Source organism: Mesorhizobium sp. CNPSo 4684, assembly GCF_057784315.1.
On sequence record NZ_JBWLUX010000001.1, the window covers coordinates 1 to 56174 of the forward strand.

General features: G+C 63.8%; 58 protein-coding genes (1 of these 58 running past the window's edge). 39 read left to right on the forward strand and 19 right to left on the reverse strand.

The annotated features are described in order from the left end of the window. Positions 1 to 348: 348 nt before the first annotated feature. Positions 349 to 1380 (reverse strand): LacI family DNA-binding transcriptional regulator, encoded by a 1032-nt coding sequence (locus tag AC04SG_RS00005; protein WP_436257586.1) that lies wholly within the window; start codon positions 1378 to 1380, stop codon positions 349 to 351. 163 nt (positions 1381 to 1543) lie between these two features. On the opposite strand from AC04SG_RS00005, the gene AC04SG_RS00010 reads away from it, so the two are divergent. The 3 genes from AC04SG_RS00010 (at position 1544) to AC04SG_RS00020 (ending at position 4270) form a co-directional block, all read left to right on the forward strand. Then, positions 1544 to 2635, forward strand: coding sequence for a fatty acid desaturase family protein (locus AC04SG_RS00010; protein ID WP_488549410.1), 1092 nt, complete (start codon positions 1544 to 1546; stop codon positions 2633 to 2635). Between the two features lie 85 nt (positions 2636 to 2720). Continuing rightward, the gene (locus tag AC04SG_RS00015) at positions 2721 to 3035 is read left to right on the forward strand and encodes a MocE family 2Fe-2S type ferredoxin (RefSeq protein WP_488549411.1); all 315 of its coding nucleotides are present in this window, start codon (positions 2721 to 2723) and stop codon (positions 3033 to 3035) included. After that, entirely contained in the window at positions 3032 to 4270 is a 1239-nt protein-coding gene (locus tag AC04SG_RS00020; protein WP_488549412.1) for an NAD(P)/FAD-dependent oxidoreductase, read from the forward strand. Before AC04SG_RS00015 ends, AC04SG_RS00020 begins: the two co-directional genes overlap by 4 nt. Positions 4271 to 4517: 247 nt before the next feature. Here AC04SG_RS00020 and AC04SG_RS00025 read toward each other — a convergent pair whose 3' ends face one another. The 5 genes from AC04SG_RS00025 to hslV all read right to left on the reverse strand — a co-directional run bounded on the left by AC04SG_RS00025 (position 4518) and on the right by hslV (position 8735). Further along, positions 4518 to 5471: a DUF1402 family protein gene (locus tag AC04SG_RS00025; protein WP_488549413.1), complete on the reverse strand. Its 954-nt coding sequence runs from the start codon at positions 5469 to 5471 to the stop codon at positions 4518 to 4520. A 276-nt stretch (positions 5472 to 5747) separates the two neighbouring features. Then, positions 5748 to 7061 (reverse strand): ATP-dependent protease ATPase subunit HslU, encoded by a 1314-nt coding sequence (gene hslU, locus AC04SG_RS00030; RefSeq protein WP_112559913.1) that lies wholly within the window; start codon positions 7059 to 7061, stop codon positions 5748 to 5750. Between the two features lie 4 nt (positions 7062 to 7065). Then, complete coding sequence (locus tag AC04SG_RS00035; protein WP_192255378.1) at positions 7066 to 7665, reverse strand: DUF2585 domain-containing protein; 600 nt, start codon at positions 7663 to 7665, stop codon at positions 7066 to 7068. Positions 7666 to 7669: 4 nt separating this feature from the next. Beyond that, positions 7670 to 8194, reverse strand: a complete 525-nt coding sequence (locus tag AC04SG_RS00040; RefSeq protein WP_488549414.1) for a GNAT family N-acetyltransferase — start codon at positions 8192 to 8194, stop codon at positions 7670 to 7672. Continuing rightward, positions 8184 to 8735, reverse strand: coding sequence for an ATP-dependent protease subunit HslV (gene hslV, locus AC04SG_RS00045; RefSeq protein WP_192255382.1), 552 nt, complete (start codon positions 8733 to 8735; stop codon positions 8184 to 8186). The genes AC04SG_RS00040 and hslV overlap by 11 nt, the downstream gene beginning before the upstream one ends. A 248-nt stretch (positions 8736 to 8983) precedes the next feature. On the opposite strand from hslV, the gene hisB reads away from it, so the two are divergent. The 12 genes from hisB (at position 8984) to AC04SG_RS00105 (ending at position 17937) form a co-directional block, all read left to right on the forward strand. Further along, positions 8984 to 9583 carry an imidazoleglycerol-phosphate dehydratase HisB gene (hisB, locus tag AC04SG_RS00050; protein WP_488549415.1) on the forward strand — a complete coding sequence of 200 codons (600 nt, stop codon included), beginning with the start codon at positions 8984 to 8986 and terminating at the stop codon, positions 9581 to 9583. 4 nt (positions 9584 to 9587) lie between these two features. Continuing rightward, positions 9588 to 10067 (forward strand): DUF2628 domain-containing protein, encoded by a 480-nt coding sequence (locus AC04SG_RS00055; RefSeq protein ID WP_488549416.1) that lies wholly within the window; start codon positions 9588 to 9590, stop codon positions 10065 to 10067. Position 10068: 1 nt separating this feature from the next. Further along, positions 10069 to 10719, forward strand: coding sequence for an imidazole glycerol phosphate synthase subunit HisH (gene hisH / locus AC04SG_RS00060; protein ID WP_488549417.1), 651 nt, complete (start codon positions 10069 to 10071; stop codon positions 10717 to 10719). Next, entirely contained in the window at positions 10719 to 10988 is a 270-nt protein-coding gene (locus AC04SG_RS00065; RefSeq protein WP_488549418.1) for a hypothetical protein, read from the forward strand. Before hisH ends, AC04SG_RS00065 begins: the two co-directional genes overlap by 1 nt. After that, complete coding sequence (hisA, locus tag AC04SG_RS00070) at positions 10985 to 11731, forward strand: 1-(5-phosphoribosyl)-5-[(5-phosphoribosylamino)methylideneamino]imidazole-4-carboxamide isomerase (protein ID WP_488549419.1); 747 nt, start codon at positions 10985 to 10987, stop codon at positions 11729 to 11731. The genes AC04SG_RS00065 and hisA overlap by 4 nt, the downstream gene beginning before the upstream one ends. Next, on the forward strand, positions 11728 to 12564 hold the full coding sequence (locus AC04SG_RS00075) for an arginase family protein (RefSeq protein WP_488549420.1): 837 nt from the start codon (positions 11728 to 11730) through the stop codon (positions 12562 to 12564). Before hisA ends, AC04SG_RS00075 begins: the two co-directional genes overlap by 4 nt. Next, positions 12561 to 13355, forward strand: a complete 795-nt coding sequence (gene hisF, locus AC04SG_RS00080) for an imidazole glycerol phosphate synthase subunit HisF (RefSeq protein ID WP_185970392.1) — start codon at positions 12561 to 12563, stop codon at positions 13353 to 13355. The genes AC04SG_RS00075 and hisF overlap by 4 nt, the downstream gene beginning before the upstream one ends. A gap of 34 nt (positions 13356 to 13389) precedes the next feature. Beyond that, the gene (locus tag AC04SG_RS00085; RefSeq protein WP_488549421.1) at positions 13390 to 13713 is read left to right on the forward strand and encodes a phosphoribosyl-ATP diphosphatase; all 324 of its coding nucleotides are present in this window, start codon (positions 13390 to 13392) and stop codon (positions 13711 to 13713) included. 134 nt (positions 13714 to 13847) lie between these two features. After that, a complete protein-coding gene (gene coaA, locus AC04SG_RS00090) occupies positions 13848 to 14807 on the forward strand; it encodes a type I pantothenate kinase (RefSeq protein WP_488549422.1) in 960 nt (319 codons plus the stop codon). Positions 14808 to 14879: 72 nt separating this feature from the next. After that, a complete protein-coding gene (locus AC04SG_RS00095) occupies positions 14880 to 15917 on the forward strand; it encodes a glycosyltransferase family 2 protein (RefSeq protein WP_488549423.1) in 1038 nt (345 codons plus the stop codon). Between the two features lie 2 nt (positions 15918 to 15919). After that, positions 15920 to 16363 carry a GtrA family protein gene (locus tag AC04SG_RS00100; protein WP_488549635.1) on the forward strand — a complete coding sequence of 148 codons (444 nt, stop codon included), beginning with the start codon at positions 15920 to 15922 and terminating at the stop codon, positions 16361 to 16363. Between the two features lie 38 nt (positions 16364 to 16401). Beyond that, positions 16402 to 17937 (forward strand): hypothetical protein, encoded by a 1536-nt coding sequence (locus AC04SG_RS00105; protein WP_488549424.1) that lies wholly within the window; start codon positions 16402 to 16404, stop codon positions 17935 to 17937. 42 nt (positions 17938 to 17979) lie between these two features. Here AC04SG_RS00105 and AC04SG_RS00110 read toward each other — a convergent pair whose 3' ends face one another. From AC04SG_RS00110 to AC04SG_RS00120, 3 genes are all read right to left on the reverse strand, one after another. Next, the gene (locus AC04SG_RS00110) at positions 17980 to 18597 is read right to left on the reverse strand and encodes an alpha-ketoglutarate-dependent dioxygenase AlkB family protein (protein ID WP_488549425.1); all 618 of its coding nucleotides are present in this window, start codon (positions 18595 to 18597) and stop codon (positions 17980 to 17982) included. A 135-nt stretch (positions 18598 to 18732) separates the two neighbouring features. Then, positions 18733 to 19167 carry an alternative ribosome rescue aminoacyl-tRNA hydrolase ArfB gene (arfB, locus tag AC04SG_RS00115; protein WP_112560029.1) on the reverse strand — a complete coding sequence of 145 codons (435 nt, stop codon included), beginning with the start codon at positions 19165 to 19167 and terminating at the stop codon, positions 18733 to 18735. Between the two features lie 86 nt (positions 19168 to 19253). Beyond that, positions 19254 to 20864 (reverse strand): phosphoenolpyruvate carboxykinase, encoded by a 1611-nt coding sequence (locus tag AC04SG_RS00120; RefSeq protein ID WP_488549426.1) that lies wholly within the window; start codon positions 20862 to 20864, stop codon positions 19254 to 19256. A gap of 345 nt (positions 20865 to 21209) precedes the next feature. On the opposite strand from AC04SG_RS00120, the gene AC04SG_RS00125 reads away from it, so the two are divergent. From AC04SG_RS00125 to AC04SG_RS00195, 15 genes are all read left to right on the forward strand, one after another. Then, positions 21210 to 21911 (forward strand): response regulator transcription factor, encoded by a 702-nt coding sequence (locus AC04SG_RS00125; RefSeq protein WP_010912942.1) that lies wholly within the window; start codon positions 21210 to 21212, stop codon positions 21909 to 21911. Positions 21912 to 21935: 24 nt separating this feature from the next. After that, positions 21936 to 23720, forward strand: a complete 1785-nt coding sequence (locus tag AC04SG_RS00130; protein ID WP_192255404.1) for a sensor histidine kinase — start codon at positions 21936 to 21938, stop codon at positions 23718 to 23720. Continuing rightward, positions 23717 to 24169, forward strand: coding sequence for an HPr kinase/phosphorylase (locus AC04SG_RS00135; RefSeq protein WP_112559894.1), 453 nt, complete (start codon positions 23717 to 23719; stop codon positions 24167 to 24169). The genes AC04SG_RS00130 and AC04SG_RS00135 overlap by 4 nt, the downstream gene beginning before the upstream one ends. Before the next feature lie 164 nt (positions 24170 to 24333). After that, a complete protein-coding gene (locus tag AC04SG_RS00140) occupies positions 24334 to 24735 on the forward strand; it encodes a PTS sugar transporter subunit IIA (RefSeq protein WP_112559892.1) in 402 nt (133 codons plus the stop codon). Positions 24736 to 24737: 2 nt separating this feature from the next. Further along, a complete protein-coding gene (locus tag AC04SG_RS00145; protein ID WP_488549636.1) occupies positions 24738 to 25040 on the forward strand; it encodes an HPr family phosphocarrier protein in 303 nt (100 codons plus the stop codon). 140 nt (positions 25041 to 25180) lie between these two features. Beyond that, the gene (gene ahcY / locus AC04SG_RS00150; RefSeq protein WP_192255409.1) at positions 25181 to 26581 is read left to right on the forward strand and encodes an adenosylhomocysteinase; all 1401 of its coding nucleotides are present in this window, start codon (positions 25181 to 25183) and stop codon (positions 26579 to 26581) included. A gap of 289 nt (positions 26582 to 26870) precedes the next feature. Then, positions 26871 to 29435, forward strand: coding sequence for a sensor histidine kinase (locus AC04SG_RS00155; RefSeq protein WP_488549427.1), 2565 nt, complete (start codon positions 26871 to 26873; stop codon positions 29433 to 29435). An 8-nt stretch (positions 29436 to 29443) separates the two neighbouring features. Beyond that, entirely contained in the window at positions 29444 to 30955 is a 1512-nt protein-coding gene (tsaE, locus tag AC04SG_RS00160) for a tRNA (adenosine(37)-N6)-threonylcarbamoyltransferase complex ATPase subunit type 1 TsaE (protein ID WP_488549428.1), read from the forward strand. A 20-nt stretch (positions 30956 to 30975) separates the two neighbouring features. After that, complete coding sequence (locus tag AC04SG_RS00165) at positions 30976 to 31680, forward strand: nucleotidyltransferase family protein (protein WP_488549637.1); 705 nt, start codon at positions 30976 to 30978, stop codon at positions 31678 to 31680. Further along, positions 31677 to 34814 carry a double-strand break repair protein AddB gene (addB, locus tag AC04SG_RS00170; protein WP_488549429.1) on the forward strand — a complete coding sequence of 1046 codons (3138 nt, stop codon included), beginning with the start codon at positions 31677 to 31679 and terminating at the stop codon, positions 34812 to 34814. Before AC04SG_RS00165 ends, addB begins: the two co-directional genes overlap by 4 nt. Next, a complete protein-coding gene (addA, locus tag AC04SG_RS00175; protein ID WP_488549430.1) occupies positions 34811 to 38329 on the forward strand; it encodes a double-strand break repair helicase AddA in 3519 nt (1172 codons plus the stop codon). Before addB ends, addA begins: the two co-directional genes overlap by 4 nt. A 73-nt stretch (positions 38330 to 38402) precedes the next feature. Then, a complete protein-coding gene (gene trxA / locus AC04SG_RS00180; protein ID WP_023672297.1) occupies positions 38403 to 38726 on the forward strand; it encodes a thioredoxin in 324 nt (107 codons plus the stop codon). A gap of 185 nt (positions 38727 to 38911) precedes the next feature. Further along, a complete protein-coding gene (locus tag AC04SG_RS00185; protein WP_023681396.1) occupies positions 38912 to 39193 on the forward strand; it encodes a cupin domain-containing protein in 282 nt (93 codons plus the stop codon). Positions 39194 to 39265: 72 nt separating this feature from the next. Further along, entirely contained in the window at positions 39266 to 39514 is a 249-nt protein-coding gene (locus tag AC04SG_RS00190) for a type II toxin-antitoxin system VapB family antitoxin (RefSeq protein ID WP_488549431.1), read from the forward strand. Continuing rightward, positions 39511 to 39924, forward strand: a complete 414-nt coding sequence (locus AC04SG_RS00195) for a PIN domain-containing protein (protein ID WP_488549432.1) — start codon at positions 39511 to 39513, stop codon at positions 39922 to 39924. The genes AC04SG_RS00190 and AC04SG_RS00195 overlap by 4 nt, the downstream gene beginning before the upstream one ends. Before the next feature lie 4 nt (positions 39925 to 39928). Here AC04SG_RS00195 and AC04SG_RS00200 read toward each other — a convergent pair whose 3' ends face one another. The 6 genes from AC04SG_RS00200 to AC04SG_RS00225 form a co-directional block, all read right to left on the reverse strand. After that, complete coding sequence (locus tag AC04SG_RS00200) at positions 39929 to 40348, reverse strand: VOC family protein (RefSeq protein WP_488549433.1); 420 nt, start codon at positions 40346 to 40348, stop codon at positions 39929 to 39931. A gap of 25 nt (positions 40349 to 40373) precedes the next feature. Continuing rightward, the gene (locus AC04SG_RS00205; RefSeq protein ID WP_488549434.1) at positions 40374 to 41699 is read right to left on the reverse strand and encodes a bifunctional folylpolyglutamate synthase/dihydrofolate synthase; all 1326 of its coding nucleotides are present in this window, start codon (positions 41697 to 41699) and stop codon (positions 40374 to 40376) included. 121 nt (positions 41700 to 41820) lie between these two features. Continuing rightward, on the reverse strand, positions 41821 to 42744 hold the full coding sequence (gene accD / locus AC04SG_RS00210) for an acetyl-CoA carboxylase, carboxyltransferase subunit beta (RefSeq protein WP_352561315.1): 924 nt from the start codon (positions 42742 to 42744) through the stop codon (positions 41821 to 41823). A 48-nt stretch (positions 42745 to 42792) separates the two neighbouring features. Continuing rightward, the gene (gene trpA / locus AC04SG_RS00215; protein ID WP_112559880.1) at positions 42793 to 43632 is read right to left on the reverse strand and encodes a tryptophan synthase subunit alpha; all 840 of its coding nucleotides are present in this window, start codon (positions 43630 to 43632) and stop codon (positions 42793 to 42795) included. A gap of 2 nt (positions 43633 to 43634) precedes the next feature. Beyond that, positions 43635 to 44885: a tryptophan synthase subunit beta gene (gene trpB, locus AC04SG_RS00220; RefSeq protein ID WP_488549435.1), complete on the reverse strand. Its 1251-nt coding sequence runs from the start codon at positions 44883 to 44885 to the stop codon at positions 43635 to 43637. A gap of 28 nt (positions 44886 to 44913) precedes the next feature. Next, a complete protein-coding gene (locus AC04SG_RS00225) occupies positions 44914 to 45573 on the reverse strand; it encodes a phosphoribosylanthranilate isomerase (RefSeq protein ID WP_488549436.1) in 660 nt (219 codons plus the stop codon). 111 nt (positions 45574 to 45684) lie between these two features. Between AC04SG_RS00225 and AC04SG_RS00230 the strand changes: the two genes are divergently transcribed. Then, entirely contained in the window at positions 45685 to 45903 is a 219-nt protein-coding gene (locus tag AC04SG_RS00230; RefSeq protein WP_352561321.1) for a hypothetical protein, read from the forward strand. 236 nt (positions 45904 to 46139) lie between these two features. On the opposite strand, the gene AC04SG_RS00235 is transcribed toward AC04SG_RS00230, so the two are convergent. The 4 genes from AC04SG_RS00235 to AC04SG_RS00250 all read right to left on the reverse strand — a co-directional run bounded on the left by AC04SG_RS00235 (position 46140) and on the right by AC04SG_RS00250 (position 49540). Then, on the reverse strand, positions 46140 to 46898 hold the full coding sequence (locus AC04SG_RS00235; protein ID WP_488549437.1) for a M48 family metallopeptidase: 759 nt from the start codon (positions 46896 to 46898) through the stop codon (positions 46140 to 46142). A gap of 119 nt (positions 46899 to 47017) precedes the next feature. After that, the gene (locus tag AC04SG_RS00240) at positions 47018 to 47503 is read right to left on the reverse strand and encodes a DUF2852 domain-containing protein (RefSeq protein ID WP_112559875.1); all 486 of its coding nucleotides are present in this window, start codon (positions 47501 to 47503) and stop codon (positions 47018 to 47020) included. Positions 47504 to 47620: 117 nt separating this feature from the next. Continuing rightward, on the reverse strand, positions 47621 to 48763 hold the full coding sequence (locus tag AC04SG_RS00245) for a benzoate/H(+) symporter BenE family transporter (protein ID WP_488549438.1): 1143 nt from the start codon (positions 48761 to 48763) through the stop codon (positions 47621 to 47623). Positions 48764 to 48769: 6 nt separating this feature from the next. Further along, on the reverse strand, positions 48770 to 49540 hold the full coding sequence (locus AC04SG_RS00250) for an alpha/beta hydrolase (protein ID WP_488549439.1): 771 nt from the start codon (positions 49538 to 49540) through the stop codon (positions 48770 to 48772). A gap of 219 nt (positions 49541 to 49759) precedes the next feature. Here AC04SG_RS00250 and infC point away from each other — a divergent pair, with 219 nt between their 5' ends. From infC to AC04SG_RS00290, 8 genes are all read left to right on the forward strand, one after another. Next, on the forward strand, positions 49760 to 50296 hold the full coding sequence (infC, locus tag AC04SG_RS00255; RefSeq protein ID WP_112559872.1) for a translation initiation factor IF-3: 537 nt from the start codon (positions 49760 to 49762) through the stop codon (positions 50294 to 50296). Positions 50297 to 50504: 208 nt separating this feature from the next. Beyond that, a complete protein-coding gene (locus AC04SG_RS00260; RefSeq protein WP_488549440.1) occupies positions 50505 to 51143 on the forward strand; it encodes a methyltransferase family protein in 639 nt (212 codons plus the stop codon). Between the two features lie 183 nt (positions 51144 to 51326). After that, positions 51327 to 51530, forward strand: coding sequence for a 50S ribosomal protein L35 (gene rpmI, locus AC04SG_RS00265; protein WP_006201248.1), 204 nt, complete (start codon positions 51327 to 51329; stop codon positions 51528 to 51530). Between the two features lie 38 nt (positions 51531 to 51568). Continuing rightward, a complete protein-coding gene (rplT, locus tag AC04SG_RS00270) occupies positions 51569 to 51970 on the forward strand; it encodes a 50S ribosomal protein L20 (protein ID WP_006201247.1) in 402 nt (133 codons plus the stop codon). Positions 51971 to 52130: 160 nt separating this feature from the next. Then, on the forward strand, positions 52131 to 53216 hold the full coding sequence (gene pheS, locus AC04SG_RS00275) for a phenylalanine--tRNA ligase subunit alpha (RefSeq protein ID WP_488549441.1): 1086 nt from the start codon (positions 52131 to 52133) through the stop codon (positions 53214 to 53216). Next, positions 53213 to 53647: a GFA family protein gene (locus AC04SG_RS00280; RefSeq protein ID WP_488549442.1), complete on the forward strand. Its 435-nt coding sequence runs from the start codon at positions 53213 to 53215 to the stop codon at positions 53645 to 53647. The genes pheS and AC04SG_RS00280 overlap by 4 nt, the downstream gene beginning before the upstream one ends. Then, entirely contained in the window at positions 53647 to 56055 is a 2409-nt protein-coding gene (pheT, locus tag AC04SG_RS00285) for a phenylalanine--tRNA ligase subunit beta (RefSeq protein ID WP_488549443.1), read from the forward strand. Before AC04SG_RS00280 ends, pheT begins: the two co-directional genes overlap by 1 nt. Positions 56056 to 56095: 40 nt before the next feature. After that, a protein-coding gene (locus tag AC04SG_RS00290; protein WP_488549444.1) for a nucleotidyltransferase family protein crosses the window boundary here: on the forward strand, positions 56096 to 56174 show its 5' portion. The gene runs 524 nt beyond the window's last position; only the first 79 of its 603 coding nucleotides appear in the window; the start codon lies at positions 56096 to 56098; the stop codon falls past the right edge of the window.

Here is a 56174-nt window from a genome sequence, read left to right on the forward strand (position 1 = left end):
ACGTCGGGTGTTTACCCGGTCCTAGGGACGGTCGCCTGCCGCCGGGGCTGCAGGCTGTGATGGGCCTGCAGTCCCGGCCGCCAAACTACCAGATCCTTCTCAAACAATCCTAGGGCGGAGTGAGCGCGAAGCGACGTCGCGGAAACCCTAGGATCCATGCCGCGACGGCGGCGAGGGGCACAGCGGCCCAGAATGAAGGTCGCGCTCACCAGAGTCAGTTCTGCACCGTGGCATCGCACGGACGTCGCGGCATGGATCCTCGGGTCTGCGCTGTGTCGCTACGCTCCTCGCTCCGCCCGTGGACGACGAAGGCGTGAATGTTCCGGCCAATCGCCAACGTTGCGAACGCTAGATATTCTCCGGCAGATAAATATCGAACGGCAAAAACGTCTGGCCTGGCGCGTTGGCGGCGCCCGTCTCGATGGCGTGGGCCATCAGGTCGACCAGTTCGCGGCTGAGTGCCGCCAGCGGTGTCGAGATCACCATGGTCAAGATGCCGTCCGCCAAAGCCGCGCGCGACACCGCCGTGATCTCGTTGCAGATGACGGCCGGCATTTCGGTGGGCTTTGCTTGCCTCAGCGCCGCGACCGCGCCTTCCATGCCGCCGCCGGCGACATAGCAGCCGACGAGATCGGGGTGGCTGCCGAGAAGATTGACCAGCGTGCCCTGGGTAATCTCGTTGGCTTCGAGATTGACCAGTGTTTCCAGCAAGGTGAATTCCGGGGCCTGTTCGCGGAAGAAGGAGCGAAAGCCGATCTCGCGCAGTTCATGGCCATGGAACCGGTGGCTGCCGACGAACAGCGCGACCTTGCCCGGGCGCTTGGCCGCCTTAGAAATCATCCATGCCGCGGAGCGGCCGACCTTGCGGTTGTCGAGGCCGACATAGCCCTCGCGAATCCCGGCGGCGAAGTCGGACAGCAGAGAGAAGACCGGCAGGCCTTTGGCCTTCATCTCCTCGACGGCGACCGTCACTGTCGGGTGATCGGGTCCGACCAAAGCGACGGCCCGGCATTTGGAGCCCAGCTTGCGCGCGCGCTCGACGATCTCGTCGGGGGCGAGCGAATCGGCAAAGTCGATCATGGCGACGCCTCGGAAGCGCGGCGATTGCGACACAGCCAGCTCGAGCTCATGCGCGAACGCGCTGTAGAAGACGTAATTGCCGCGGAGCAGCAGAAAGCCCAGCCTGTACTCCGGCAGCTCATGGCGCAGCCGTTGCTTGATCAGGCCGGCAGCGTGGTAGCCGATCTCGGTCGCCGCCTCATAGACGCGGCGCGCCGTTTCCTCGCGCACCGGCAGGCGGCTGTTGAGCACGCGATCCACCGTGGCAACGCTGACGCCGGAAATGCGCGCCAGGTCGGTGATGGTCGGTCGCTTGGCCATGCTCGCCTCGTTGGATTCCTCCGAAGCACGCTACATCATTCTGATAGGAAATGATAGAAACTATCTTTGTGATGTTGAGTCTATCATGCGTCGGCGTTATTTTCACGCTCGAAGCCAGGCTGGCATTCGCTGGAGCGAACGCCGTTTGCCGTGGGAGGCAATCATGACCGCAACACCGTCCCGGCGGGACTACAGCCTGATTGGCCGCGACGCTCAACTCGCCGTCGAGACCGGACTTTCGGCGGCCGATTGGTATCACACCGACATTCCGCGCAAGCAGATGAAGGAGCTGATGCAGCGCTCCGATGGTCCGGCGATCCGCGACACCGCGATCTGGCTCGCCGCGCTGATCCTGAGTGCCGCCGGCGGCGCCTGGTTCTGGGGCAGCTGGTGGTGCGTGCCGTTCTTCTTCGTCTATGGCGTGCTCTACGGCTCTTCGACCGATTCGCGCTGGCACGAATGCGGCCACGGCACCGCCTTCCGCACGCAGTGGATGAACGATGCCGTCTACCAGCTCGCCTGCTTCATGATCATGCGCAACCCGGTGACCTGGCGCTGGAGCCACACGCGTCACCACACCGACACCATCATCGTCGGCCGCGATCCCGAAATCGCCGTCATGCGGCCGCCGGACCTTTTGCGCGTGGTGCTCAACTTCTTCGGCATTCTCGACGCCTGGCATGCGATGACCGACATGGTGCGCAATGCCGCCGGCGTCATCAGCGCCGCCGAAAAAACCTTCATTCCCGAGCAGGAGCAGCCTAAGGCGATCCGTGTGGCCCGCATATGGCTCGCCATCTACATCGCGACCATCAGCTTGGCCCTCTACCTGCATTCCTGGCTGCCGCTGATGCTGATCGGCCTGCCCCGCCTCTATGGCGCCTGGCATCACGTCATGACCGGCCTGCTGCAGCATGGCGGCCTCGCCGACAATGTCGTCGACCACCGCCTGAACAGCCGCACGGTGCTGATGAACCCGATCAGCCGTTTCATCTACTGGAACATGAATTACCATGTCGAACACCACATGTTCCCGATGGTGCCCTATCACGCGCTGCCCAGGCTGCATGCGCTGATCAAGCACGATCTGCCGGCGCCGACGCCGTCGATCCTGGCCGGCTATCGCGAGATGATCCCGGCTTTGCTGCGCCAGTTGCGCAACGAGGACTATTTCCTCAAGCGCGAATTGCCACCGACCGCCAGGCCGTACCGCGACGAATTCCACAACGATGCCGTCGCCGCCGCGGCGGAATGACGATCCGGTTTGGACTTTTATTTTGACGCAATTCCGGACGGAAAACCGCTACGCACTTTCCTGGAATTGCTTTTGGAGAGAAAAAATGAGCGACTGGGTCGAAGCCTGCGCCGCGGGCGACATCGACGAAGAAGATGTGATGCGCTTCGATCATGGCGGGCGTACCTTCGCCATCTATCGCAGCCCCGACGATGATTATTTCGCCACCGATGGCCTGTGCACGCATGAAAAGGTGCATCTGGCCGACGGGCTGGTGATGGACGACATCATAGAATGCCCCAAGCATAATGGCCGCTTCAACTACAAGACCGGGGCCGCGTGCGGCGCGCCGGTCTGCGTCAATCTCGCGACCTACCCGGTCAAGGTCGAGGCCGGCAAAGTGCTGATCCAGATCGGATGACTGATATGACGCGCGGGATGGTCATCATCGGCGCCGGCGAATGTGGCGGGCGGGCAGCGCTGGCATTGCGCGAGCTCGGCTATGACGGGCCGGTGACGCTGGTCGGTGACGAGCCGCATCTGCCCTATGAGCGGCCCCCTTTGTCGAAAGACGCAATGGTCAGCTATGCGCCCGAGATCAAGGCGATCGCCAGCGACGCAATGCTGGCCGAGAAATCGATCCGGCACATGCATTCGGTCCAGGCGGTGACGATCGACCGTGCGGCACATGCGGTGTGGCTGTCGGACGGTTCGGTCCTGCCCTACGGAAAGCTGCTGCTGGCGACAGGCTCGACACCCCGCAGGCTGCCGATGCCGGGGTTGGGTGAGCGCTGCGTCTACCTTCGCACATTTGCCGACGCACTCGCCATTCGCAGTCACCTCAACCCCGCAAACCGTATCGCCATCATTGGTGGCGGCTTTATCGGCCTCGAACTCGCCGCGGCGGCGCGCAAGCTCGGGGCTGCGGTCACCGTCATCGAGGCGCAGCCGCGCATCCTGATGCGCGGTGTGCCGGCGGAGATCGCCGAGATCATCCATAAGGCGCATGAGGCCGAAGGCGCGACCATTCTCACCGATCTGGGTATCGCAGCCATCGCCGACGATGGCACCGAGGTGTGCATTGCGCTCGCCGACGGACAAGAGATCGTTGCCGATCTGGCCGTCATCGGCATCGGCGCCGTGCCGGTCACCGGGCTTGCCGTCGAAGCGGGTCTGACCATCGACAATGGCATCGCCGTCGACGCCACGCTGCGCACTGGTGACCCGGACATCTTTGCCGCCGGCGACTGTTGTTCGTTTCCGCTCGCTGTCTATGCTGGCCGCCGCGTGCGGCTGGAGGCCTGGCGCAATGCCCAGGAACAGGGTGCGCTGGCAGCGAGGAACATGCTGGGCGCCGACGAGGCGCATGCCGCGGTGCCGTGGTTCTGGTCGGATCAGTATGGGCTCAGCCTGCAGATTGCCGGACTTTCCGACGAGGGCAAAAGCACGGTGCGCCGCGACCTCGACGATGGTGCCTTCATCCTGTTTCATTTGGCCGACGATGGCCGGCTGGTGGCGGCGAGTGGTATCGGTCCCGGCAATGCGGTGGCGCGCGACATCCGGCTGGCCGAGATGCTGATCGCCAAGCGGGTAAAACCGGCGCCGGAAGCGCTGGGATCGCAGGATGTGAAGCTGAAGTCGCTGCTGGCGGCCTGAATGACATAGTCGTCAGGGGTTGCGCCGCCCCTCATCCGCCTGCCGGCACCTTCTCCCCGTATAGCGACGGGGAGAAGGGAGCTGTCGCGGCCCTCGGCGCCTCGTTGAAAATTGGCGAAGCATCGACGAAAGCGTCTTTCTCCCCGTCACTATACGGGGAGAAATGCCCGGCAGGGCAATGAGGGGCGGCGCAGACCTATTGAAAAGGTTCAACTTCCACGCAACAGGTCACGAACCCTGGGCGCCTCTAAAACAGCGCCTTCAGCTCGTCCAGCTTGTCGTTGACCAGCCAGCCGTAATAATTCTCTTCCGGCAATTTCACCGGCTCGCCGGCGGCGCGGCGCTTGTCGTTCTCGGCCTTCAGCGCATAGGCGCGCTGCTCGGGATTGCCGACATTGTAGAGTGTTGCGGTGAGCCCCGGATTGCCCGAAATGTCGAAGCCGGCAATGCTCTTGTAGGCGTCGATCGATTTCTTGATCGTCGCCGCGACGTAGGGCAGCGTCAGGTCCGGATCCATGATGGTCTTGTAGACGCCATTCGGATCGCCGACATCGAGCTCGGGCAGTCCCGAAACCTTGTGGACGAGATCGCTCATCTGCAGCGCGGTCAGCGGGTTGAGCTGGCCGAGGCCAAAGGTCTGGCCGGCATAATAAGGCTGGAAGAAGGTGGCGCCGAAGCGGTCGTTGGGAAAGCTGGTGCCGCCGACGGTCTTGCCGCGGAAAGAGTGGTTCCACACCTGCTCACGGCATTCCCACAGATCGTAGCTGTCGGACATCGTGCATTTCTTGAATTCCGGCCGCTGCACGAAATCGGTGATGTCCTCGCCGTCATAGGCGAAGGACAGCTTGCTGGAGAGGTAGGAGATCGCCTTGACATAATAGGTCTGCAGCCGGTCGTAGGCGTCGACATTGTAGGTGTGTTCGCCGACGATGGCGCCGACGATGTGCAAGGGGTCGATGCCGTAAGCGGCGGCCGCCTTCTTGATCTTGGCGCGCAGTTCGGCGTCACTCTGCAGCAGGTCGTACACCTTGCGGTATTTGGCCTGGAACGTGGTGTTGGTGGCCTGGGTGCGACGGCTCGACGCCCCGGGTATGTCGGGCTGCACGACGTTGCGGTTGCCTGCCGGCACCAATGTTGCCGCGGCGGCGAACAGCGTCGCCGCCAGCGTCAAGCCGAGAATGATCAGGATCAGTTTTTTCATGCGCCGCCGCCTGCAATAATGCCGCGCAAACTAGGGTAGTGCTCCGGGTTGAGTCGAGAGCGCCCCGTCACGCGGCAAGACGAAAGGTGGCCGCATGATACCATCCGGCCACACATAATGTTGTTTGCCGGAAATTGTTGCCGAAGCATCGGCCCAAAAAATCGGAACTGATTTTTGGAAAGTCCGATGCGTCGATTCAATACTGTTAGAGCGACCTTTGCGCGCCCGAAGGACGCGCGGCGCTCTACCGGCGCCGGATTGATCCGGCGCCCTCGTTTAAAGGATGAATCGCGACAAATCTGTGTTTCTGGAGAGGTCGCCGACATGCTTTTCCACATAGGCGGCGTCGATGGTGACGCTGGTGCCGTTGCGGTCCGGCGCATCGTAGGAGATCTCGTCCAGCACGCGCTCCATCACCGTCTGCAGCCGCCTTGCGCCGATGTTTTCGACGCTGGCGTTGAGGTCGACGGCGATGCCGGCCAGCGAATCGATGGCGTCGTCGGTGAAGGTCAGGTCGACGCCCTCGGTCTTCATCAGCGCGATATACTGCTTGATCAGGCTGGCCTCGGTCTCGGTGAGGATGCGGACGAAATCGTCCTTTTCCAGCGCTCGCAGTTCGACGCGGATCGGCAGGCGGCCCTGCAGTTCCGGCAATAGGTCGGACGGCTTCGAGACATGGAACGCGCCCGAGGCGATGAACAATATGTGGTCGGTCTTCAACGGCCCGTATTTTGTCGCCACAGTCGTGCCCTCGATCAGCGGCAGCAGGTCGCGCTGCACGCCTTCGCGCGAAACGCCGGCGCCCATGCCGCCTTCGCGCGAGGCGATCTTGTCGATCTCGTCGAGGAAGACGATGCCGTCGTTTTCCGTCGCGTCCAGCGCCCGGCGCACCACCTCGTCCTGGTCGAGCAGCTTGTCGGACTCGTCGTTGACCAGCAGCGCGTAGGACTCCTTCACCGTCGTCTTGCGCGCCTTGGTCTTCTTGCCGCCCATCGCCTTCGACAGCATGTCGTTGATGTTGAGCACGCCAACGCTGCCGCCCGGCATGCCGGGGATCTCGAAGCCGGGCATGCCGCCAGTGCCGGTGTCGGCAACTTCGATCTCGATCTCCTTGTCGTCGAGCTCGCCGTCGCGCAGCTTCTTGCGGAAGCTGTCGCGGGTCGCCGGGCTTGCCGTCTTGCCGACAAGGGCCTCCAGCACGCGTTCCTCGGCATTGATGTGCGCGCGCGCCTTGACGTCCTCGCGCATCTTTTCGCGCACCAGGCCGATGGCGATCTCGACGAGGTCGCGGATGATCTGCTCGACATCGCGGCCGACATAGCCGACTTCGGTGAATTTGGTCGCCTCGACCTTGACGAAGGGCGCACCAGCGAGCCGCGCCAGGCGGCGCGATATCTCGGTCTTGCCGACGCCGGTCGGGCCAATCATCAGGATGTTCTTCGGCATCACCTCTTCGCGCATCTGGCCTTCCAGCTGCTGGCGGCGCCAGCGGTTGCGCAAGGCGATGGCCACGGCGCGCTTGGCGTCCTTCTGGCCGATGATGAAGCGGTCGAGTTCCGAAACGATTTCACGGGGAGAGAAGGTGGTCATATCACTAAATTCCACTTTGCCACTGCTTGATGGGCTCGAACGGATGCAGCAGCATGATCACGTTGAGCGTCAGATTGTCCCGGATGAGATAGCCGACGCCCAGTTCGAAGATGAGGGCGAGGCCGACGACGACTGATATAGGGAGCTTTCGCGCCATCACAAATCCCAGCACCATGGCCAGTGTGTCGGACACCGAATTGATGATCGAGTCGCCATAGTAATCCAGCGAAATGGTGCCGGCGCGGTAGCGCTCGATGATGAACGGGCTGTTTTCCAGCAGCTCCCAGCCGCCCTCGATGACAACGGCAAAAGCCAGGCGCAGGCCGATCGGCGAGCGCGGAAACAGGAACCAGGCCAAGGCGTAGAACAGGAAGCCGTGGATAATGTGCGAGAAAGTGTACCAGTCGGAAATGTGCTGGGAATTCTCCGAACTGTTCACCACCCCGTGCCAGAGTTTGACGTAGCCGCAGGTGCAGATCGGCGTGCGGCCCATGCCGTAAAGCGCGCCCGCCTGGAAGATGAGCAGAGCGAGCACGAGCAGAAGCCCCATCCGCCAGCTGTCTTCGTAGGCCGAGTAATTCGTGTCCCTATCCCGTGTCGTCATCAGGTTATTCCCCCTCTTGCGTGTCGCCTTCGGCATCTACGGCCATCAGCACCACGTCCCCATATTCCGAGTGCCTGCGATCAATGGCGCGGAATCCGGCCTTTTCATAGGCCCGGATGGCGCGGCCATTGTCGGGATGCGGATCGATGATGACGCGCGGCGCGCCTTCCTCGAACAGCTGTTCGACGAACTGCCTCACGATCGCCGAGCCATGACCTTTGCCGATAAGGTCCGGCACGCCGATCGACAGATCGATGCCGAGCGTGCCGAAAGGCTGGTCGGCATAGGGATGACCGTCCTCCAGATGCGGATCGTAGCTCTGCAGATAGGCGATCGGCTTGCCGTCGAGCTCGACGATCAGCGGCTCGACGGAAATCGAGTCGATGTTTTCGCGGATACCGGCGATTTCCGTCGCCGGATCGTCCCACCACTGCGCCACATGCGGCTCCGCCAGCCAGCCGGCGATCATCGGCAGGTCTTTCTCGGTCACCGGTCGAAAATCATAGAGCACGCCTGGTTCAGGCGGCATCGAGCGTTTCGATGGCGAAATTGTTGTTGGTGTAGACGCAGATGTCGGAGGCGATCTGCATCGCCTTGCGGGCGATCTCCTCGGCGTCCTTGTCGGTGTCCATCAACGCGCGGGCGGCGGCGAGTGCATAATTGCCGCCGGAGCCGATGGCCATGACGCCGAATTCAGGCTCGAGCACGTCACCGGTGCCGGTCAGCGCCAGTGAGACCGACTTGTCGGCCACCAGCATCATCGCTTCCAGCCGGCGCAGATAGCGGTCGGTGCGCCAGTCCTTGGCGAGCTCGACGCAGGCGCGCGTCAGCTGGTCGGGATATTGTTCGAGCTTGGCTTCCAGCCGCTCCAGCAAGGTGAAGGCATCCGCCGTGGCGCCGGCGAAACCGGCAATGACATTGCCGCCCTTGCCGATGCGGCGCACCTTTTTGGCATTGCCTTTCATGATGGTCTGGCCAAGGCTGACCTGGCCATCGCCGGCGATCACCACCTTGTTGCCCTTGCGCACCGTCACGATGGTCGTGGCGTGCATGGTCAGTTCATTCGACATTTATAGCTCCGATTCGCGCGATCCCGACAAGGCGATTGGCACGGTACGAGTGGTTTCGATCGGCCATATGTATGCATGGGGCGGGTGATTGCAAACCGCCTCCGCTACCGGCGATAGCGATCCGCATCGCAACTGGCAATCGCCGGATCATGCTGCTAGAAGGCTTTCGTTTTCAAGCAAATGAGCGCTTGGAGGCATTGTCTTTCCGTTTCGCCCCCAGTCGTTTGCCCAAAGACAAGGATAAGGTCATGGCGTCCCGTTCCGCCGAAGTCAGCCGCAAGACCAAGGAAACCGAGATCGCGGTTTCGGTCCATCTCGACGGCACCGGTATCTCCGACATGTCGACGGGCGTCGGCTTCTTCGACCATATGCTCGACCAGCTGTCGCGCCATTCGCTGATCGACATCACGGTCAAGGCCAAGGGCGACCTGCACATAGACGGCCACCACACGGTCGAGGACACCGGCATTGCGATCGGCCAAGCGCTGGCCAAGGCGCTGGGCGAGCGGCGCGGCATCATGCGCTACGCCTCGATCGACCTTGCAATGGACGAGACGCTGACGCGCGCTGCGATCGACGTCTCCGGCCGGCCGTTCCTGGTCTGGAACGTCGCCTTCTCGTCGCCGAAGATCGGCACGTTCGACACCGAACTGGTGCGTGAATTCTTCCAGGCGCTGGCGCAGAATGCCGGCATCACGCTGCATGTCACCAATCACTATGGCGCCAACAACCACCATATTGCCGAGACCTGCTTCAAGGCGGTGGCGCGCGCCCTGCGTTTCGCACTGGAGCGCGACCAGCGCCAGCCGGACGCGGTTCCCTCCACCAAGGGATCTCTGAAAGGGTAGGCGGATGGCCATCTATGTCGTGATGGAACCTGGGGGCGGCCGCACCGAGGCGGCCGACGCAACCATTTTTGTCCGCGACGGGTTTTCCTGGCTGGCTTTTCTGCTTGCGCCGCTGTGGCTCGCCTGGCACCGGCTGTGGGTCGAGGCCGCGCTCGCCTTCGTCGCCATGGGCCTCATCTCGCTGCTCGGCCAAAGGCTGGGACTTGATTGGGCAGGCTCGGCGCTGTCGCTGCTGGTCTCGCTCTATATCGGCCTGGAGGGCCAGGGGCTGCGCATCGCGGCGCTTCGGCGCCGGGGCTGGCATGAATGGGGCGTGATCGAAGCCGACAATCCTGACGCCGCCGACATCCGCCAGGCGCTGGACGCGGAGGCGCAGGCGGAGGAACAGGCGCCGCTGCCACGCATCGTGCCCGATGCCAGTCTTGCCCGGCCGGCGCAGACCGGCCTGACGCTGGGGCTGACCCATACGCCGGGAAAAGGCTGACATGCGGGTTGCGATCATCGATTACGGGTCGGGCAATCTGCGCTCGGCCACCAAGGCCTTCGAGCGCGCCGCGCATGAAGCCGGCATTGCGGCTGCCATCGAGCTTACCGCCGATGCCGAACGGGTGCGCAGCGCCGACCGCATCGTGCTGCCCGGCGTCGGCGCCTATGCCGATTGCGCGGCGGGCCTGCGCGGCGTGGCCGGCATGTGGGAAGCGGTGGAGGAGGTGGCGATCGCCAAGGCGCGGCCGTTCCTCGGCATCTGCGTCGGCATGCAGCTGATGTCGCAGCGCGGCCTGGAAAAGACCGTGACCAAGGGGTTTGGCTGGATTGCCGGCGACGTCAAGGAGATCGCACCGACCGATCCGGCGCTGAAAATCCCCCAGATCGGCTGGAACACGATCGATCTCAACCGCAAGCACCCGCTGTTTTCCGGCATTGCGACCGGGCCCAAGGGCCTGCACGCCTATTTCGTCCATTCCTATCATCTTGACGCGACAAAGCCGGACGAGGTGCTGGCCGTTGCAGACTATGGCGGCCCGGTAACGGCTGCGGTCGCCCGCGGCAACCTCGTTGGCACGCAGTTTCATCCCGAAAAAAGCCAGGCGCTCGGCCTGGCGCTGATCACCAATTTCCTGCGCTGGAGACCTTGATGAGCCATTCACACTGGTCGTTGGCGCTGCCGCTCATTGTCCTGCCGGACATTTCTCCCCGTATAGTGACGGGGAGAAAGACGCTTTCTTCGATGTTTCCACTAAATTTCAACGTGGCGACGAGGCCGGAACTGCTCCCTTCTCCCCGTCCCTATACGGAGAGAAGGTGCTGGCAGGCGGATGAGGGGCGGCGCGGACGTTTGACTGGTCGCGGCGATCCACAGGCCAATTCGGGCGTCCAATCGTTCCAGGAGCGCAAGGCCGCATGATCCTGTTTCCCGCCATCGACCTCAAGGACGGCAAATGCGTGCGTCTGAAGCACGGCGATATGGCGACCGCGACGATCTACAATGACGATCCGGCGGCGCAGGCCAAAGCCTTCGAGGAGCAGGGCTTCGAGTGGCTGCACGTCGTCGACCTCAACGGTGCCTTCAAGGGCCAAAGCGTCAACAGCGCGGCGGTCGGCGCCATCCTCAAGGCGACGAAGAACCCGGTGCAGCTTGGCGGCGGCATCCGCACGCTGGCGCAGATCGAGGACTGGCTCGACCGCGGGCTGGCGCGCGTCATTCTCGGCACCGTGGCGGTGCGCGATCCCGACCTGGTGAAGCAGGCCTGCAAGGAATTCCCCGGCAAGATCGCGGTCGGCATCGACGCCAAGGGCGGCAAGGTGGCGGTCGAGGGCTGGGCGGAAGCGTCCAGCCTCGGCGTCATCGAACTGGCGCAGAAATTCGAGGGTGCCGGCGTCGCCGCCATCATCTACACCGACATCGACCGCGACGGGGTTTTGACCGGCATCAACTGGGATGCCACGATCGACCTCGCCGAGGCCGTATCGATTCCGGTCATCGCCTCGGGCGGGCTCGCTTCGATCGCCGACATCGTGCGCATGACCATGCCAGACGCGAAAAAGCTCGAAGGCGCCATCTCCGGCCGCGCGCTCTATGACGGGCGTATCGACCCGGCTGAGGCGCTGGCGGTGCTGCAAGGCAAGGCAATGGAGACCGGCAAGTGAAAATCTCCATCATTCTGGCCCCCTATGACAGCGGCCACTATCACGGCGGCATGGGCCAGGGACCGGACGCGCTGATTTCTGGCGGGCTCGTCGATGCGCTGACATTGGCCGGGCATGACGTGGCCGTCACCGATATCGGCAGGGTCGGCGACGAGCAGGAGCGCGAGATCGCAACCGGCTTTGCGGTCTGCAATGCCGTCTGCGGCGAGGTCCGCATCGCCCTGGACCGCGGCCACTTTCCGATCGTGCTGGCAGGTAACTGTCTGACATCGGCCGGTGCGGTCGCCGGCGAAGACGCCGATGCGATCATCTGGGCCGACCAGCATGGCGACCTCAACACGCCCGAAACCTCCGTCTACGGCTTTCTCGACGGCATGGCGCTGGCGACGGTCCTGGGCCTGTGCTGGAAGCCGATGGCCTCTTCCATCCCCGGCTTCAAACCGATCGATCCGGCCCGCTGTGTGCTGGTCAATGCGCGCGACCTCGACCCCGCCGAACAGGAACTGTTGAAGACACTGCCGGTCATCCGCGCCGAATGCCCGGACTGGGCAACGGCCTGCGGCAGGCTGAAGGCACCGGACGCAAAGCGGGTGCACCTGCATCTCGATCTCGACGTGCACGATCCCGAGGCGTTGCAGGCCAACCGTTACACCACGCCGGGTGGCCCGGAGCCGAAACAGCTGCGCCAGGCGGTCTGCGGCATGGCCGGACTGCTGCCGATTTCCGGCATCACCATCTCGGCCTACGATCCGGCCTTCGACGCCCAGGCCGAGGTCCCGCCGCTGGTCGGCGAGTTGCTTACCGAGTTGCTGGCGACGATGGAGAAGCGCTGATGCTGAAAGCCCGCGTCATCCCTTGCCTCGATGTCAAGAACGGCCGCGTCGTCAAGGGCGTCAATTTCGTCGATCTGGTCGATGCCGGCGACCCGGTCGAGGCGGCAAAAGCCTATGACGCGGCCGGCGCTGACGAGCTCTGCTTTCTCGACATCACCGCGTCGTCCGACAACCGGGAAACCATCTTCGATGTCGTCGCCCGCACCGCCGAACAGTGCTTCATGCCGCTGACGGTCGGCGGCGGCGTGCGCCAGGTCGCCGATATAAGAAAACTGCTGCTGGCCGGCGCCGACAAGGTGTCGATCAACACGGCGGCGGTGAAGAACCCGGATTTTGTCGCCGAGGCAGCGGACAAATTCGGCAATCAGTGCATCGTCGTGGCCATCGACGCCAAGAAGGTTTCCGCCGCGGGCGAGAGCGACCGCTGGGAGATCTTCACCCATGGCGGCCGCGAAAAGACCGGCATCGATGCGGTCGAGTTTGCGCGAAAAATGGTCGATCGTGGCGCCGGTGAGATCCTGTTGACCTCGATGGACCGTGACGGCACCAAGGCCGGCTACGACATTGCGCTGACCCGCGCGATCGCGGATGCCGTGCGCGCGCCGGTCATCGCGTCGGGCGGCGTCGGCACGCTCGATCATCTGGTCGAGGGTATCCGCGACGGCCACGCCGGAGCCGTGCTGGCGGCGTCGATCTTCCATTTCGGCACCTACACGATTGCCGAGGCCAAGGCGCATATGGCCAAGGCCGGGCTGCCGATGCGGCTGGACTCGTCAGTCGATCGGCCCTAGAGCGTTTCCGGCTAAGAAAGGCTTGCTACGCGCCATGGCTGAATTCTCCCTCTCCGAGCTGGAGACAATCATCGCCCAACGCGCCCAGTCCGGCGACCCGGACTCGTGGACGGCGAAACTGTTTGCCAAGGGCATGGACAAGGCCGCGCAAAAGCTTGGCGAGGAGGCGGTCGAGACCGTCATTGCCGCCGTCAAAGGCGACAAAAAAGCCCTCGTTTCCGAAAGTGCCGATCTTATGTATCATTGGCTTGTCGTGCTTGGGATTGCGAAGGTTCCGCTGGAGGACGTACTGCGCGAGCTTGAGAGCCGCACCGGCCGCTCGGGCGTCGCCGAAAAGGCTTCGCGGTCGAAGGGTTGACCGCTAGAGCCGGATGATTTCAGGCCGAGGCCTGAAATCTGAATCCGTCTCTAAATTTTGATAGAGGGAGCATGATGTCACCCGAAAACCGCTTCCCACTTTTCGGCATCATGCCCTAGAGGGCAGGAAACTCGATGGACCAGCTCGCTCCGACCGAGAAATATTCCCCCTATCGTTTCTTCTCGGCCGAGCAATGGTCGAAATTCCGCGCCGACACGCCGATGACGCTGAGCGAAGACGAGATCAACCGTCTGCGCTCGCTCAACGATCCGGTCGACCTCGAAGAGGTCAAGCGCATCTATCTGTCGCTGTCGCGGCTGCTGTCGGCCCATGTCGAGGCCAGCCAGCTGCTGTTTCGTCAGCGCCAGGCCTTTTTCAACGCGCTGGATGTGGTCAAGACGCCGTTCATCATCGGCATTGCCGGTTCGGTCGCGGTCGGCAAGTCGACCACGGCGCGCGTGCTGAAGGAGCTTCTGGCGCGCTGGCCGTCGAGCCCAAAGGTCGATCTCATCACCACCGACGGTTTTCTCTTACCCAACAAGGTGTTGCGGCGCGAAAACCTGATGGAGCGCAAGGGCTTTCCCGACAGCTACGACGTCGGCGCACTGCTCAGGTTCCTGTCGGGCATCAAATCGGCGCAGCGTAATGTGCAGGCGCCGGTCTATTCGCATTTGACCTATGACGTCATTCCCGGCGAGTTCGTCACCATCGACCGGCCCGACATTCTGATCTTCGAAGGCATCAATGTGCTGCAGCCCGGCAAATTGCCAAAGGACGGCAAGATCGTGCCGTTCCTGTCGGATTTCTTCGACTTCGCCATCTATATCGACGCCGACGAAAGACTGATCCATCAATGGTACATTGCCCGCTTCATGCGGCTGCGCGAGACCGCCTTCCGCAATCCGGACTCCTTCTTCCACCGCTATTCGCAGCTTTCCGAAGACGCCGCGCGCGCCATTGCGGAAGGCTTGTGGGCCAACATCAACCTGAAAAATTTGCGCGAGAACATCGTGCCGACGAGGGCGCGCGCCGACCTCATCCTGCGCAAGGGCGCCAATCACCTGGTCGAGGAAGTGGCGCTCAGGAAACTGTGACGACTGGGTTAACGGCACCTTAGGCAATCCCGGCTAGTTTTTGCTGCAATTCCAGCGGGTCGGGAGCAAGCCGTGATCAATGCGAGCGATGCCGTGGGCCGCCAGGCCACGGTCTATTCCCTGGTCATTCCGATCTTCAACGAGGAAGCGGTGCTGCCGCTGCTGGTGCGGCGCATCGGCATGCTGCTGGACGCGCTGGACGGTCGCGCCGAGGCAATTTTCGTCGACGACGGCAGCCGCGACACCAGCGTCATCTTCCTGCGCGGCATGGCAGCCGAGGATGACCGCTTCAGGCTGATCGAGCTGTCGCGCAATTTCGGTCACCAGATCGCCATCACGGCCGGCATGGATGCGGCCGCCGGCGAGGCCGTCATCGTCATGGATGCCGACCTGCAGGATCCACCGGAGGTGGTGCTCGATCTCGTCGCCAAATGGAAAGAAGGCTACGAGATCGTCTATGCGCGGCGCATCCGGCGTGAGGGCGAAACCTGGTTCAAGCGGGCCAGTGCCAGTATCTTTTACCGGCTGATCGAGAAGATGACCTCCGTCGACATCCCGCGCGACGTCGGAGATTTCCGGTTGATCGGGCGCAAGGCGCTGGAAACCTTCAAACGCATGCCCGAGCGTGATCGCTTCGTGCGCGGCATGTTCGGCTGGATGGGCTTCAAGCAGACCGCCGTGCCATTCGAGAGGCCGATGCGGGCGGCAGGCGAAACCAAATATCCGTTCTGGAAGATGGTGCGGCTGGCCGTGCACGGCATCGTCAGCTTTTCCGACAAGCCCCTGCGGCTGGCGCTGTGGGCGGGTCTGGCCATTTCCGGCCTTGCCGCCCTGCTCGGCCTCTACGCGGTGTTTTCGTGGCTTTTTGTCAGCGGCGTCGTCCATGGCTGGACATCGACGGTGGTGATCATTTCCTTCCTGTCGGGCATCAATCTGCTGATGACCGGCGTCATCGGCCTTTACGTTGGCGGCATTCATGCCGAGGTGAAACGGCGGCCGCTTTACGTCGTGGACCGGCTGACCGGCTTCGAGGAAGCGATCGCCGCGATGAACAATTTCCAGGCGTCGAAAAAAACGCCGCCTGCGACGCACGAACGCCGGTTCGGTTGACTGTGCGCCAGGCGGTCAACGATCCTTTGCCCGGCTACTGGTGCTGGGCCATGGGCCGTTCGGAGCCGGCGCGAATCCTGCGGTTTGCCGTGATCGGCGGCGTATCGACCCTGATCTACGCCGTGCTGACCCTGGCACTTTCGGCCCTGCATGGCTTCGGCATGCCGGTGACAATAGCCTCGATCGCCGGCTATGGCGCCGGCGCAGTGTTCTCCTATTGCGGACATCGCTTCGTAACGTTCATGTCGGACGGCGCGGTTGGCTTCGAGATCGTCCGCTTCGCCTGCGCCACGGCGCTCGGATTTCTGCTCTCGGTCGGGCTGGCCGTGATCCTTGCCGACGTAGCCGGACTGCCGCCCTTGGTACCAGTGGCAATCGCTTCCATTCTGGTTCCGGTCCTGAACTTCATCATCCTGCGCAGATTCGTCTTCGTGGCGGCCCGATGAGTACGGAGATCCGCTCTTCGGTCGTTGAGAGATCCGCCATGACTTCGGCCCAGGGCAGCTCGCGAACGCTGCCGCGGACCCTGGTCTTCTGCCTGCTCGTGCTGGCGGCGGCCGTGCCCTGGCAGATGCGCTGGGGTGTCATACCCGACACCAGTTGGGCAATCACCATGTCTGAGAAGGTGCTTGCCGGCTCACGACTCTATGTCGATCTCTTCGAAGTCAATCCGCCTTTCACGCCATGGCTGTTCATGCCGACCGTGGCCCTGGCGCATGCGCTCGGCATTTCGCCGGAAGTCGTCATTCATCTCTATGCCTATGCGATCTGCCTGCTGGGTCTCGGCTTTGCCGCGCGGATAGCCAGCTTGGCCGGCTTTGCCGGAAACCGTGTCCTGTTTTCGATGCTCCCGCTGTTCCTGGCACTGCTAATCATCCTTCCCGGCAATGCTTTCAGCGAGCGGGAGCATCTGGGAGTCGCCCTGTTTCTGCCTTTGCTGGTGTTGATGGCCTGGCGCGCCGCGCCGACGGAAGGGCGCACGCCGGGCTTGCCGACAGCGGTACTGGCCGGCCTTTGCGGCAGCGTACTGGTGCTTGTGAAACCCTATTATGCGCTGATGGTGCTGGTTCCGGCGCTTTACGTGGCCTGGCGGCGCCGGTCGATCTGGTCGCTCTTCTGCATCGAATACTGGGTCATCGGTTTGGTCTGCGTCGCCTATCTCGTAGCCGTGCTGTATTTCTATCCAGAGTTCCTCAACACCATCTACCCGGTGCTGGCCGACACCTATATGCGGCTGCGGGTCGTGCAAGCGCTGTTGCTCAAATACGCACCGGCCTATCTTGTCGCACTCTACATGCTGCGTCTGCTTCGCCCGGGCCTCGCTCTGTCGCCGCTGATCATGGTGTTCGTCCTGGCGTCATTGGCGGCCACGGTGCCTCTCGTCTACCAGGCCAAGGGCTGGCCCTATCATGCATTCCCGGCGATCAGCCTGATGGCCGCGGCGTTGCTGCTCAGAGCCGTCCAGATCGACCCGGCGAGGCAGTCGCCATCGGGAACGGGCATGGGGTTGGCGCGCATGCTTTTGCTTGCCACCACCATTCTGGCCAATGCCGTCCCCTTCTGGCCCAGCCAGAAACCCGGTGCCGATTTCGTCGCCACGATAAAGGCCGCGGTCAACCATCCGACGGTCGCGCTCATAGGGTCGGACATTGCCGCGGGCCATCCGCTGACGCGGATGGTCGGCGGGAGCTGGATCTCGATCTACTGCAGCGATTGGCTGGGCGGATTCGCCACCTATTTCGCGCAGGTCGAGGCGCAAAGCGGCAATCAGGCGGCGGCCGAACACTACCGGCATATCACCGATCGCTACATTGATGACAAGCTTGCCCAACTCGAAAGCAAACGGCCATCGCTGGTGATCGTGCAGAAAGCGGACATCTTGTGGTTAAACGAGCTTTCCGGCCGGCAGGATTTCACCCGCTTCATGCAAGGCTATCGGCAGATCGCCGAGGACGATACGTTGAGGGTCCTTGTTCGCGACGATGCTAGAGCGGCGAACCGCTCTACCTCTCTGTTTTGACTTCCGGACGGAAAAGTGCCTCACACTTTTCCTGGAATTGCTCTAACCCGCCTTCGTCACCCGCCGCAGCGTCAGATTGATGCGGCCGCCATTCTTCAGCAGCGCCGAGGTCGACGGGTAGATGCGGTCGACGCCGTGGAAGCAGAGCCGGCCTTCACCGCCGAGCACGACGACATCGCCGCTTTTCAGTCTGAACGATTTGGTGCCGCCGTCGCGCGTCGTCTGGCCGACCCGGAACAGGCAGTCGTCGCCGAGCGAAACGGAAACCACCGGGGCCGAGAAATCGGCTTCGTCGCGATCCTGGTGCAGGCCCATCTTGGCATCCTGCGTATAGAAATTGACCAGGCACGCCTCCGGCGGATGCGGATAGGCGGCGACCTCCTGCCACAATTGCATCAGCGCGTCGGGGATCGGCGGCCATGGCTCTGCGGTCAGCGGATGCGTCGGCTGATAGCGATATCCCAGTTCCTTGTCGGTGACCCAGCCGAGCGAGCCGCAATTGGTCATGCGCACACTCATCTCCTTGCCGGTGCGCGGCATCGCCGGCACGAACAGCGGCGCCTGCTGCACCGCCTTCCTGACCTCTTCGACCAGCGCTTCCTGCGCCGCGCGGGGCAAATAGCCAGGCATATGGCGGACGCCTTTGGGCAGAACGAGCATGGGACTGGACGCTTCACCTAATTGATCTTGCCGACAATGCCACCGCCAGACGAAAACGGCGACCCGAAAGCCGCCGTCTGTCAATCAGGACCGGTTTCGGTCAGGCATCGCCGGCGGACTACATCCGTCCGGCGCTTAATCGTTCTCTACCCGGCCGCGCAGCTTCTTGATCGTGCCGCGCCCGGCCTTGCTCTTCAGACGCCGCTCCACCGCGCCTTTCGACGGCCTGGTCTTCTTGCGCGGCGGCGGCGGTGGTTCGGCGGCCTTGGCGACCAGTGCCGTCAGCCTTGCCCGGGCATCGGCCCGGTTCTGCTCCTGGGTGCGGAAGCGCCCGGCCTCGATGACGATGACGCCGTCCTTGGTGGCGCGCTGGCCGGCAAGCTTGATGGTGCGTGCGCGTACGCGCTCTGACAGGCCGGCCGCATTGGCGGCGTCGAAGCGCAACTGCACGGCGGTGGCCACCTTGTTGACGTTCTGGCCGCCGGGACCGGACGAGCGGATGAAATCCTCGTGCAGGTCGCCCTGATGGATCACGGCTTCGTCGGCAATGATGATGTCGTCGATCGGCATGCCGCAGTCATGGCGCGGCGGACCGAAAAAGAAAAGGCCCGATCGGGACCGGGCCTTTCAACGATTTGCCGAGAGCGACGTCGCGATTACTCCGCAGCCTCCTGCAGACGCGGCGCGGCACCGAGCACGACGGCATCGACATGGCTTTCGAATTTCTCGAAGTTGACGGCGAACATGCCGACCAGCCTTGCTGCCTGGCGGTCATAGGCAGCCTTGTCGGCCCAGGTCGAACGCGGGTCGAGAATGGCGCTGTCGACGCCCGGAACGGCCGCCGGCACCTCGAAGCCGAAATTGGCATCGGTGCGGAAGCCGGCCACCTTCAGCGAACCGTCGAGAGCGGCGGCCAGCAAGGCGCGCGTCGCCTTGATCGGCATGCGCTTGCCGGTGCCGTAGGCGCCGCCGGTCCAGCCGGTGTTGACCAGCCAGCAATCGGCGTCGTGGCGGGCGATCAGCTCGCGCAGCAGATTGCCATATTCCTTGGGATGGCGCGGCATGAACGGCGCGCCGAAACAGGTCGAGAACGTTGCTTCAGGTTCGGTCACGCCCTTTTCGGTGCCGGCCACCTTGGCCGTGTAGCCGGAGAGGAAATGATACATCGCCTGCGCCGGGGTCAGCCGGGCGATCGGCGGCATGACGCCGAAAGCATCGGCGGTCAGCATGATGATGTTCCTGGGGTGGCTGGCGCGCCCGGTCTTCGAGGCGTTGGGGATGAAGTCGAGCGGATAGGCGCAGCGCGTGTTTTCGGTCAGCCGGCCGTCATTGAAGTCCGGCACGCGGTTTGCGTCGAGCACGACATTTTCCAGCACCGTGCCGAAACGCTGCGTGGTGGCAAAGATCTCCGGCTCGGCTTCGGCCGACAGCCGGATCGTCTTGGCGTAGCAGCCGCCTTCAAAATTGAAGATGCCGTGCGGCCCCCAGCCATGCTCGTCGTCGCCGATGAGCGTACGTGACGGATCGGCCGACAGCGTCGTCTTGCCGGTGCCGGAAAGCCCGAAGAAGATCGCCGCGTCGCCGGCCGGTCCCTCATTGGCCGAACAGTGCATCGGCATGACGCCCTTGGCCGGCAAGAGGTAGTTCAGCATGGTGAACACCGACTTCTTCATTTCGCCGGCATAGGAGGTGCCGCCGATCAGCACGATCTTGCGGATCAGGTCGACCGCAATCACCGTTTCGGTGCGGCTGCCGTGGCGGGCCGGATCGGCGCGGAAGGACGGCAGGTCAATGATCGTCATCTCCGGCATGAACTGTTCAAGCTCGGCCGCATCGGGGCGAATGAGCAGGTTGCGGATGAACAGCGAGTGCCAGGCGAATTCGGTGATGACCCGCGTCGGCAGCTTCAGATCGGCATCGGCGCCGCCGACGAGATCCTGCACATACAGATCCTTGTCCGCGGCGTGGACAAGGAAATCGGCGAACAGCGTCTCGAACTGGGCCGGCGAAATCGCCTTGTTGTTGTCCCACCAGATGTGGGCCTCGGTGGCGCCGTCGCGCACGACAAACTTGTCCTTGGGCGAGCGGCCGGTGTGCTGGCCGGTCTCGGCAAGCAGCGCGCCGCCGGCGGTCAACCTGGCCTCGCCACGGCGGATCGCGTCCTCGTAAAGGGCGGCCGCACCAAAATTATAATGAACCGTGCCGGTGGTTTTCAGGCCGATACGATCGATCGCGCAGGCGGAGTTGCGTTTGCCGACTTCCGACATCAAGGGTCCCTTCTTCTGGATTCGCCGCAGTTTGCCGACGTATTTCCGGCATGCCCGCGAGGTGGCTGAGACGGTCAGAACCAGAAAACCCGAATGATATCAAATCATTAATCGATTTAAAAAATTTGAAAGTTGTTTAAATCGTTTATATGTGCAAAAAATCACAGTGGTTGCCCAAAGGATTGGCACACAGTGTTCGTCCAATCCGTGTAGAGGTTCCGATGGGGCCGCCGGCAAGCCGTCCGCGACAGCGGATGGAGCCTGTGCCACATTTTGTACCTAATTTGTCCTGCAAAAGCCCCTTCTCTAAGACAGAAGGGACAGCTCATGAGGGAGCCGCTTGAAATGGCAACAATCGCGCTTGTCGATGACGATCGCAACATTCTGACGTCGGTCTCGATCGCCCTCGAATCCGAGGGGTATCGCGTCGAGACCTACACGGATGGAGCGTCGGCGCTGGAAGGCCTGGCGGCGCGGCCGCCGAATCTCGCCATCCTCGACATCAAGATGCCACGCATGGACGGCATGGAGCTGCTGCGCCGGATGCGGCAGAAGTCCGACCTGCCGGTGATCTTCCTGACCTCGAAGGACGACGAGATCGATGAGCTTTTCGGCCTCAAGATGGGCGCCGACGATTTCATCCGCAAACCGTTCTCGCAGCGCCTGCTGGTCGAGCGGGTGCGCGCCGTGCTGCGCCGTGCCAGTGCCCGCGAAGCTGCGGCAAAGGCGCCCAGCCAGCAGGCCCGTTCGCTCGAGCGCGGCCAGTTGGTCATGGACCAGGAACGCCACACCTGCACCTGGAAGGGCGAGCCGGTGACGCTGACGGTTACCGAATTTCTCATCCTGCACTCATTGGCGCAGCGCCCCGGCGTGGTAAAAAGCCGTGATGCGTTGATGGATTCGGCCTATGATGAGCAGGTCTATGTCGACGACCGCACCATCGACAGCCACATCAAGCGGTTGCGCAAGAAGTTCAAGGCCGTCGACGATGACTTCGAAATGATCGAAACGCTTTACGGAGTCGGGTACCGGTTCCGCGAAGCTTAAGACCGGACCGGGAGCTGCTATTCGATGGCAGTTGACGTAGAGCGAGGCAGACGGGCGGGCGCCGGCAGGCGGCCGTCCAGGATCATGCCCGCATTCCTGTCGAGGATCACGGTGCCGATGCGCCGCTTCCTCGGCCATCACATCTTTTCCAGCCTGACCCGGCGCATCCTGTTCCTCAACCTGGCCGGCCTGGCCGTGCTGGTCACCGGCATCCTCTATCTCAACACTTTCCGCGACGGGCTGATCGACGCCCGCGTCGAAAGCCTGATGACGCAGGGCGAGATCATCGCCGGCGCGATCGCAGCGTCGGCGACGGTCGAGACGGATTCGATCAGCATCGATCCGGAAAAACTGCTCGAACTGCAGGCCGGCGAGAGCCTGGGGCCGGGTTCGGACCAGCTCGACAATCTCGATTTCCCGATCAATCCCGAGCGCGTCGCGCCGGTCTTGCGGCGGCTGATCTCGCCGACGCGCACGCGCGCCCGCATCTATGACCGCGACGCCAACTTGCTGCTCGATTCACGCCATCTCTACTCGCGCGGCCAGATTCTGCGTTACGACCTGCCGCCGGTCGAGGACGAGCAGCCGGATATGCTGGAGCGGGTGCAAAAATTCGTCTTCGATTTCTTCCGCAACAAGGATCTGCCTGTCTATCACGAGCAGCCCGGCGGCAACGGCGCAGCCTTCCCCGAAGTGGTCAAGGCGCTGACCGGCAGCCCGTCGACTATCGTGCGGGTGAGCGAACAGGGCGAGCAGATCGTCTCGGTGGCGGTGCCGATCCAGCGCTTCCGCGCCGTGCTCGGCGTGCTGATGCTGTCGACCGAAGGCGGCGACATCGACAAGATCGTCGCCGCCGAGCGCAAGGCGATCCTGCGCGTGTTCGGCATCGCGGCACTGGTCACCGCCATCCTGTCGATGCTGCTGGCGTCGACCATCGCCAACCCGCTGCGGCGGCTGTCGGCGGCGGCGGTGCGCGTGCGGCGCGGCGTCAAGAGCCGCGAGGAAATCCCCGACTTTTCCGACCGCCAGGACGAGATCGGCAATCTGTCGATCGCGGTGCGCGACATGACCAATGCGCTCTATGCCCGCATCGAGGCCATCGAAAGTTTCGCCGCCGACGTCTCGCACGAGTTGAAGAACCCGCTGACCTCGCTGCGCAGCGCGGTGGAGACGCTGCCCTTGGCGAAGAATGACAATTCCCGCGCGCGTCTGATGGAGATCATCCAGCACGATGTCCGGCGGCTGGACCGGCTGATCACCGACATTTCCGATGCCTCGCGCCTCGACGCCGAGCTGGCGCGCGAAGACGCGGCAATCGTCGATTTGAAGAAATTCATCACCGACCTCGTCGCCGTGTCGCGCGAGGCGACGCGCAACAAGAAGGCGGTCGAGATCGAGTTCAAGGCCGCCAAGCTGCCGCAAGGCGTCAAAGGCTATTTCGTCACCGGCCATGATCTGAGGATCGGCCAGGTCATCACCAATCTGATCGAGAATGCCCGCTCCTTCGTGCCGGAGGACCACGGCCATATCGCCATTTCCCTGGCACGCTCGGGCAAGGTCAACATCGTGACTGTCGACGACAACGGCCCCGGCATCCGCGCCGACGCCATCGACCGCATCTTCGAGCGCTTCTACACCGATCGGCCGGCCGGCGAGGCGTTCGGCCAGAATTCCGGGCTTGGCCTGTCGATATCCAGGCAGATCGTCGAAGCCCATGGCGGCACGCTAACGGCCGAGAACATCCCCGGTACCAAGCCGGGCGACATCAAGGGCGCGCGCTTCGTGGTGACGCTGCCGGCCGAGGCATGATCCCGCAGGCTGAAAACATTCACGGAACGGCGCTGCTGATCGGCGAACGCGGTGTGCTCATCACCGGACCGTCCGGCGCCGGCAAGACGACGCTGGCGCTGGTGCTCATCGACCATTGCCGGGCGCGCGGGCTGTTTTCACGGCTGATCGGGGACGACAGGCTGCTTGCAGCCGCTCGCGCCGGGCGGCTGATCTGCCGCGTGCCGGCCACCATTGCCGGCCTCGCGGAAGTGCCGGGATTCATGCCACGGCCGCTGTCGTTCGAGCCAGGCGGGGTGATCGACCTCCATATCCGGTTGGTGCCGAAACATCAGAGGGACCGCTTTCAGGAAGACTTCAGCGAGCCGATCGCGGGCTGTCCGGTGCCGCGGATCGATCTCATCGAGCGCAACGTTGCGACAGCTTTGCCGGCCGTAATGGCGCGGCTAGCGATTGCGCCTTTCGTATGATCAGCCCCCGGTTTTTTGCTGCAATGCGTCAAAATGGCTATGGCCGGCGCAATTTTGGGCTTGTCAACGCGCCGCGCGTCGACAAGATAGCGCTCCCGCCGCCTGGGATGGCCGGCGAGCATAAAATACGCCTGTGAAGCGGCGATGACGGGAGCCACTATAGAATGATCGGACTCGTGCTTGTAACGCACGGTCAACTGGCCGCCGAGTTCCGCCATGCCGTGGAACATGTCGTGGGGCCACAAGACAATTTCGAAACCGTGGCGATCGGCGCCGATGACGATATGGAGCAGCGGCGGAGCGATATCGTCGACGCTGTCGGCCGCGTCGACACCGGGACCGGCGTCATTGTTCTGACCGACATGTTCGGCGGCACGCCGTCCAACCTTGCCATTTCGGTGATGGAATCCGGCCGCACCGAGGTCATCGCCGGCATGAACCTGCCGATGCTGATCAAGCTGTCGTCGATCCGCAAGGGTGACAACATGGCGGCCGCGCTCGACGAGGCGCAGGCCGCGGGGCGCAAATACATCAACGTCGCCAGCCAGCTCTTGAGCAGCAAATGAGCATGGCATCGGAAAAGGACCAGATAGCCAAAGATTCGATCACCAGGGAGTTTCCGATCATCAACCAGCGTGGCCTGCATGCGCGCGCCTCGGCCAAGTTCGTCCAGGTCGCCAGCGGCTTCGACGCAACCGTCCATGTCGAGAAGGACGGCCTCCAGGTCGGCGGCACCTCGATCATGGGCCTGATGATGCTGGCGGCGAGCCCCGGCTATTCGATCCGCGTCACCGCCAGCGGCGCTGAGGCCGTCGCGGTGATGGACGCGCTGGAGCAATTGGTCGCCTCGCGCTTCGGCGAAGAGTGCTGAAACACATACGCGCATAAAGATTTCTTTATATCCCATTGTCGTCTGAGCGGCGATCTGCTAGTCAGGCCGGCATTCCCGCGCCCTTCGACGCGCCGTGTGGCGCAGGCGCATCTGAAGACAAATCACACCGGAGCACTGCCATGACAGGTAGCAAGGACTATGTGGTCGCCGACATCTCGCTTGCCGGCTGGGGCCGCAAGGAACTCGATATCGCCGAAACCGAAATGCCGGGCCTGATGGCCTGCCGCGAGGAATTCGGCGCCAAGAAGCCGCTGAAGGGCGCGCGCATCACCGGCTCGCTGCACATGACCATCCAGACGGCCGTGCTGATCGAGACGCTGAAGGCGCTCGGCGCCGACATCCGCTGGGCCTCATGCAACATCTTCTCGACCCAGGACCATGCCGCCGCAGCCATCGCCGAGGCCGGCATCCCGGTTTTCGCCGTCAAGGGTGAGAGCCTCGAAGAGTACTGGGACTACACCGACAAGATCTTCCAGTGGGCCGATGGTGGCCTCTCCAACATGATCCTCGACGATGGCGGCGACGCCACCATGTACATCCTGGTCGGCGCCCGCGCCGAAGCCGGCGAGGACGTTCTGTCCAACCCGCACAGCGAGGAAGAAGAGTACTTCTACGCCCAGGTGAAGAAGCGTCTGAAGGCGTCGCCCGGCTTCTTCACCAAGCAGAAGGAAGCGATCCGCGGCGTCACCGAAGAGACGACGACGGGCGTCAACCGCCTCTACCAGTTGCAGAAGAAGGGCCTGCTGCCCTTCCCGGCGATCAACGTCAACGACTCGGTCACCAAGTCGAAGTTCGACAACAAATATGGCTGCAAGGAATCGCTCGTCGACGGCATTCGCCGCGGCACCGACACCATGATGGCCGGCAAAGTCGCAGTCGTCTGCGGTTATGGCGACGTCGGCAAGGGGTCGTCGGCCTCGCTCAAGGGCGCCGGCGCCCGCGTCAAGGTCACCGAGGTCGATCCGATCTGCGCGCTGCAGGCGGCAATGGATGGCTTTGAAGTGGTCACGCTGGAAGATGCGGCCCCGACCGCCGACATCGTCATCACCACGACCGGCAACAAGGATGTCGTCACCCTCGACCACATGCGCTCGATGAAGGACATGGTGATCGTTGGCAATATCGGCCACTTCGACAATGAGATTCAGGTGGCGTCGCTGCGCAACCTGAAATGGACCAACGTCAAGCCGCAGGTCGACATGATCACTTTCCCGGACGGCAAGCGGATGATCCTTTTGTCCGAGGGACGCCTGCTCAACCTCGGCAACGCCACCGGCCATCCGAGCTTCGTGATGTCGGCCTCGTTCACCAACCAGGTGCTGGCGCAGATCGAACTCTACACAAAGCCCGGCCAGTACCAGAACCAGGTCTATGTGCTGCCCAAGCATCTCGACGAGAAGGTGGCGCGCCTGCACCTCGACAAGCTTGGCGCCCGCCTGACCGAACTGTCCGGCGAACAGGCCGCCTATATCGGCGTGACCCCGCAGGGTCCGTTCAAGCCGGAACACTACCGCTATTAAGCATAGCGCAAATTACCACTAGATATTGAAGCCGGGCGATTGACATTTCGCCCGGCTTCTTTTTTGCGCGGAATGATTCTTCACGCCGATTCCAGCACGCGCTATTGTGGTGATTCGCGGGCCGGGGACGAGGGCCGGCTCACGCATAGAGAGCATGATCCCGAAAAGTGGGAACCGGTTTTCGGAAAAGATCATGCTCTTCAAAAAAGGAGTTAGATCGGGAGAGCGTTCTACCAACGTCATCCTGATCTAGGCGGTCTTGCATTCAGGCGGCGAAGAGGACCAAGACATGCCGGGGGAAAACCCGCCTCGCGCGGGATGGGCCGTTTCCGGCGGCCATGACGATTCCGATATCACTGGCTCCGCCTCGACAGGCGGCGGCCTAAGGAAGCGCGTCGGCGCCCGCGTCGCGGGCTTTCTCGCCACATCCGCGCTTGCCGGTCCGCTTACTTTGTTTGCCGCGCATGCCGAGCCATCCATTGCGCAGAAGGCCGGGCTGTCGGTCAGCGCAGTCGAGGTCATCCAGCTCGCCATGTTCGTCGGCGTCATGGGCGCCGCTCTGGTCTCGGCCATCTTCCTGATCCGCGAAAGAGCCCGCACCTCGGCGCAGAATGTCGAGCTCAGGGCCCGCATCGCCGACGTCAACGCGGCGCTGCAGCGTTCGGAAGCGCTGCTCAATCTGCGCGACCAGCGCATCATCGTCTGGGCTTCGGAGAACAAGAAGCCCGAGCTGATCGGAACTTTGCCGCTCGAAAGCGGCGCGCCGGAAGACCGTGCGGCGTTCCTCGCCTTCGGCCGCTGGCTGATGCCGCGCTCGGCGGCAGCGCTCGAAAATGCCGTCGCGGGCCTGCGCGAGAAAGCCAAGCCGTTCGATCTGGTGATCGAATCACAGGCCGGGGCGCCGCTCGAAGTGCATGGCCGCAAGAGTGCCGCCCATGTGCTGGTGCGCTTCGTCTCGCTGTCGGAAACGCAGCGCAGCCAGGCCAGGCTGAAGATCGAGAATCAGCGGCTGGCCGCCGACTACGACACCATGATTGGCCTGCTTGACGCCTTGCCGATGCCGGCATGGCTGCGCGCCACCGATGGCCGGCTGAAATGGGTCAACCGCGCCTATGCCGGCGCGGTCGAGGCATCGAGCGCCGAAACGGCGGTGCGCGAAGCCAAGGAATTTCTCGGCGGCCAGGCGCGCGAACAGATCGCCGAACAACACAAGTCGCACCCGGTCTTCGAACAGACGCTGTCGACGGTGATCGAGGGCGACCGCCGCGTCTTCGCCGTGACCGACTACGCTGGCAGCGACGGCTCGGCAGGCCTTGCCTGCGACACCAGCGCCGCCGAAACCATACGCGGCGAATATGAGCGCACGGTGCGCAGCCATGCCGACACGCTCGACCAGCTCAACACGGCGGTGGCGATCTTCGATACCGACGAGAAGCTGCGCTTCTTCAACCAGGCATTCCAGAAACTGTGGGGGCTGGACTCTGGCTTCCTGCACAGCGCGCCGGACAATGCGCTTTTGCTCGACCGGCTGCGCAGCGAAGGCAAGATCGCCGAGCAGCCGGAATGGCGGCGCTGGAAGGAAGGCCTGCTTGGCGCCTACCGCGCCGTCGAATCGCAGGAGCACTGGTGGCATCTGCCCGACGGCAAGACCATCCGCGTGGTCGCCAACCCGCAGCCCAAGGGCGGCGTGACCTGGGTGTTCGAGAACCTGACCGAGAAGATGGACCTGGAAAGCCGTTATCAGACCGCCGTGCGGGTCCAAGGCGAGACGCTCGACAATCTGGCCGAGGGCGTCGCGGTGTTCGGCCCCGATGGGCGGCTGCGTTTGTCCAACCCGGCCTTTGTCGCGCTGTGGGGGCTGAGCCAGGATGTGGTCAAGCCCAACGTCCATGTCTCGGCGATCCGAGACCTCAGCGACCAGCGCGCCGTCGACAGCCCGTGGGGCGGGTTCGTCGCCGCCATCACCGGTTTCGACGACGAGCGCCGCGAGCGCCACGGCCAGACCGAGCTGAAGAACGGCACCGTGCTAAGCTACGCCGTCATCCCGCTGCCCAACGGGCAGGTGATGATGACCTTCGTCGACGTCACCGACAGCGTCAATGTCGAGCGCGCCCTGAAGGACAAGAACGAGGCGCTGCAGAAATCCGACCAGCTGAAGAACGAGTTCGTGCAGCACGTTTCTTATGAGCTGCGCTCGCCGCTGACCAACATTATCGGCTTCACCGAGTTGTTGTCGCTGCCAACGACCGGGCCGCTGAGTCCCAAGCAGCGCGAATATGTCGAGCATGTCAGCTCGTCGTCTTCGGTGCTGCTCACCATCGTCAACGACATACTCGACCTCGCCACCGTCGACGCCGGCATCATGCAGCTCGATATTTCGGAGGTGAGCGTCGATCGCACCATCCAGGCCGCCGCCGAACTGGTCGCCGACCGGCTGGAAGAGCATGCAATCAAGCTCAAAATAGACGCCGCGGCCGCGCCGAAGAGTTTCCACGGCGACGAGACCCGGGTCCGCCAGATCCTCTACAATCTGTTGAGCAACGCGGCCAATTACGCGCCGGAAGCGAGCACAATCACGCTGGCCTGCCGCCATTTGGAACAAGGCGTCGAATTCTCCGTCCACGATGACGGTCCCGGCATGCCGCCGGACCTGCTCGATTCGGTGTTCCGCCGCTTCGAGCCGCGTACCAATGGCGGACGCCGGCGCGGCGCCGGGCTCGGCCTGTCGATCGTCAAGAGCTTTGTCGAGCTGCATGGCGGCAGCGTGCGCATCGAGACCGGCAAGGATCAGGGCACCACCGTCATCTGCACCTTCCCCGATGCACCGTCGGGCGTCCGCGCCGCGGCCGAGTAGCGCGATCGATGACTGTTGCTGTGCTGGAGCGTTTTCTCGCCGACGAGCCTGCGACCGCAAGGCTCGGGGAAGACCTGGCCATGGCGCTGCGGCCGGGCGATGTGCTGGCGCTCAAGGGCGATCTCGGCGCCGGCAAGTCGACGCTGGCGCGTGCTCTGATCCGGGCGCTGGCCGACGATGCCGGCCTCGACGTGCCGAGCCCGACCTTCACTTTGGTGCAAAGCTACGACACGCGCATTCCCGTCCATCATTTCGATCTCTATCGGCTGTCCTCGCCCAGCGAGATGGACGAGCTGGGTTTCGACGAAGCGCTGCTGCAAGGCGCTGCCCTGGTTGAATGGCCGGAGCGGGCCGAGGCCGCCTTACCCAAGACCTCGATCTGGATCGAACTCATCCATCATGGCGAAGGCCGATTAGCGAACTTGTCGGGCGAAGGTGCAGCCTTCGAACGCATGGCGCGATCGCTGGCGATGCGCGACTTCCTCGAAACGGCCGGCTGGGGCGAGGCCGCGCGGCGCCATTTCGTCGGCGACGCCTCGGCGCGCTCTTACGAGATCGTCTCGCTCGCGGGCTTCGAGCCCCGCGTCCTGATGAACTCGCCGCGGCTGGTGCTCGGACCGCCGGTGCGCGACGGCAAACCCTACGCGGTGATCGCCCACACCGCGCAATCGGTGATGGCCTTTGTCGCCATCGACAAGGCACTGCTGGCGCAAGGTGTCAGCGTCCCCCAGATTCACGCCGAGGATCTCGAGCAGGGCTTTCTGCTGCTGGAGCATCTGGGCTCGGAAGGCTTTCTGGACGGCCAGGGCAAGCCGGTGGCGGAGCGCTATGCGGCGGCGGCCGAATTGCTGGCGATGATGCATGGCAAGGCGTGGCCGCAGCGCATGGAGGCCGCGCCGGGCATTTATCACGACGTGCCCCCCTTCGATCGCGATGCGATGCTGATCGAAGCCGACCTCTTGGTCGACTGGTATGTGCCGATGGTGACCGGCAGCGCGGCAAGCGAAGCCTTGCGCGCCGGCTATCACAAGGAATGGAACGCGGTTCTCGACCGGCTGAACACAGACGAGTACACATTGATGCTGCGCGACTTCCATTCGCCCAACATCATCTGGCGCGGTGACCGCACCGGCCACGACCGCCTCGGCATCGTCGACGTCCAGGATGCGCTGCTCGGCCCTGCCGCCTACGACGTCGCATCACTGGCCATGGATGCCCGCGTCACCGTCTCGCCCGACATCGAGCAACACACCGTCGATGCCTATGTCGCGGCGCGTCAAGCCGCCGGCGGCTTCGACGAGTTCGCTTTCCGCGAGGCCTATGCAATCATGGCGGCGCAGCGCAATTCGAAAATCCTCGGCATTTTCGTGCGGCTCGAAAAGCGCGACGGCAAGCCCTATTATCTGAAACACCTGCCACGCATCCGCGACTATCTCAGGCGGGCGCTGGCGCACCCGAGCCTGAAAGGGTTACACGACTTCTATGTCGCCCACGGGCTGCTGGAGGAACGATCGCCGTGACGGCAGGTCCCAAGATCGCAATGGTGCTGGCGGCTGGTCTCGGCAAGCGCATGCGGCCGATCACCGACACCATGCCGAAGCCGCTGGTGCGAATCGCCGGCAAGACCTTGCTCGACTGGGGGCTGGACAGTCTCGAAGCGGCCGGGGTCACCAAGGCCATCGTCAACGTGCACTATCTGCCGGACCAGATCGTCGCTCATGTCGCCCACAGGCACGTGCCGAAAATCGTCATTTCCGACGAGCGCGATGCGCTGCTGAATTCGGCCGGTGGCATCGTCAAGGCATTGCCGCTGCTGGGTGCCGAACCCTTCTACATCATCAATGCCGACACGTTCTGGATCGACAGCGGCCAGCCCAGCCTTGAGCGCCTTTCCCTTGCATGGGATGGCGCGAAAATGGATATTCTGCTGATGCTTACCGATCTCGACTCGGCGACCGGCCACAGTGTCGGCACGGATTTCCTGATGGCGCCGGATGGCGGCCTGCGGCGCTCGAAAGGCGAACCGGCAGGACTGATCTATGCCGGGGCGGCGATCGTCGATCCCGCCATATTTGAGGGTGCGCCGGCCGGGGCACATTCGCTCAACGCCTATTTCGACAAGGCGATTGCCGCTGGTCGCCTGTATGGAATGCAGATGCGCGGAAGCTGGATCACCGTCGGCACGCCCGATGCCATTCCGCAGGCGGAAGCGGCGGTCGCCGCGGCCCTCGCAGGAGCGGTATGAGCGGCGCGCGCCGCGTTCTCTCGATCCCGCCCGGAGCGCCATTCCTGCCGACTCTGGCCGAGGCCTTGCTGGCCGGACGGCTGGTGCCCGGCTTCCGCTTCGACGGCGATCCGCTGGCGCTGGCCGACGTCACCATCTATGTGCCGACACGGCGTGCAGCGCGCGCGCTGCGCGGTGCCTTTGTCGACGCGCTTTCCGGACCTGGCGTGAGCCGCCGTTCGGCGATCCTGCCGGTCATCCGCCCGCTCGGTGAGTTCGACGAAGACGAGACAGCCTTCGACGCCGGCGCGCCGGCCGAGCTTGAGATGGCGCCGCCGATTGCCGCCATCGAACGCCTGCTGCTTTTGGCGCCGCTGGTGCGCGCGTGGAAGCGCACCTTGCCGGCGCATGTCCTGGCCATGTTCGACGAAGAGATCGTCGTGCCGGCCTCCGCCGCCGATGCGATCTGGCTGGCGCGCGACCTTGCCCGGCTGATGGACGAGATCGAAACCGACGGCACGGACTGGACCAGGCTTGCCGACCTGGTGACCGGCAATCTTGCCGGCTGGTGGCTGGTGACGCTCGATTTCCTTCGCATCGTTACCGACGCCTGGCCGAAATTGCTGCAGGAGCGCGACCGCTCCAACCCGGCCGCGCACCGCAATGCACTGATCCGGCGCGAGGCGAAGAGGCTCGAACGCAACCCGCCCAAAGGCCCGGTGATTGCCGCCGGCTCCACCGGCTCGATCCCGGCCACGGCCGAACTGCTTGCCGCGGTCGCCAGCCTAGCCAACGGCGCCGTGGTGCTGCCCGGTCTCGATGGGATGCTGGACGAGCCGTCCTTTGCCGCGATTGCAGCACCCGGCGCTCGGCCTGCTTTGCTCGGTCATCCGCAATACGGCATGGCCAAGCTGATCGGCAAGATCGGCGTGCTGCGCGGCGATGTCGAGGAGGTCGTATCCGCCGAGCCGGCGCAGGCGCTTCGTGCCGCGCTGGTCGGCGAGGCGCTGCGGCCCGCAGAAACCACCGAATTGTGGGCCGAGACCCGCATTACCTTCAATGCCGGCGACATCGCCGAAGCCTTCGCCGATGTGACGCTGGTTGAAGCCGCCAGCGAACGCGACGAGGCGGTGGCAATCGCCATCGCGCTGAAGACAGCCGTCGAGCAGCCGGGACAGCGAGCGGCCCTTGTCACCGGCGACCGGGCGCTGGCGCGACGCGTCTCGGCCGAGCTTCTGCGCTTCGGCGTCATCGCCGACGATTCCGGCGGCACGCCGCTCGCCAACACGCCGGCCGCCAGCCTGCTGCGGCTGACGTTGCAAGCCGTGTACCGGCCCGGCGATCCCGTCGGCCTGCTGTCGCTGCTCAAGCATCCGCTGCTTGGGCTCGGCCTGGAGCGGGCCGTCGTGCGCCATGCCGCCGAGCTCATCGAACTGGTGGCGCTGCGCGGCGGCACCGGCCGTCCCGACATCGCCTCGCTGCCGGCGCTGTTCGAGGACCGCCTTGCCGGCCTGAGCAGCGACAGGCGCCAGGCCTTCTGGTTTTCGCGCCTGACCGTGCGCGGTGTCGAGGAGGCTCGCGATCTGTTGGGCCGGCTTGCGACGGCGCTGGCGCCGCTGACCACTTTTCGCGGCGAAGAGAATGCCGATCTCGTCGCGCTGACCAAGGCGAGCGTCGCCGCGCTGGAAAATCTCGGCCGCACGGCGGACGGCAGTCTCGCCGAACTTTATGCCGGCGATGCCGGCGAGAAGCTCGCCGACCTGCTGCGCGGCGTGGTCGCGGCCTCGGCCTCATTCGACTTCCCGGCCGACGAATGGCCCGATGTTATGGACGCGCTGATCGCGCCCGAGACGGTGAAGCCGGGACAAGGCACCGACCGCAACATCGCCATCTGGGGCGCACTGGAAGCGCGGCTGCAAAGCGTCGACACGCTGGTCATTGGCGGGTTGAACGAGGGCGTGTGGCCGCGCAAGCCGGAGAGCGACCGCTTCATGTCGCGGCTGATGAAGACCGGCATCGACCTCGAGCCACCGGAGCGGCGCATCGGCCTTGCCGCTCACGATTTCCAGATGGCGATGGGGGCAAAGAAGGTGGTGCTGACGCGCTCGGCCCGCGCAGGCGACGCACCTGCCGTGCCGTCGCGGTGGCTGCAGCGCATCCTCACCTTCATCGGCAACGACCCCGCGACCGCGCTGCGCCAGCGCGGCGATGAATTGCTGGCCTGGGCCCGCGCGCTGGACGCCGGCGAGCGGCAACATTTCGCGCCACGGCCGCAGCCGAAGCCGCCGCTGGCAATGCGGCCGCAGCACTTCTCGGTGACCGAGATCGAGACGCTGCGCCGCGATCCCTATGCGATCTATGCCCGACGCATTCTCGGCCTCCTGCCGCTCGAACCGGTGATCCGCGATCCAGGTGCGGCCGAGCGCGGCACGCTGTTTCACGACATACTGCACCTGTTCTCGACAGAGGTTGCCGACCCGCGCGCGCCGGAAGCCCTGGAGAGGCTTATCTCGGCGGGCCGCAGATGCTTTGCAGAAGTAGCCCTTCCCGCCGATGTCGAGGCCGTGTGGTGGCCGCGTTTCGAAAAACTCGCCGCCAACATCATCGAATGGGAGCGTGGCCGGGCTCCCGCCGTCGCGCGGCGGCATGCCGAGGAGCGGGCAGAAAAAACCGCTGTCGGCCGTACCGGGGTGACGCTGTCAGGCTATGCCGACCGTGTCGATTTGCTGGCCGGCGGCATGGCCGACATTTTGGACTACAAGACCGGCTCTTCGCCATCCAAGGCGCAAGCGCACACGCTGCTGGCGCCGCAGCTGGCGCTGGAAGGCGCCCTGCTCCGGCGCGGCGCCTTCAAGGGGCTTGGCGCGCGCGAACCCTCGCAACTTGCCTTCGTGCGGCTGAAGCCGAATGGCGAAGTGTTCGAGGAATCCATCCTCGACTACAACCGCCAGCCCAGGACCGCCGAAGACCTCGCCGAAGAAGCCTGGGCGCGGCTGGAAAAGCTGCTTGTCCATTATGCCGACCCAACGACCGGCTACCTGTCTCGGGCGCTGCCGTTTCGCGAGGGCGAGAGCGACGGCGACTACGACCATCTGGCGCGCGTGCTCGAATGGTCGGCCGGCGGCGACAGCGACGACGAGGCGGGGGAGGCATGAAGAAGGCCTATCCCATCCCAACCGAGACCGCCGCCAGTCAGGCGCGCGCCTCCGACCCGAAGAACTCGGCCTGGGTGTCGGCCAATGCCGGCTCCGGCAAAACGCATGTGCTGGCCCAGCGCGTCATCCGGCTGCTGCTCAACGGCACCGATCCGTCGAAGATCCTGTGCCTGACCTATACGCGGGCCGCCGCCGCCAACATGTCGAACCGGGTGTTCTTGACGCTCTCGGAATGGACGGCGCTTGGTGATGCCGAGCTTGCCGCCAAGATCACCGCGCTGGACGATCGCCGACCCGACCGCGACACCATGCGCCGGGCACGCCGGCTGTTTGCCGAGGCGCTGGAGACGCCGGGCGGGCTGAAAATCCAGACCATCCACGCCTTTTGCGAATCGGTGCTGCACCAGTTCCCGCTGGAGGCCAACATCCCGGCGCATTTCGAAATGCTCGATCCGCAGATGGAGACCTCGCTGTTCGCCGCCGCGCGCCGCGACATGATTTCCGGCACTTCTGCCGGCGACGCCGGACTGGCCGAGGCCTTCGCCACCGTGCTGGAACGCGGCGGCGAACACGGGCTCGACGCGCTGCTTTCCGAAATCGTGCGCAAGCGCGACGGCCTGCGCGGCTTCATCGACGCGGTCGGGCGCGACGGCGCCGGCTTTCAGGCTCTGTTCGAGGAATTCCATTTCCGTCCCGGACAGAGCGCCGAAGACATAGCGGCATCGGTGTGGCCGCTGCCGGGTTTCCTGCCTGATTTCTTTGCCGCGTTCGCCAGCGCAGCCGAAGCCGTCGATGCCCGCACTGTTCTCAACAACCTTCTGCCCTATGCCCGTCAGGCCTTCGTGGAGACCGATCCGATCCGCCGGTTGCAGATGCTGGGCAAAGCCTTCCTCAAGGCGGATGGCGACCCCTATGATCCCGCCAAGGCATTCAAGAAGGCGCTGCTTGACCGGCTGCCCGACCTACACCAGCGCTATCTCGTCGCCGTCAAGGCGATCACAGAGGTTTCCGACCGGCTGGCGCTGTTCAGGATGCTGGAAGGCACGGCTGCGGCGCTGACCATCGCCGACTGGCTGATCGTGCGTTACGAGCGCCTGAAGCGCGGCCGCAGCTTCCTCGACTTCAACGATCTCATCACCCGCACCGTCAATCTTCTGGCGCGGCCGGACGCTGGGCCGTGGGTGCAGTACAAGCTCGACCAGGGCATCGACCATATCCTGCTCGACGAGGCGCAGGACACCAGCCCCGACCAGTGGGAGGTGGTGAAGCGGCTGGCGGAAGAGTTTTTCGCCGGCCATGGCCAGCGCGGTACGGCCAATCGCACGGTGTTTGCCGTCGGTGACGAAAAGCAATCGATCTATTCGTTCCAGGGTGCGGCACCCGATTCCTTTGCCGACAGCCGGCTTTTGTTTGCCGGGCGCGTGCGCGATGCCGAGGCCTCGTTTGCCGACCTCAAGCTGACCTGGTCGTTCCGTTCGACCGACGATGTGCTGGCTGCCGTCGACCGCGTCTTTGCCGATCCGGTCGTGAGGCGCGGCATCAGCCACGACCCCGATCCGCTCGACCACAAGGCGATCCGCAACGATGCGCCGGGCTATGTCGAGGTCTGGCCGTCGCTTGGCGCCGATGCGGTCGAGGAACCCGACGACTGGACACTGCCGGTCAACCACGCCAGCGCACCGGCGGTGCGCGTTGCCGAACATGTGGCGGCGACGATCCAGGCCTGGCTCAAGGACCGCGAGATCATCGAGGGCAAGGGCCGCAGGCTGCGGGCCGGCGATATTCTGGTGCTGGTGCGCAAGCGCGACCGCTTCGTGCATGCGCTGTCACGGGCACTGAAGGACCGTGACATTCCTGTCGCCGGCGCCGACCGGCTGAGCCTGCCCGGCCATATTGCGGTGAAGGATCTGATCGCGCTCGGCCATTTCCTCATCCAGCCGCAGGATGACCTGTCGCTCGCCGCCGTGCTGCGCAGCCCGATCTTCGACGTGTCGGAGGAGACGCTATTTGCGCTTAGCGCGGGAAGGCCGGCCGCGACATCGCTGATAACGTCACTGCGACAGCATGCCGGCAACAGTGCCGCGCTGGCCGCTATCGTCACCCGGCTCGACGGCTGGGCCAATGAGGCGGCGTTCCGGCCGGTGTTCGAATTCTACGCCGGCGTGCTGGCGCGCGACAGCCTGCGCAAGAAGATGATTGCCCGGCTCGGCCCGGAGGCCGGCGACATCCTCGATGAATTCCTGAGCTTCTGCCTCGCCGAGGAACGCACCGGCTTGCCGGGACTGGAAGCCTTTCTGGCGACGCTGGAAAACACCGGCCCGGAGATCAAGCGCGAGATGGACCAAACGCGCGACGAGGTCCGCGTCATGACCGTGCACGCCGCCAAGGGGCTGGAGGCGCCTGTCGTCTTCCTCGTCGACGGCGGCTCGGCGCCGTTCAGCGACCAGCATTTGCCGCGGCTGATGCCGTTCGATGGTTCGGGCCGCAACTTTGACGGCAAGGGCTATCTCTGGCGCTCGGCTGCAGACGTCGCCAACGGTTTCTCCAAGACGGCTTCGGCGCGGGCGCGCGAGCTTGCCGACGACGAATACCGCCGCCTACTCTATGTCGGCATGACGCGCGCCGAGGACCGGCTGATTGTCTGCGGCTATCACGGCAAGCACTCACCCAGCACCGGCACCTGGCATTCGATCGTCAGCCGCGCGCTGACCGGCGCACCGGAAAGCACAGAGCGCCGCCACCCCGCCAGCGGCGAGCCGGTGCATCGCTTCGTCATGACCAAGCTGCCGCCTGTGGCACAAGCGGCGGCCGATGAAACGCGGCTGCCGCAACAGGTCCTGCCGCTGCCGGAAAGCCTCTACCGGGCCTTGCCGCCTTATGAGGAGCTACCGCGTCCGCTGTCGCCCTCCGGCGCCTCGGCGCTGATCGACGAGGGCAAGGAGGCTGTCGTCGACACGCGCTCGCCGGTGCTGGACAGCGAGGCGGAGCCCGGCTTTGCGGTGATGCGCGGGCTGACGATGCACAAGCTACTGCAGATGCTGCCCGGCTTCCCCGAGGGCGAACGACAAGGCGCGGCGGGGCAGTATCTAAGCCGTGCCGGCGCCGACTGGACTGAAGCCGAACGCAGCAAGGCGCTGATCTCGGTGATGGCGATCCTCGGGGATTCGCGTTTTGCCGAACTGTTCTCGCCCTCATCTCGCGCCGAAGTGGCCGTCATGGGCAGCCTCGAGGTCAAGGGCAGATTGCGTTCGATCTCCGGCAAGATCGACCGGCTGGCGGTGACGCCGGAGCGCGTTTCGATCGTCGATTACAAGACCAACCGGCCGGCGCCGGCCACACTCGCCCAGGTGCCACCGGCCTATATCCTGCAGCTGGCGCTCTACCGCGCGCTGCTCAAACCGCTTTATCCCGACCGCGCGGTGACCGCAGCACTGTTGTTTACCGAGGCGCCGAGGCTGATCGAACTGCCGGCCGAGGCAATGGACGACGCCCTTGCCCGACTCACGGGAGCGTGACACAAGTTCTGCTTGAAGAAGGGCTGCTCAACCACCACATTTGGTGCGAGATAAATTTCGAAAGGATTTTCGCATGGCCACCGTCAAGGTCGACAAGAGCAATTTCCAGGCCGATGTGCTCAACGCCTCGCAGCCCGTCGTGGTGGATTTCTGGGCGGAATGGTGCGGCCCGTGCAAGATGATCGGTCCGTCGCTGGAAGAAATCGCCAATGAGCTCGGCGACAAGATCAAGATCGCCAAGCTGAACATCGACGAGAATCCCGAGCTTGCCGCGCAATTCGGCGTGCGCTCGATCCCGACGCTGATGATCTTCAAGGGCGGCGAAGTGGCCGACATGAAGGTCGGTGCGGCGCCGAAGACCGCGCTGTCGCACTGGATCAACGGCAGCCTCGCCTGAGCTTTTTTAGGCAATCCCGGACAGAAAACCGCTTCACACTTTTCTTGGAATTGCCCTAGCAGAACTCTCGATATCGAAGCCCGGCCCTCGCCCGGGCTTTTCTTTGGCGTCATCGCCCAACCGCCTCTGGCCCTCGCATAGGCGCACTCCATGTCATCTGCTTGAGGCAGGACAGGAGAGACAGAATGACCGGATCCGCCAAGGCCACCGTCTTCATCGACAATGAGCGCGTCATCGTCACCGAATACCGCTTCCAGCCAGGCGACAACACCGGCTGGCATCGCCATGGCCACGACTATGTCGTGGTGCCGCTGATGGACGGCAAGGTGAAGCTGGTGACCAAGGATGGCGAGTCCTTCGCCGAGATGAAAAAGGGCGCCCCCTATTTCCGCAAGGAAGGCGTCGAGCACGACGTCATCAGCGCCAACGACGGCGAATACGCCTTTATCGAGATCGAACTGAAATGATGGCATGCCATCGCCTGCCATCTTGATGGCAGGCCCTGATGAGGCTATATCTTTCCTCAAAAGGAGTTTGAAATGGCCGAACCCCAGCTTTCAGTCCGCAGCGCAAAAGCACGTGATCTTGCGCATCGACTCGCTCGTCGCGAAAACCGCTCTATAGCTGATATCGTCGAACGCGCTCTCGAATCCTACGAGATTCGCGAAGCCGGGCGAGAACCGGCATCCGCCTTCTACTCCCGTCTGACGGCAAGCATTGGCGTCGACATCGATCTGGAAGAAGTCATCCGGGAAAGCCGTAAGGTCCATACAGGGCCGGAGCTTTGATTTTCGTCGACACCAATGTGATTTCGGAGACCCTTAGAAAGACGCCTGACGCGGCTGTCATGGCTTGGCTGGTCCGCAACGATGCTGAACTGGCTCTTCCCACGGTGGCGATTGCCGAAATCGCTTTCGGCATCCAAAAGATACGACCTGATGAGCGCGCCGACCGCCTGGAGCAAGGTCTCTCTCAATGGCGCCATCGCTTTGCCGACCGGATTTTTGGGCTGACTGAGGAGGCGGCTCTGGCTTATGGCGAGATTATGGGAACCTCCACCCGCCAAGGCCGAGGCATGTCGGCACCCGACGGCATGATTGCAGCGATAGCACGCGTGAATGGCGGTCGGCTGGCAACGCGCAATCTGAACGACTTCGGCCCGGCCAACCTCGAGCTGATCTCGCCTTGGGATTTCTAGAGCATTACCAGTCGGCGATGCGGTCGCCACCGGTGAATTGTGCGCTTTTTTCGGTGTATTCGAACAGCTCGATCTTCACGCCGTTGGGGTCGCGGATCCAGGCCTGAAAGGTGTCGTCGCAGGCGTGTTTTTTGGCCGTGACGCCGACGCCTTTCCCGCTGATATGGGCAATCGCGGCGTCGATATCTTCAACCTCAAGGCAAAAATGGTTGATCTGGTTCTGCTCGCTGTATGCAGTGCCGTTCTTCTGGAACACCTCGACATGGCTGCGGCCGCCGCAATTGAGGTAGAAGCCGAAGACCTTGCCGTCGCGCAGGAAATTGAACTGCGTATCGAGGCCGAGCACGTCGCGGTAGAAAGCTCGCGTCGCCTCCAGATCATGCGCGAAGATACAGACGTGAGCGAGCTGCTTCACCTTGATCATACGCGACTCCTTGCTGTCATTGCCTTCAGGTCGGCGGCGTCCCGTTTTCGGCCAACACCGCGCCGGCCAGATACAGTGAACCGCCGATCAGGATGCGTGGCGCCGGGCCATCCCAGGTGTCGCGCAGCAGCATCAGCGCGCTGGCGACGGAGCTGACCGGTTCGGCGGTGAGACCGGCTTCCGTCGCGCGGACCGCCAGCTCGTCATTCGGCACGCCGGCGTCGCTGAGGCTGACCGGCACCGTGTAGACGTGACGGACCAGACCCTTGAAGGCGTGGAAATAGCCGCTCTGGTCCTTGGTGTTGATCATGCCGGAGATCAGGAACAGCGGCCTCGGGTTTTTTTCCTCCTGCTCGGCCAGCGCCTCCGCAATGACCATGCCGGCGCCCGGATTATGGCCGCCGTCGAGCCAGATGTCGGCGCCCGCGGGCGCCAACTCCGCCAGTCTGCCCTGCGCCAGCTTCTGCATGCGGCCCGGCCACGCGACATTGGCCATCGCCTTTTCCGTGGCACGGTGGCTGATCTCGAAGCCGGCGGCCTTGACTGCGGCAATCGCTGCCGCCGCATTGGCGAACTGGTGGCGTCCGGGCAGGCGCGGCGGCGGCAAATCCATCAAGCCGTCCTCGTCCTGATAGACCATGCGGCCGTTTTCCTCGAAGGCGAGGAAATCCTGGCCGTAGACGAAGGTCGGGCAATCCAGCCGCTCGGCGGTTTCGATCAGGACCTGCAGCGCCGTCTCGCTCTCCTGCGCGCCGATGACCACCGGGCAGCCGCGCTTCATGATGCCGGCCTTTTCGGCGGCGATCAGTTCGACGCGGTCGCCGAGATAGGCCTCGTGGTCCATCGACACCGGCATGATCACCGACACCGCCGGCCGGGTGACGACATTGGTGGCGTCGAAGCGGCCGCCAAGGCCGACCTCGATGATGGCGGCAGCGGCCGGATGCTCGGAAAACAGGATGAAGGTGACGGCAGTGAGGATTTCGAAGACGGTGATCTTCTGGCCTTCATTGGCCCGTGCGACGCGGGCGATGGCCTCGGCAAAGGTCTCGTCATCGACCAACCTGCCGCCACCCTCGGCCGCTAGCCGGTAGCGCTCGGCCCAGTTCACCAGATGCGGCGAGGTGTGAACATGGACGAGATGGCCGCCGGCTTCGAGCAGCGCGCGCGAAAAGGCCGCGCACGAGCCCTTGCCGTTGGTGCCGGCAATGTGGATGACCGGCGGCAGCCGGTCCTGCGGATTGCCGAGGCGTTCGAGCAGCCGGGTGATGCGGTCGAGCGAAAGGTCGAAGCCTTTCGGATGCAGCGCCATCAAGGCGTCGATTTCGCGGTCTGCGGCAAGTGTGGTCATAAGGGAATCCTACCGCATGAGCCCAAAAACACGAATCGGTTTTCGGAAAGGATCATGCGTAACAAGAGGATACCGCGCGAAACATCGCGCGCAATCGCTGATAGCGGCCGGGAATGTCGCGTCAGGCCTGCGGCCGGGCTTCCGTCGGGATGACGGCTGGCGGCAGGATTTCCGGCTCCAGCGGCTTTTGCTCGGGAACCTTGAGCAGCATCTTCAACAGCCGCGCAATCGTTCCGCGCAGCTCCAGCCGCGACACCACCATGTCGACCATGCCGTGCTCCATCAGATATTCGGAGCGCTGGAAGCCGTCCGGCAGTTTTTCCCGGATGGTCTGCTCGATGACGCGCGGGCCGGCAAAGCCGATCAGCGCGCCGGGCTCGGCGATGTGGACGTCGCCCAGCATGGCATAGGAGGCGGTGACGCCGCCGGTGGTCGGATTGGTCAAGACGACGATGTAGGGCAGGCCGGCTTCCTTCAGCCGATCGAGGCCGACCGTGGTGCGCGGCAATTGCATAAGGGACAGGATGCCCTCCTGCATGCGGGCGCCACCGGAGGCGGCGAACAGGATCAGCGGCCGCTTGCGCTGCAGGGCGACCTCGAAAGCATGCACGATGGCGTCACCGGCGGCCATGCCGAGCGAGCCGCCCATGAAGGCGAAGTCTTGCACCGTCACCACCACCGGCAGGCCTTCGACCGTGCCCAGCGCGTTGACGATGGCGTCTTCCAGGCCGGTCTTGGCCTTGGCGTCCTTCAGGCGGTCTGTGTAGCGCTTCTCGTCGCGGAACTTGAGCGGGTCCTGCATGACCTTCGGGTTCTCAAGCTGCTCGTATTTACCGTCGTCGAAGAAGAACTTCAGCCGCTCCTTGGCCGAGATCTTCATGTGATGGCCCGATGACGGGATGACGAACTGGTTGGATTCCAGGTCCTTGTGGAACACCATCTCGCCGGTCTCGGGATCCTTGATCCAGAGATTCTCCGGCATGTCGGTGCGCCGGCCGAGCATCGAATTGATCCTCGGGCGAACGTAGTTGGTGATCCAGTTCATCGCTTCGGCTCCTGTCCTGACGAAGAGTTGGGTAAAGAGGTAGGAGAACTATTCGGCAGCAGCAAGGCGGGCCGAACGCACGCCTTGCGACAGGCCGCTGACCAAAGTGGCGACGGCCTCGGCCGGATCGGCGGTCTTTTCGCCCTTCGGCCCCAGCACATTGGCGACCGCATTGACGATGGCGGTGCCGACGACGACGCCGTCGGCATTGGCGCCGATGATGCGCGCCTGCTCGGCGGTCTTGACGCCGAAACCGACGCAGACCGGCAGGTCGGTGTGACCTTTGATGCGCTTGACCGCCGCCGCGACCTTGCCGGTATCGGCCAGAGCCGAGCCGGTGATGCCGGTCATCGAGACGTAATAGACGAAGCCCGAGGTGTTCTGCAGCACCTTTGGCAGGCGCTTGTCGTCGGTGGTCGGCGTCGCCAGGCGGATGAAGTTGACGCCGGCCTTGAGCGCGGGAATGCAGAGTTCCTCGTCCATCTCCGGTGGCAGGTCGACGACGATCAGCCCATCGATGCCGCTGGCGATCGCGTCCTTGAGGAAGCGGTCGACGCCGTAGATGTAGATCGGGTTGTAGTAGCCCATCAGCACGATCGGCGTCTCGTTGTCGCCAGCGCGAAAGTCCGCCGCCATCTGCAGTGTCTTGACCAGCGTCTGGCCGCCTTTCAGCGCCCGCAGGCCGGCGGCCTGGATCGCCGGGCCGTCGGCCATCGGATCGGAAAACGGCATGCCCATTTCGATGATATCGGCGCCGGCCTTCGGCAGCGCCTTCATGATCGACAAAGCCGTGTCATAGTCCGGGTCGCCGCTCATAAAATAGGTGACGAGCGCCGGGCGGCCTTCGGCTTTCAGTTTCGCCATGCGGCGGTCGATGCGGGTCACCATGATCAGATCTCCATGCCCAACATCGAAGCCACCGTGTGCACGTCCTTGTCGCCACGTCCCGACAGGTTGACGATGACGATCTGGTCCTTGTCCATGGCGGGCACGATCTTCACGGCATGGGCAATGGCGTGCGCGGATTCCAGCGCCGGGATGATGCCTTCGACGCGCGTCGTCAGCTTGAAGGCTTCCAGCGCCTCGTCGTCGAGGATCGGCACATATTCGACGCGGCCCGAGTCACGCAGCCAGGAATGCTCGGGGCCGACGCCGGGATAGTCGAGCCCGGCCGAGATCGAATGGCCGTCCAGGATCTGGCCGTCGGCATTCTGCAAGAGATAGGTGCGGTTGCCGTGCAGCACGCCGGGCGCGCCGGCGTTCATCGAGGCGCAATGCTCGATGCCGTCGAGGCCGCGGCCGCCGGCTTCGATGCCGATGATGTGGACTTCCTTGTCATCGAGGAAGGGATGGAACAGGCCGATGGCGTTCGAACCGCCGCCGACAGCGGCGATGATGGTGTCAGGCAACCGGCCTTCCTGCTCGAGGATCTGGGCGCGCGCCTCGGTGCCGATGACCGACTGGAAGTCGCGCACCAGTTCCGGATAGGGATGCGGGCCGGCGGCGGTACCGATGAGGTAATAGGTGTCCTCGACATTGGTGACCCAGTCACGCAACGCCTCGTTCATGGCGTCCTTCAGCGTGCCGTGGCCGGCGGTGACCGGCCGCACTTCGGCGCCGAGCAGCTTCATGCGGAAGACGTTGGGGCTTTGGCGGGCGACGTCGGTGGCGCCCATATAGACGACGCAGGGAAAGCCGAAGCGCGCCGCGACCGTGGCTGCCGCCACGCCGTGCTGGCCGGCGCCGGTCTCGGCGATGATGCGCTTCTTGCCCATGCGCTTGGCCAGCAGGATCTGGCCGAGGCAGTTGTTGATCTTGTGCGAACCGGTGTGGTTCAGATCCTCGCGCTTGAAATAGACCTTGGCGCCGCCCACGAGGCCTTTCGCCGAGGAGACCTCACGAAGATGTTTCGTCAGCCCTTCGGCGAAATAGAGTTTGGAGGGCCGCCCGGCATAGTGGGTCGAGAGATCGGTCAATTCGGCCTTGAAGTCCGGATCGTTCTTGACCTCGTTCCAGTGCCGCTCGAGGTCGAGGATCAGCGGCATCAGCGTCTCGGCGACGAAACGGCCGCCGAAGATGCCGAACATGCCCTGCTCGTCGGGTCCGGTGCGGAAGGAATTGGGTGTCGCCGGCTGGTCCATCGCCGATCTCCTGGTTCGAAAGAATTGTTCAGGCGGCGCGGTCGTCGCGCGCGGCCCTGACGGCCCGGAAAAACTGCTCGATCAGCGCCGGATCCTTGACGCCCGGAGCGCTTTCCACGCCCGACGAAATGTCTATTGCGGGCGGATTGGCCGATCTCAGGGCGTCGCCGATGTTGGCGGCGTTGAGCCCACCGGAAAGCATGTAATCGAGCCCGGCGTCAAGGCCGGCCAGAATGCGCCAGTCGAAGGCGACGCCATTGCCGCCCGGCAGTTGCGAGCCTTTCGGTGGCTTGGCGTCGAACATGAACCGGTCGGCAATGCCGATGAACGGCTTTAGCCGGTCGAGATCGGCGGCCTCGCTGACGGGGAACACCTTCATCGCCGGCAGGCCGTAGCGGGCTTTCACTTCGGCTACCCGCGCGGGCGTTTCAGCGCCGTGCAGCTGCAACATGTCGGGATGCATTTTGGCGATGATGTCGTCCAGGAAGGCATCATCGGCGTCGACGGTCACGGCGACCGCCTTGGCCTTGCCGATCGCCGCCTGGCGCAGGCGGCCTGCTTGCGCAGGCTCGACATAGCGCGGGCTCTTGGCGAAGAAGATGAAGCCGACATGGCTGGCGCCGCCGGCCAATGCCGCGGCCATTGCCTCATCGGTCTTCAACCCGCAGATCTTGATGTCGAGCGCCATGGCGCGGGGATTGGCACGAAAAACCCCAAGAGTCGAGAAAAAGCATGCTGTTTGCCGCCCGGGCGGAACGCGCTACCTTCTCCTGGAGGCATAACAGGCGGGAGCAAGATCATGGCAGACGAAACCGTCGCCCAACTCAGGCAGAAGATGGCGCAGGCGCGCGAGGTCATCGCCCATCTGATGCAAAAAGCCGCCTTCGACGGGGCGGAGGCTCATCGGGCGCTGAATTATTTCGGCAGCGATGAATTCGAGCAGAATTTTTTGCCATGGCCGCGCCATGGCGATGAAGGACTGCGGCCGGAGGAGCTTAACGCGGCGAATGATGATTGAGAGGCGCCTACTCGGAAAAGGCTGGCGGGACAGCACCCCCCTCTGGCCTGCCGGCCATCTCCCCCGCAAGGAGGGAGATTAGGCGCTCAGCCGCTTTCGCAAATCTCCGACATCAAAAGAGCGAACGCAGCGCCGAAGCTGCCGATCTCCCCCCTTGCGGGGGAGATGTCCGGCAGGACAGAGGGGGGTGGGAAGGAACGCCGGCTTTCTATGGCTAACGCCACTGTGCCTCAGCGCTAATCAAACACGATCGCCTGCAGCGCGCTGCCGTTGCGCTTCAGCCAGTCCTTGCAGCGGTCGGTGTCGGGGCAGAGCTGTTCGCACAGTTTCCAGAATTTCGGGCCGTGGTTCATCTCCTTGAGATGCGCGACCTCATGCGCGACCAGGTAGTTTATGACAGGCGTCGGCGCCATCATGATGCGCCAGGAGAAGGACAGGTTGCCGTCGGAGGTGCAGGAACCCCAGCGGCTCGACGTGTCCTTGAAGCGGATCGCCTTGGCGCGCTTGCCGAGCGCTTCGGTGTGCTTGACCACCAGCTTCTCGATCTCCTTCTTGGCCTCGCGCTTGAGGAAATCGGCGATGCGGCGCGGCAGATGTATGCGCTCGCCATGCACGATCAGCAGCGGGCCGCGCTCGTCGCGCGAGACGGTGACGGTGCCGCGTTTCGCCGGTTCATGGACGATGCGATGCGCGACGCCGCGGATCGGGATCTTGATGCCGGGCCGCACCTGCGGCCGTGTCGGCACCTTGGCCAGCCGCTGCTCCAGCCAGTCCTGGTGGCGGTGCAGGAATTTTTCCACCTCACCGCGGCGCAGGCCCGGCGGCACTGTGATGCGCAGGCCCTGGCCGCCGGAATCGATGCGCAGCGTCAGCCGCCGTGCCCGGGCGCTCTCGACGATCCTGAGCGGCAGCGTGCGGCCGGCAACGACATGCTCCCGCTCTTCGACGGGCGAGGGCTTTGGTTTGGTCAGGTTGCGAAAGAAGCCGAAGGACATGGCTGAACGATACGCGATTCGAGGAAAACGGCCAGTAGAGCGAACGCGAAAAGAGAACAAAAAAGAAACGGCGCCGCTTGCGCGACGCCGTCTGTCATGCCGAGACCTGTCGCAGGATCTCAGTCGTCAAGCAGGTTCGGGCCCTTGCGCTTGGGGGTCGCGGGCTTGGTCGCTTCGGTCGTGCCCGTGGTCGTTGGTGCGGTCGACTTGTTGCGGTTGGCCATGAAGCGGTCGAACTCGTCCTGGTCCTTGGCGCGGCGCAATTCGCGGGCATAGTCGTCGAACTCGGTCAACATCTCGTCGAGCTTGCGGCGCTCTTCGGCTAGGCGCTCGAGTTCCTTCTCGCGCCAGTCGTCGAAAGCGACGTTGCCGGTGCGAGCCGAACCATGGCCCCAGCGCGCGGCCTTGTCGGAACCGCGGCGGCAGCCGGCGAAGATGCCGTCGGTGGCGCGGTTGACGTCGCGCTTGAAGCCGTCAAGCCGGTCGCCCCAGATGATGTAGGCGAGCATGGCGAAGCCAAGCGGCCAGAACACCATGAAGCCGATCACCATCAGCGCGATGGTCGCCGGCGTCCAGGCCGGGCGGATCAATGCGGATGTGTTCATTTTCTCCCATTCCTTCGGTTGGAGACAGCCAAACCCGGCTGCGTGGAATCGAAATGGGAAGACAAAAACGGCGATTCAAGACAATGCCGGCCAAAACCGGACAAGGGTCTGAAATGATTATCGCTTTTTGAGTGCTTCGAGGAAAAGCACGACCAGTCCGGCGACCAGGCCCCAGAAGGCGGCGCCGACGCCGAACAAGGTCAACCCTGAAGCGGTGACGACGAAGGTGACCGTGGCGGCCATGCGCTGGCCCTCGTCCTTGAGCGCGATCGACAGCGCGTTGGCGAGCGACCCCATCAGCGCCAGGCCGGCGACCAGCACGATCAGGCTCTGCGGCAGAACGGCGAAAATCGCCACCAGCGAGGCGCCGAAGATGGCGAAGACGAGATAGGCCAGAGCGTAGAAAGGGCCGGTCTTCCAGCGTTCGGCGGGGTCCGGATGGACATCCGGCCCGGTGCAGATCGCCGCCGAAATCGCCGCCAGATTGGTGGTCGAGCCGCCAAACGGCGCCGACAGCAGCGAGAACAGGCCGGTCACGCCGATCAGCGGGCCGGGTTCGGGGTGATAGCCGGCGGCCCGCAGCACGGCGAGGCCCGACAGGTTCTGCGAGGCCATGGTGACGAGGTAGAGCGGCAGCGCCATGCCGATGATGGCGGCGGCGCTGAAATGCGGTGCAAACAGCGTCAGCGTCGACAGTTCCGGCGCCGGCAGGCCGCCGACACGGCCGGTAAGGAAGGCGGCAATGCCGCCGCCGATCAGCACCGCCAGCACCGACAGCGCCGGGTTGAACAGGCGAATGACGAAGAAGGCCGCGATCAGCGGCAGGATCAGCCAGGGGTCGACGGGAATGGTCTTGACGGCATTGAGTGCGAAGGTGACGACGATGCCGGCCAGCATGCCGGACGCCACCGAGGCCGGTATCCTCGATATCAGCTGGGTCAGCGGCTTGAACAGGCCGGTGGCGATCAACAGGATGCCAGTGACGATGAAGGCGCCGACCGCATCGGCCATGGTAAAGCTGCTCGATGCCGCCATCAGCGCCAGACCAGGTGTCGACCAGGCGGTGATAACAGGCATCTTCGTGCGCCAGGACAGCCACAGGCACTCGATCGCCATCGCCAGGCACAGCGCCGTCACCCAACTCGCGGTCTCGGCCTGGGTAGCGCCAACCGCCTTGGCGGCGGCAATGACGACGGCCAGCGTGCCCCCGAAGCCGACGATTGCCGCGACAAAGGCGGATATCGGGATGGAAATGCGCATTCTTGCCTAGCCCGCCTGCTGGACCATGTCGCTCACGGCTCTCAGCAGCATGTCGAGATCCTGCGGCCGTGACAGGCGGTGGTCGCCATCGGGGATGAGCGACAAAGTGACGTCGTCGGCCGGCAGCAGGGAGACCAGCTTCAGCGCATGGCTTGCCGGCACATCGGTATCGGCCAGACCCTGCAGGATGTGGACAGGGCAATGGGTATCGATCGGCCCGGTCATCACCCGGTTGTTACGGCCGTCCTCGATCAGGGCGCGCGTGTAGATGTAAGGGTCGGCGGAATAGTCCGACGGCTCCTCGAAAAAGCCCTTCTTCTTGAGGTCGCGCTTCTGTGCCGCGGTTAGCGCCGGCTCGACCAGTTCGTTGGTGAAATCCGGCGCCGGGGCGAGCAGTACCAGGCCGACGACACTGGTGTCGCCAGCCTTGCGCAGTTCCTGCACCATGCGCAGCGCAATCCATGCGCCCATCGAGGAGCCGACCAGCACCTGCCTGCCCTTGGTGAAACGCCGGAAGACGGCGAGGCTCTCGCCAAGCCATTTCGAGATGGTGCCGTCGGCAAAGGCGCCGCCGGACTCGCCATGGCCGGAATAGTCGTGGCGGAGGTATGCGCGGCCTTCGCGGGCTGCCCAGTCCGACAGCGTCTCGGCCTTCGTGCCCAGCATGTCGGATTTGTAGCCGCCGAGCCAGACGATGCCGGGCGTCGCGCCCGCCTCATGGCGCACCGCGATGCTGATTCCCTGGATATCCAGCGCGGTCGGGGTGGTCGCGGTCATGGCGATCTGTCAGTCCTGATTTTCCTCGCCGGTCTTTTGGCACAGGCAAAGGCGAAGCGGAAAGTGCCCGCTATATCCTTTGTTTGGTGCAGGCCAGCGTTCAGGGTGATTTTCCGTCAGCGCTGTGCTATTGACTCCGCCCGCGCGCTCACCACATTGGCGCGTCCTGAATATTTCTAGATTTGAACCCTGAACGAAACGGCCAAGGAGACCACGACCATTCGCAGACCTTTCAAAGCAGCGGCGCCCACCAAGGATGGCCCGCGCTCCAACCGTGATATCCGGGTTCCCCGGGTCCAGCTCATCGACGCCGAAGGCCAGAACCGAGGCGATGTCTCCATCAACGACGCATTGCTGCTCGCCGAAGAGGCCGGGCTCGATCTGGTCGAGATATCGCCCAATGCGGTGCCGCCTGTCGTAAAAATCCTCGATCTCGGCAAACTGAAATACGCCAACCAGAAGAAGGCGGCCGAGGCGCGCAAGAACCAGAAGGTCATCGAGATCAAAGAGATCAAGATGCGCCCGAACATCGACAGCCATGACTACGAGACCAAGATGAAGGCTGTGCGGCGCTTCTTCGAGGAAGGCGACAAGGTCAAGCTGACGCTGCGCTTCCGCGGCCGCGAAATGGCGCATATGGAACTCGGCATGCAGCTCCTGAACAAGGTGCGCGAGGAAGTGTCGACCATCGCCAAGGTCGAAGCCGAACCGAAGCTCGAAGGCCGCCAGATGATGATGGTGCTGGCGCCGCGCTAGAATCTCTTTGTTTTGAAGCAATTCCGGGCGGAAAGCCGTTTCACACTTTTCCTGGAATTGCTTTGGATCACGTTCTGTTCAGGCGTGGCGTCGCGCTCTAAATCCGCCTGAATCATGGCCCACGGCGTCCCGGCGATCGGCGGGACGCCTGTTTTCTTGGCAGACGCCGCGATCGCAGGCGAAGCTTTTCCACGATCGGACTCCCGGCATGGCCAATGAAATCAATCCTGCGCCCGTCAAGGAGCTTGGCGGCTACCAGCACATGCGCAGGATGGTGCTTGCCGTGCTGGTGGTGGTGCTGTTTGCCGCACTGCTCTTTGGTCAGTCGACCTTTCCGCCGGAGACCCCGGTGCACGAGACGGTCGAGATGTTCGGCGTGCTGTTGATCTTCCTCGGCATTGTCGGCCGGTTGTGGTCGACGCTTTATATTGGCGGCCGCAAATCCTCCGAAGTGGTGACCGGCGGCCCGTATTCGATCACCCGCAACCCGCTCTATGTGTTCTCGACCATTGCTGCCGCCGGCGTCGGGGCGCAGATCGGCTCGTTTTCCGGCATCATCCTGTTTGCGCTTTTGTGCGCCGGCGCCTTCCACATCGTCATCCTGCGCGAAGAGCGGTATCTCAAGGACGTGCTTGGAGCGCCTTACCAGGCCTATCTGGCGCGAGTGCCGCGCTTCTTTCCCAATCTGTCGCTCTACCAGGAAGGCGATACCGGCAGCTTCAAGCCGCGGCTTTTGCTGACCACCTTGCTCGACGGGCTGGTGTTTCTGGTGGCGCTGCCGGTGTTCGAGACCATCGATGGCGCCCAGCAGTCGGGGATCCTGCCGGTATTGTTCCGCCTGCCTTGATAATCGGACAGAGCGTCGCAGTGCCTGAGGTGTTGCGCGCGCGCCTGCTTTGACGTATAGGACCGCGTTCCAAAAAACCGCCCGGCAGGGCATGCCGTGGCGGTTTCATTTGCTTTTCGGGCTTTTGGTCCGCCCGAAGCGAACAAGAAGCGCGATTGTGCGCCACCAATACGGAGTAGCAAAATGCCCAAGATGAAGACCAAATCGGCCGCCAAGAAGCGGTTCAAGATCACAGGTACGGGTAAAGTCCTGTCGGCTGCGGCCGGCAAGCGTCACGGCATGATCAAGCGTTCCAACAAGTTCATTCGAAATGCCCGCGGCACGATGGTTCTGGCTGAACCGGACGGCAAGAAGGTCATCAAGAATTTTCTGCCGAACGGCCTCTGAGCATTCGGTCGGAACAGCGTTTTTAAGGAGATCATGACATGGCACGCGTAAAAAGAGGCGTCACCTCGCACGCCAAGCACAAGAAGGTCCTGAAAGCCGCCAAAGGCTTCTACGGCCGCCGCAAGAACACCATCCGCATCGCCAAGCAGGCGGTGGAAAAGTCGTTGCAGTACGCTTACCGCGACCGCAAGAACCGCAAGCGCTCGTTCCGCGCGCTGTGGATTCAGCGCATCAACGCCGCGACTCACGAGCATGGCCTGACCTATGGCCGCTTCATCGACGGCCTCAACAAGGCCGGCATCGAGATCGATCGCAAGATCCTGTCCGACATGGCCATCCATGAGCCGCAGGCTTTCGCCGCCCTGGTCGCCAAGGCCAAGGTCGCGCTCGAATATCTGAAGAACACCACGCCGAATGCTTTTGAAAGCGCTGTCGCCTAAGACCAGCGCTTCCCAAGCTATTCAACACTTGATTTGGGGAACCCGCGCTGGCACGGCTGGCGCGGGTTTTTCTTATGCCTAGAGCGTCTTTGTTTTACGCAATTCCGGACGGAAACCCGTTTCGCACTTTTGCTGGAATTGCTCTGATCGGGTCTGGAACATGAGTGACATGGATACTCTCGAAAACTCCCTGATGGCCGACATCGCCTCGGCCGGCGACGAGGCGTCGATCGAAGCGGTGCGCGTTGCAGCCCTCGGCAAGAAGGGCTCGGTCTCCGAAATGCTGAAGACGCTGGGCGCGATGAGCGCCGAGGAGCGCCAGGTCAAGGGTCCGGCGATCAACGGCCTGAAGAACCGCGTCACCGAAGCGCTGACGGCGCGCAAGGCCGAACTGAAGGATGTGGCGGTCACTGCCAGGCTCGCCGCCGAGACGGTCGACGTCACGCTGCCGGTGCGGCAGTCGCCGGCCGAGCGCGGCCGCATCCATCCGATCAGCCAGGTCATCGACGAGATCGCGGCGATCTTCGGCGATCTCGGCTTCGCCATCGCCGAAGGTCCCGATGTCGAGAGCGACTATTACAATTTCACCGCGCTGAATTTTCCCGAAGGACATCCGGCGCGCGAGATGCACGATACCTTCTTCTTCCAGCCGGACGACAAGGGTGAGCGCAAGCTGTTGCGCACGCACACCTCGCCGGTGCAAATCCGCACCATGGAGAAGCAGAAGCCGCCGATCCGCATCGTCATCCCCGGCAAGACCTACCGGCAGGATTCGGATGCCACCCACTCGCCGATGTTCCATCAGGTCGAGGGGCTGGTGATCGACAAGACGGCCAATGTCGCCAACATGAAGTGGGTGCTGGAAGAGTTCTGCAAGGCGTTCTTCGAAGTGCCGCAGGTGAAGATGCGCTTCCGGCCGTCCTTCTTCCCGTTCACCGAGCCAAGCCTCGAGGTCGACATCCAGTGCGACCGCTCGCGGCCGGGCGAAGTGCGCTTCGGCGAAGGCTCCGACTGGATGGAGATCCTCGGCTGCGGCATGGTCCACCCCAATGTGCTGCGCGCCGGCGGGCTCGATCCCGACGAATATCAGGGCTTTGCCTGGGGCATGGGCATCGACCGCATCGCCATGCTGAAATACGGCATGCCGGATTTGCGCGCCTTCTTCGACGCCGATGTGCGCTGGCTGTCGCATTACGGCTTCCGCCCGCTCGACATGCCGACGCTGTTCGGAGGCCTCTCCGCATGACGGCGCCGCACACCGGCGGCTGCCGCTGCGGCGCCGTGCGGTTCGAGGCCTCGGCCGAACCGCACCACATCAGCTATTGCCATTGCGGCGATTGCCGGCGGGCCAGCGGCGCACCGGTGTCGGCCTTTGTCGGCTTTCGGACCGAGCAGGTGGCTTTCACTGGCACGGCGCTGAAAATGTACGAGAACGGCCCGGTGACGCGCTCGTTCTGCGGCATTTGCGGCTCGCCGATCGCCTATGTCGACGAGCGGCTGGAAGACCACATTTATTTCATGCTCGGCGCCATGGACATGCCGGCCTATTTCCGACCGACGCACCATGCCCATGTGCGCGAGCAGCTGCCTTTCCTGCATATGCCCGACGATTTGCCGCGCCATTTGAAGACAAGCGTGCCCAGACCTGACGGGCACAGACAAAACGGAACACAGTGATGAAGCTCACCCTTTCCTGGCTCAAGGATCATCTGGAGACCGACGCCACGCTTAGCGAAATCGTCGAGCGGCTGACCTCGATCGGTCTCGAAGTCGAGCATGTCGACGACAAGGCCAGCCTGAAGCCGTTCGTCATCGCCAAGGTGCTGACCGCTGTGCAGCATCCCGACGCCGACCGGCTGCGGGTGCTGACCGTCGACACCGGTGACGGCAAGGCGCCGGTTCAAGTCGTCTGTGGGGCGCCTAACGCCCGCGCGGGCCTGATCGGCGCCTTCGCTGCGCCCGGTACCTATGTGCCCGGCATCGACGTGACACTGACGGTCGGCAAGATCCGCGGCGTCGAAAGCCATGGCATGATGTGCTCCGAGCGCGAGCTGGAGCTGTCGGATGAGCATAACGGCATCATCGACCTGCCTGAGGATGCGCCAGTCGGCACCAGCTTCGCCACCTATGCGCATCTTGACGATCCGGTGATCGAGATCAATCTGACGCCGAACCGGCCGGACGCGACCAGCATTTACGGCGTCGCCCGGGATCTGGCGGCAAGCGGGCTTGGCCGGCTCAAGACCGCGCCGGTCGAGGCGATCAAGGGCAAGGGCGCGACGCCGGTCAAGGTGACGATCGAAGCGCCGGAGCTTTGCCCCGGCTTCGCGCTGCGGCTGGTGCGCGGCGTCAAGAACGGCCCGTCGCCGAAATGGCTTCAGCAGCGTCTGATCGCCATCGGCCTCAGACCCATCAACGCGCTGGTCGACATCACCAATTACGTCACCTTCGACCGCGGCCGGCCGCTGCATGTGTTCGATGCGAAGAAGGTCGCCGGCAACCTCGTCGTGCGCCGCGCGCGCGATGGCGAAAAGGTGATGGCGCTCGACGGGCGCGAATACACGCTGACGCCACAGATGTGCGCCATCGCCGACGACAATGGCGTCGAATCGATCGCCGGCGTGATGGGCGGCGAGCATTCCGGCTGCGATGAAAACACCACCGACGTGCTGATCGAATCCGCGCTTTGGGACCCGATCACCACGGCGCGGACCGGCCGCACGCTCGGTATCATAACCGACGCGCGCTACCGCTTCGAGCGCGGCGTCGACCCGGAGTTCATGGTGCCCGGCGTCGAACTGGCGACCAAGCTGGTGCTCGAATTCTGCGGCGGCGAGCCGACGGAAACCGAGGTGGTCGGCTACGCCGGACACAAACCGAAGATCGTTGCCTTCCCGCTGTCGGAAGTGAAGCGGCTGACCGGCATCGAGGTGCCCAGGGCGGAGAGCCTCGACATCCTGTCGCGCCTCGGCTTCAAGCCACAGGGCTCCGGCGACGTCGTCGACGTCGCGGTGCCGTCCTGGCGCCCAGATGTCGACGGCAAAGCCGATCTGGTCGAGGAAGTCATGCGCATCCACGGCGTCGACAACATCACTCCGCAGCCGCTTGGCGCCCACGATGCCGTCAATTCAAAGATTCTGACGACGCTGCAGGTGCGCACCCGCACGGCCAAGCGCTCGCTGGCCGTGCGCGGCATGATGGAGGCGGTCACATGGTCGTTCATCCCGGCCGGGCATGCCGAACTGTTCGGCGGCGGCCAGACGGCGCTGAAACTCGCCAACCCGATCGCCGCCGACATGTCCGATATGCGGCCGTCGCTGCTGCCGGGGCTGATGTCGGCCGCGCAGCGCAATGCCGACAAGGGCATTGGCGATGTGGCGCTGTTCGAGGTCTCCGGCACTTATGAAGGCGACCAGCCGGACCAGCAGCGGCGCGTTGCCGCCGGCGTACGCCGCGGCACCGCCAAGCTCGACGGCTCCGGCCGCAGCTGGGCCGGCAATTCCGGTCCGGTCGGCGTGTTCGACGCCAAGGCCGATGCGATCGCGGCGCTCGAAGCCTGCGGCACGCCGGTCGACCGGCTGCAGATCGAACCGGGCGGCCCGGCCTGGTATCATCCCGGCCGTTCCGGCACGATCAAGCTCGGCCCGAAGACGGTGCTCGGCACGTTCGGCGAATTCCACCCGAAGACGCTGGAAGGCCTCGACGTTTCCGGACCGATCTGCGGTTTCGAGGTCTATATCGACGCCGTGCCCGAGCCAAAAGCCAAGCCGACGAAAACCAAGCCGAAGCTGGAGCTCTCCGCCTTCCAGGCGGTGAAGCGCGACTTTGCCTTTGTCGTCGACAAGACGGTGGAAGCCGGCACACTGGTGCGCGCAGCGCTCGCCGCCGACAAGAAGCTGGTCACCGGCGTTTCGGTGTTCGACGTTTTCGAAGGCGCATCGCTCGGTGCCGCCAAGAAGTCGATCGCCATCGAAGTGTCGATTCAGCCCGTCGAGAAGACCTTGACCGACGAGGATTTCGAGGCGCTGGCCAAGCGCATCGTCGACAATGTCGGCAAGCAGACGGGCGGCGTGCTGAGGACGTAGAGGTATTGCCGACAGGTGGCGAATCGCCCTCCAAAGGGTGATGGACCACCTGCGCTATTCCGGCCTGCCTTTCGACGAACAACGCGAAGCGTTCCTTGCCATCGTGTCGGCCGATCCGC

Bases quoted from the DNA above. Each gene is read 5' to 3' on its own strand.
- AC04SG_RS00005 (WP_436257586.1), bottom strand. From the start codon at position 1,380: ATGGCCAAGCGACCGACCATCACCGACCTGGCGCGCATTTCCGGCGTC.
- AC04SG_RS00010 (WP_488549410.1), top strand. From the start codon at position 1,544: ATGACCGCAACACCGTCCCGGCGGGACTACAGCCTGATTGGCCGCGAC.
- AC04SG_RS00015 (WP_488549411.1), top strand. From the start codon at position 2,721: ATGAGCGACTGGGTCGAAGCCTGCGCCGCGGGCGACATCGACGAAGAA.
- AC04SG_RS00020 (WP_488549412.1), top strand. From the start codon at position 3,032: ATGACTGATATGACGCGCGGGATGGTCATCATCGGCGCCGGCGAATGT.
- AC04SG_RS00025 (WP_488549413.1), bottom strand. From the start codon at position 5,471: ATGAAAAAACTGATCCTGATCATTCTCGGCTTGACGCTGGCGGCGACG.
- hslU (WP_112559913.1), bottom strand. From the start codon at position 7,061: ATGACCACCTTCTCTCCCCGTGAAATCGTTTCGGAACTCGACCGCTTC.
- AC04SG_RS00035 (WP_192255378.1), bottom strand. From the start codon at position 7,665: ATGACGACACGGGATAGGGACACGAATTACTCGGCCTACGAAGACAGC.
- AC04SG_RS00040 (WP_488549414.1), bottom strand. From the start codon at position 8,194: ATGCCGCCTGAACCAGGCGTGCTCTATGATTTTCGACCGGTGACCGAG.
- hslV (WP_192255382.1), bottom strand. From the start codon at position 8,735: ATGTCGAATGAACTGACCATGCACGCCACGACCATCGTGACGGTGCGC.
- hisB (WP_488549415.1), top strand. From the start codon at position 8,984: ATGGCGTCCCGTTCCGCCGAAGTCAGCCGCAAGACCAAGGAAACCGAG.
- AC04SG_RS00055 (WP_488549416.1), top strand. From the start codon at position 9,588: ATGGCCATCTATGTCGTGATGGAACCTGGGGGCGGCCGCACCGAGGCG.
- hisH (WP_488549417.1), top strand. From the start codon at position 10,069: ATGCGGGTTGCGATCATCGATTACGGGTCGGGCAATCTGCGCTCGGCC.
- AC04SG_RS00065 (WP_488549418.1), top strand. From the start codon at position 10,719: ATGAGCCATTCACACTGGTCGTTGGCGCTGCCGCTCATTGTCCTGCCG.
- hisA (WP_488549419.1), top strand. From the start codon at position 10,985: ATGATCCTGTTTCCCGCCATCGACCTCAAGGACGGCAAATGCGTGCGT.
- AC04SG_RS00085 (WP_488549421.1), top strand. From the start codon at position 13,390: ATGGCTGAATTCTCCCTCTCCGAGCTGGAGACAATCATCGCCCAACGC.
- coaA (WP_488549422.1), top strand. From the start codon at position 13,848: ATGGACCAGCTCGCTCCGACCGAGAAATATTCCCCCTATCGTTTCTTC.
- AC04SG_RS00105 (WP_488549424.1), top strand. From the start codon at position 16,402: ATGACTTCGGCCCAGGGCAGCTCGCGAACGCTGCCGCGGACCCTGGTC.
- AC04SG_RS00110 (WP_488549425.1), bottom strand. From the start codon at position 18,597: ATGCTCGTTCTGCCCAAAGGCGTCCGCCATATGCCTGGCTATTTGCCC.
- arfB (WP_112560029.1), bottom strand. From the start codon at position 19,167: ATGCCGATCGACGACATCATCATTGCCGACGAAGCCGTGATCCATCAG.
- AC04SG_RS00120 (WP_488549426.1), bottom strand. From the start codon at position 20,864: ATGTCGGAAGTCGGCAAACGCAACTCCGCCTGCGCGATCGATCGTATC.
- AC04SG_RS00125 (WP_010912942.1), top strand. From the start codon at position 21,210: ATGGCAACAATCGCGCTTGTCGATGACGATCGCAACATTCTGACGTCG.
- AC04SG_RS00130 (WP_192255404.1), top strand. From the start codon at position 21,936: ATGGCAGTTGACGTAGAGCGAGGCAGACGGGCGGGCGCCGGCAGGCGG.
- AC04SG_RS00135 (WP_112559894.1), top strand. From the start codon at position 23,717: ATGATCCCGCAGGCTGAAAACATTCACGGAACGGCGCTGCTGATCGGC.
- AC04SG_RS00140 (WP_112559892.1), top strand. From the start codon at position 24,334: ATGATCGGACTCGTGCTTGTAACGCACGGTCAACTGGCCGCCGAGTTC.
- AC04SG_RS00145 (WP_488549636.1), top strand. From the start codon at position 24,738: ATGGCATCGGAAAAGGACCAGATAGCCAAAGATTCGATCACCAGGGAG.
- ahcY (WP_192255409.1), top strand. From the start codon at position 25,181: ATGACAGGTAGCAAGGACTATGTGGTCGCCGACATCTCGCTTGCCGGC.
- AC04SG_RS00155 (WP_488549427.1), top strand. From the start codon at position 26,871: ATGCCGGGGGAAAACCCGCCTCGCGCGGGATGGGCCGTTTCCGGCGGC.
- tsaE (WP_488549428.1), top strand. From the start codon at position 29,444: ATGACTGTTGCTGTGCTGGAGCGTTTTCTCGCCGACGAGCCTGCGACC.
- AC04SG_RS00165 (WP_488549637.1), top strand. From the start codon at position 30,976: ATGGTGCTGGCGGCTGGTCTCGGCAAGCGCATGCGGCCGATCACCGAC.
- addB (WP_488549429.1), top strand. From the start codon at position 31,677: ATGAGCGGCGCGCGCCGCGTTCTCTCGATCCCGCCCGGAGCGCCATTC.
- addA (WP_488549430.1), top strand. From the start codon at position 34,811: ATGAAGAAGGCCTATCCCATCCCAACCGAGACCGCCGCCAGTCAGGCG.
- trxA (WP_023672297.1), top strand. From the start codon at position 38,403: ATGGCCACCGTCAAGGTCGACAAGAGCAATTTCCAGGCCGATGTGCTC.
- AC04SG_RS00185 (WP_023681396.1), top strand. From the start codon at position 38,912: ATGACCGGATCCGCCAAGGCCACCGTCTTCATCGACAATGAGCGCGTC.
- AC04SG_RS00190 (WP_488549431.1), top strand. From the start codon at position 39,266: ATGGCCGAACCCCAGCTTTCAGTCCGCAGCGCAAAAGCACGTGATCTT.
- AC04SG_RS00200 (WP_488549433.1), bottom strand. From the start codon at position 40,348: ATGATCAAGGTGAAGCAGCTCGCTCACGTCTGTATCTTCGCGCATGAT.
- AC04SG_RS00205 (WP_488549434.1), bottom strand. From the start codon at position 41,699: ATGACCACACTTGCCGCAGACCGCGAAATCGACGCCTTGATGGCGCTG.
- accD (WP_352561315.1), bottom strand. From the start codon at position 42,744: ATGAACTGGATCACCAACTACGTTCGCCCGAGGATCAATTCGATGCTC.
- trpA (WP_112559880.1), bottom strand. From the start codon at position 43,632: ATGGTGACCCGCATCGACCGCCGCATGGCGAAACTGAAAGCCGAAGGC.
- trpB (WP_488549435.1), bottom strand. From the start codon at position 44,885: ATGGACCAGCCGGCGACACCCAATTCCTTCCGCACCGGACCCGACGAG.
- AC04SG_RS00225 (WP_488549436.1), bottom strand. From the start codon at position 45,573: ATGGCGCTCGACATCAAGATCTGCGGGTTGAAGACCGATGAGGCAATG.
- AC04SG_RS00230 (WP_352561321.1), top strand. From the start codon at position 45,685: ATGGCAGACGAAACCGTCGCCCAACTCAGGCAGAAGATGGCGCAGGCG.
- AC04SG_RS00235 (WP_488549437.1), bottom strand. From the start codon at position 46,898: ATGTCCTTCGGCTTCTTTCGCAACCTGACCAAACCAAAGCCCTCGCCC.
- AC04SG_RS00240 (WP_112559875.1), bottom strand. From the start codon at position 47,503: ATGAACACATCCGCATTGATCCGCCCGGCCTGGACGCCGGCGACCATC.
- AC04SG_RS00245 (WP_488549438.1), bottom strand. From the start codon at position 48,763: ATGCGCATTTCCATCCCGATATCCGCCTTTGTCGCGGCAATCGTCGGC.
- AC04SG_RS00250 (WP_488549439.1), bottom strand. From the start codon at position 49,540: ATGACCGCGACCACCCCGACCGCGCTGGATATCCAGGGAATCAGCATC.
- AC04SG_RS00260 (WP_488549440.1), top strand. From the start codon at position 50,505: ATGGCCAATGAAATCAATCCTGCGCCCGTCAAGGAGCTTGGCGGCTAC.
- rpmI (WP_006201248.1), top strand. From the start codon at position 51,327: ATGCCCAAGATGAAGACCAAATCGGCCGCCAAGAAGCGGTTCAAGATC.
- rplT (WP_006201247.1), top strand. From the start codon at position 51,569: ATGGCACGCGTAAAAAGAGGCGTCACCTCGCACGCCAAGCACAAGAAG.
- pheS (WP_488549441.1), top strand. From the start codon at position 52,131: ATGAGTGACATGGATACTCTCGAAAACTCCCTGATGGCCGACATCGCC.
- AC04SG_RS00280 (WP_488549442.1), top strand. From the start codon at position 53,213: ATGACGGCGCCGCACACCGGCGGCTGCCGCTGCGGCGCCGTGCGGTTC.
- pheT (WP_488549443.1), top strand. From the start codon at position 53,647: ATGAAGCTCACCCTTTCCTGGCTCAAGGATCATCTGGAGACCGACGCC.